Source organism: Cellulomonas sp. HD19AZ1 (genome assembly GCF_004535805.1).
Taxonomy (GTDB): Bacteria; Actinomycetota; Actinomycetes; order Actinomycetales; family Cellulomonadaceae; genus Cellulomonas; species Cellulomonas iranensis.
This window is the reverse complement of the sequence record NZ_SPHX01000001.1, coordinates 516,470-573,700: the sequence shown is the minus strand read 5'-3', so window position 1 is coordinate 573,700 and position 57,231 is coordinate 516,470. Positions and strand designations below refer to the sequence as shown.

The window sequence follows — 57,231 nt, the reverse complement described above, 5'->3', positions numbered from 1 at the left end:
TCTACTACTCGATGTTCGGGTTCCAGCGCACCGGCGACCAGTTCTGGGCCGCGGGCGACCAGATGGCGCGCGGGTTCCTCATCGGCGCCACCGCCGGCCGCACGACCCTGACGGGCGAGGGCCTGCAGCACGCCGACGGCCACTCGCCGCTGCTCGCGGGCACCATGTCGCACGTCGTGCACTACGACCCGGCCTACGGGTACGAGATCCGGCACATCGTGCGCGACGGCATCGAGCGGATGTTCGGCGAGAACGCGCAGGGCCGCGACCAGGACGTCATCTACTACCTGACGGTCTACAACGAGCCGATGGTGCAGCCGGCGGAGCCCGAGGGCGTCGACGTCGAGGGCATCCTCAAGGGCATCCACCTGGTGTCCCCGGCCGAGGGTGACGGGCCGCGCGCCCAGATCCTCGCGTCCGGCGTCGCCGTGCCGTGGGCGATCGAGGCGCAGCACCTGCTCGCCGAGGACTGGGGCGTGCGCGCCGCGGTCTGGTCGGTCACCAGCTGGAACGAGCTGCGCCGCGAGGCGCTCGCCGCCGAGCAGCACGCGTTCCTGCACCCGGGCGAGGAGCCCCGCACGCCGTACCTCACCGCCAAGCTGCAGGGCGCCGAGGGCCCGTTCGTCGCCACCACGGACTTCGACCACCTGGTCGCCGACCAGGTGCGCGCGTGGGTCCCCGGCCGGTACGCGACGCTCGGCGCCGACGGCTTCGGCTTCTCGGACACGCGGGCCGCCGCACGTCGTCACTTCAAGATCGACGGGCCGTCGACGGTCGTGCGCGTGCTGCAGCAGCTCGTGCTCGAGGGCAAGGTCGACCCGTCCCTGCCCGCGCAGGCCATCGAGCGCTACCGCCTGCACGACGTCACGGCCGGCACGTCCGGCAACACGGGCGGCGACGCCTGACGCGCGCCCCCGCGCACGACGAGACCCCCGGCCGCAGCGGCCGGGGGTCTCGTCGTTCCTGGACCGTGACGCGGAGGCAGCCGCCGTGGCGGCGCCTGCCCGGCGTCAGGTGCCGGGGATGGACTGCTGGGCCTGCGCGACCTCGCGCGTCAGCTCCGCCTTGAGCGGAGCGACGGCCGAGGCGTCGGGGTAGAGGTCGAGCGACGCCAGGTGCTGCTTGGCCTCGAGGGGACGGTCGGCCAGCAGCGCGGCGTGCACGAGCGCGCGCGCGACCTCGGGGGCGTGCTCGCGGGGACGCCAGTGCCCGACGCCGAGGTTGAGCGCCTCGACGGGCTGCCCCGCCTCGGACAGCAGCGCGAGCGCCTGCGCGAGCGCGAGCCCGGACGGGTCGCGCTCGGCCGCGGTCGTGAGCCGCCGGATGGTGCCCTCGTGGTCGTCGCGGACCGAGAGCCGCGCGAGCTCCACGAGCGGGTACCAGGCGCGGGGGTTGCCGGCGAGCTCCTCCCCCAGGGCCCAGACCGCCAGATCGGCGGCGTGCTGCCGCTCGTGCTCGGCGTTCGGGGCCGTCAGCGGGTCGTCCTCCGGCACGGACTCGGCGGCGCGGCGGCGGACGATCTCGGCGAGCGCCTGGAAGGCCCGTTCGTTGTTGGGGTCGTCGCTCAGCATCGACCGCAGCGCGTCCTCGTGGAGGGTGTCCCCCCGGCGCGAGGCCGTCGTCGGGCGGCGCGCCCCGACCCGGGAGGCCGAGGAGGGTCGCCGCATGAGCTGGCGCAGGCGGGGCAGGAGAGCCATGGCGCGACCTTATCCGTTCTGCCCCGTCCGCACCCGTTCTGGGAGCGCCCCCGCCGTTCGACGACGCGCGACGGCTTTGTCGACTTCCCACAAGCCCGCCGCCTATGCTCGCGGCCATGGCGACGTCTCCGAGGACGCCGGCGGCGCGCACGCCCCGCCGCCGCGGCACCACCCCGCAGGCCGGCGCGGCGGCCCCCGTCCTCCCCCCGGCCGGAGCCGACCAGAGCGAGACGCAGCGCCGCGTGCGCGAGGGCGCGGGGCTGCTCGCCGCGGCCGCGATGCGCCGGCTCGACGCCGACCTCGAGTGGTACCGCGCGCTGCCCGCCGAGGACCGGTCGTGGGTCAACCTCGTCGCGCAGGCCGGCATCACGGCGTTCATCTCGTGGTACGCCGACCCGACGCGCCCGCCGCACGGCGTCGGCGAGATCTTCGCGGCCGCGCCGCCCGAGCTGACCCGGTCGATCTCGTTGCAGCACACGCTGCAGCTGGTCCGCGTCGTCGTGGACGTCGTCGAGACGCACTCCGACCGGCTCGCGGCGCCCGGCGCCGAGCGCGAGCTGCGCGAGGCGGTCATGCGGTACTCGCGCGAGGTCGCGTTCTCGGCCGCCGAGGTCTACGCGCGCGCCGCCGAGGTGCGCGGCGCGTGGGACGCGCGGCTCGAGGCGCTCGTGGTCGACGCGCTCGTGCGCGGCGACGGCGACGACTCGCTGCGCTCGCGCGTGTCGGCGCTCGGGTGGAGCGGACGCGGCTCGACGCTCGTCGTGGTCGGCACGGCCGCCGCGCACATGGACGAGGTGCGCTCGGCCGACCTGCGGCGCGCGACCCGCCGGTCGGCCGACGACGCGCTCGTCGGGATCATGGGCGACCGCCTGGTGGTGTTCCTCGGCGGCGAGGGCGACCTGCGCGCCGCCGCGATGTCGCTGCTGCCGCGGTTCGGGCCGGGACCCGTCGTCATCGGGCCGCTCGCGCCCGGGCTCGCCGAGGCGACCCGGTCGGCGCGCGCGGCCCTCGCCGGGCTCGCGGCCGCACCGGGCTGGGAGCAGGCGCCGCGGCCCGTGCTCGCCGACGACCTGCTGCCCGAGCGCGTGCTCGTCGGTGACGACGACGCACGACGTGCGCTCGTCGAACGGGCCTACACGCCGCTCGCCGCGAGCCAGGGCTCGCTGCTCGAGACGCTGTCGGCGTACCTCGGCGCGGGGCGCTCGCTGGAGGCCGCCGCGCGCACGTTGTACGTCCACCCCAACACGGTCCGCTACCGGCTCAAGCGCGTCGCGGACGTCACGGGGTGGGACCCGCTGGACGCGCGGGAGTCGTACGTGCTGCAGACGGCCCTGGCCGTCGGGCGGCTCGACGCCGCCGCGGCCCCCTGAGCCCCGCGCCCGCCGGAGGCGTGCCGCGACGCGGCCTTTGTACAGGTCCGACAAGCACGGGACCCGAGGTTGGTACGTGCCGTGACCGGGTGACGGCGCGCGCCCACGGCACAGTGGTCGGGTGCTCGTCGTCGCCTGCCCCGGCCAGGGGGCCCAGTCCCCCGGCATGCTCGTCCCGTGGACCGAGGTCGACGGCTTCGCCGACTCCCTCGCGCGTGCGAGCGACGTCGTCGGGGTCGACCTGCTGGCCCACGGCACCACGTCCGACGCCGAGACGATCCGTGACACCGCGGTGGCCCAGCCGCTGCTCGTCGCCACCGCGCTCGCGAGCCTGCGCGCGGTGCTCGGCACCGACGCCACGACCGACCTCGCACGGCTCGCGCCCGCGTCGTTCGACGTCGCCGCGGGCCACTCGGTCGGCGAGCTCGCGGCCGCCGCGGCCGCGGGCGTCCTGACCGACGACGACGCGCTGCGGCTCGTCGCGGTGCGCGGCGCCGCGATGGCGCGCGCGGCCGCCGCGACCCCGACGGGCATGAGCGCCGTGCTCGGCGGCGACCCCGACGAGGTCCTGGCGCGGCTCGAGGCCCTCGACCTCGTGCCCGCGAACGTGAACGGCGGCGGGCAGGTCGTCGCCGCGGGGGCGCTCGACGCGCTCGCCGCGCTCGGCACCGAGGCCCCGGCGCGTGCGCGCGTCGTGCCGCTGCAGGTCGCGGGCGCGTTCCACACCCGCTACATGGCGCCGGCCGTCGACGAGCTCGCCGCGGCAGCCGCCGCGGTGACGCCGCGCGAGCCCGTCGTGACGCTGCTCGGCAACGCCGACGGCGCGGCCGTCACGAGCGGCGCGGACGCGCTCACCCGCATCGTCGGCCAGGTCGCGCGCCCCGTGCGCTGGGACCTGTGCCAGACCACGCTCCTCGAGCTGGGCGTCACGGCGCTGCTCGAGGTCGCACCCGGTGGTGTCCTGACCGGGCTGGCGCGACGTACGCTGCCGGGCGTCGAGACGCTCGCGCTGAAGTCCCCCGCCGACCTCGACGCCGCGCGCGACCTCGTGCGTCGGCACGCCGGCACCACCGCACAGGAGAGCCAGTCGTGACCCGTCCGACCCTCACGCAGTCCACCGGCCCCGCGCACACGCGCATCCTCGGACTGGGCGGTGTGCGCGGCGAGCGCGTCGTGCCCAACGACGAGCTCGTGGGCCCCATCGACTCGTCCGACGAGTGGATCCGCCAGCGCACCGGCATCGTCACGCGTCGTCGCGCCGAGGCGGGCACCGACGTGCTCGACCTCGCCGAGGGCGCCGCGCGCGCCGCGCTCGAGAACGCCGGGCTCACGGGCGCCGACATCGACGCCGTGATCCTGTCGACCGTCACGTACTTCCACCAGACGCCCGCCGGCGCCGCGATCGTCGCGGACCGCATCGGCGCGACGCCCGCCGCGGCGTACGACATCTCGGCCGCGTGCGCGGGCTACTGCTACGGCATCGGCCAGGCCGACGCGCTCGTGCGCGCCGGCACGGCACGCAACGTGCTGGTGATCGGTGCCGAGAAGATGAGCGAGTTCGTCGACCCGACGGACCGCACGATCTCGTTCCTGCTCGGCGACGGGGCCGGCGCCGTCGTCGTCGGCGCGTCCGACACGCCCGGCATCGGCCCGACGATCTGGGGCTCCGACGGCGGGCAGGCGCAGGCGATCCGCCAGACGCACTCGTGGCTCGCGACGCGCGACGAGGGCGCCGGCTGGCCGACGCTGCGCCAGGAGGGCCAGTCGGTCTTCAAGTGGGCGGTGTGGCAGATGGCGCCCGTCGCGCAGAAGGCCATGGACGCCGCCGGGGTCGCCCCCGAGGACATCGAGGCGTTCATCCCGCACCAGGCGAACATGCGGATCATCGACCAGATGATCAAGCAGCTCAAGCTGCCCGACTCGGTCGTCGTGGGCCGCGACATCGCCGACACCGGCAACACGTCGGCCGCGTCGATCCCGCTCGCGGCCGAGCGGCTGCTGCGCGAGGGCCAGGTGCCCTCGGGCGCGCTGGCCCTGCAGATCGGCTTCGGCGCGGGCCTCGTCTACGCCGCGCAGGTCGTCGTCCTGCCCTGACCCGTGACCCGGGCGGACGGCGCACCGTGCGCCTGTACCGTTCAGCACGTCCCTGCACCACCTGACACGAGGAGACCCCCGATGGCGCACAGCGAGCAGGAGATCCTGGCCGGCCTGGCCGAGATCGTCAGCGAGGAGACCGGTCTGCCGACCGACGCCGTCCTGCCCGAGAAGTCCTTCACCGACGACCTCGACATCGACTCGCTGTCGATGATGACGATCGTCACGCTGGCGGAGGAGAAGTTCGAGGTCCGGATCCCCGACGACGAGGTCAAGAACCTCGCGACCGTCGGCGACGCCGTGAGCTTCATCGCGGGCGCCCAGGCCTGAGCCTGCGCGCCGCACCTGCGGCCACGGGCGGTGCGCCGGCACCCCTGCCGTGCGCACCGCCCGACCCACCCGAGGAGAACCCCCATGAGCACCGTCCCCGAGGTCGTCGTCACCGGCCTGGGCGCCACCACGCCGCTCGGCGGTGACGTCCCCAGCACGTGGCGCGCCGCGCTCGCCGGCGAGTCCGGCGCCCGCCCGTTCGACAACGACTGGGCCGAGCGCTACGAGATCGGCGTGTCGTTCGGCGCGACCATCAAGGTCTCGCCCGACCAGGTGCTCACGCGCCCCGAGATCAAGCGCATGGACCCGTCCGCGCAGTACGCCGTGATCGCGGCGCGCGAGGCGTGGGCCGACGCGGGCGCCCCCGAGGTCGACGGCGAGCGCCTGGGCGCGGTCGTGTCGTCGGGCATCGGCGGCATCTGGACGACGCTCGACGCGTGGGACACCCTGCGCGAGAAGGGCGGCCGTCGCGTGCTGCCCATGACCGTGCCGATGCTCATGCCGAACTCCCCCGTCGCGTACGTCTCGCTCGAGCTCGGTGCGCGTGCGGGTGCGCACGCGCTGGTCTCGGCGTGCGCGTCCGGCGCGGAGGCGATCGGCTACGGCGTCGAGATGATCCGCTCGGGCCGCGCCGACGTCGTCGTCGCCGGTGGCACCGAGGCCACCATCCACCCCATGCCGATCGCCGCGTTCGCGGCGTCGCGCACGCTGTCGTTGCGCAACGACGACCCGACCGGCGCCTCGCGGCCGTACGACGTCGACCGTGACGGCTTCGTCATCGGCGAGGGTGCGGGCGTGGTGGTGCTGGAGTCGGCCGCGCACGCGGCCGCCCGCGGTGCGCGCGTGTACGCGCGCATCGGCGGCGTCGGCCTGTCGGCCGACGGCTACCACATCACGTCCCCCGAGCCGTCGGGCGACGGCCAGGTCCGCGCGATGGGCGCGGCCCTCGCCGACTCGGGCGTCGCCGCGCGCGACGTCGTGCACGTCAACGCGCACGCGACGTCGACGGTCGTCGGCGACCTCATCGAGGCCCGGTCGATCCGCGGCGTCCTGGGCGACGACGCCGACCACGTGGCGCTCTCGGCCACCAAGTCGATGACGGGTCACCTGCTGGGCGGCGCCGGCGCGCTCGAGACGATCTTCACGGTGCTCGCCGTGCACGACCGGCAGGCGCCCCCGACGATCAACGTCGAGAACCCCGACCCCGAGCTCGTGCTCGACCTGGTGCGCGGCACGCCGCGCGCGCTGCCGGACGGCCCGATCGCGGCCGTCAACAACTCGTTCGGGTTCGGCGGTCACAACGTCGCGCTGGTGGTCACCTCCGCCTGACGCCGCATCGCCGCACGCTCACGTCGCCCCGTCCGCGCCCTGGCGCAGGCGGGGCGACGTGCTCCGGGTGGCACCTCGGCGGTGCGGTCAGCCCACGCGGTGCAGCCAGCGCACGGGCGCGCCCGCGCCCGCGTAGCGGAACGGCTCGAGCTCGTCGTCCCAGGCCTGCCCGAGCGCGAGGTCGAGCTCGGCCCGCAGCCGCTCCGGGTCGCCCGCGTGCTCGAGGGCCGCGCGGATGCGGTCCTCGGGGACGACGACGTTGCCGTGCACGTCCGTCTGGGCGTGGAAGATGCCGAGCTCGGGCGTGTGGCTCCAGCGGGAGCCGTCGACGCCGACGCTGGCCTCCTCGGTCACCTCGTACCGGAGGTGGGCCCAGCCGCGCAGCGCGGACGCGAGGCGCGCTCCCGTGCCGGGTGCGCCCTGCCAGGACAGCTCGGCGCGGTAGAAGCTCGGACCGGCCGGCTGCGCGGTCCAGTCCATGCTGACGCGCACTCCCAGCGCGTTGCCGGCCGCCCACTCGACGTGGGGGCACAGCGCACGCGGCGCGGAGTGCACGAAAAGGACACCGCGGGTGACGGCACCGGCCATGTTGTCCTCCCAGTGGGCTCGAGGGTCGCCTTCCCCAACGACCTCGTACCCCGACAGGAAGCGTCGACGGCACAGCACCACGCACGCGGCGTGCAGGCACAGGATGCCTCATGCGTCCGCGCAGGTCCAGCGGACGCGCGGGACTAGAGCTGCTCGCGGATCGCGCGCATCGCCTTCTTGCGCACGGACCGCTCGAGGCGGTCGAGGTAGAGCAGCCCGTCGAGGTGGTCCACCTCGTGCTGGAGGCACCGCGCCATGAGCTCGACGCCCTCGACCACGACCTCCTTGCCGTCGAGGTCGGTGCCGACGACGCGCGCGTACCAGGCGCGGTGCGTCGGGTACCACAACCCCGGCACCGAGAGGCAGCCCTCGTCGCCGTCCTGGTACTCGTCCTCCGACAGCTCGACGATCACGGGGTTCAGCACGTAGCCGATCTCGTCGTCGATGTTCCACGAGAAGGCGCGCAGGCTCACGCCGATCTGGTTGGCCGCGAGCCCGGCGCGACCGTCCTGGTCCACCGTCTCGAGCAGGTCCTCGACGAGCGAGCGGACGCGGTCGTCGATCGTGGTGACGGGGTCGCACGGGGTGCGCAGGACGGGGTCGCCGACGGTGCGGATCTCACGCAGGGCCATGACCCGATCCTTTCACGTCGCGCGGGCACGAGGCGCCACGCAGCGGCTCTCGCGGCGCGGTGCGCACGAGGCGCTGGACACAGCACGACGCCGGTGGTGACCAGGTCACCACCGGCGTCGGGACGTGCGGTGCGTCGTCGTCGGACGACGCGGGGGTCACTCCCCGGCGCGCTGCTGCGGGACGCCCGTGAGGAGCTGACGCACCTCGGCCTCGTGGAAGCGGCGGTGCCCGCCCAGCGTGCGGACGGCGGAGAGCTTGCCGGCCTGCGCCCAGCGCGTCACCGTCTTGGGGTCGACGCGGAACAGGACCGCGACCTCACCCGGCGTGAGCAGCGCGCCCTGCGTGAGGGGGGCGTCGGTGGCAGGCGTCTGAACAGCCATGGGTGGTGCTCCTTCGTCGTTCGGTAGCTCGGCTGACCCCGTGGGCCCCGTGGCTTTGCGTCCCCACCTTGCGGCGGGTTTGCCGTTTGTCGCTAACGAAGGACGACTATGCCCGAAACTGGACAAGCGTGCAAGAACCGGAGCCCGCCGGATCTGTCCCGGAGCGGGTGAAACGTCACAGGCGGCCGAAGCGGGCCCTGACCGCGCAGTAACCACCGAACGCGACGAGCCCCAGCGCGACCAGGACCAGCAGCACCGGACCTGCCGGGGCCTCACGCAGCGCCTGCAGCGCACCGTCGAGCCCGGACGCCTCGTCGGGGTTCGCGTGGAGCGCCGCCACGACGAACAGCACCCCGACGACGCCGAGCGCCACACCCTTGGCCGCGTAGCCCACGACCCCCGCGGTCCGTGCCACGCGTCCGGTCGTGCCGCTCGGCAGCCGCTGCAGGTCCTCGAGGAACTTCTTCGCCAGACCCTTGTAGACGTGGTACGCGCCGACCACGACGACGGCGACGCCGACCGCGCCGACCAGCACACGCCCCGCGGGCGCCTGCATGAGCTGACCGGTCATGCTCGTGGTCTGGCCGCTGCTCGAGGAACCGCCACCCTGCACCACCGAGAACGCCGTGCCCGCGAGCGCGAGGTACACGACGGCCTTCGCCCCGCACTTCACGCGGTCGGACGTCTCCCCCGCCGCCCCGCTCAGCGCCGCCGCGGCCTGCCACGCGCCCAGCGCGACGAACGCCACGACCGACACCCACAGCACGAGCGCCCCGAACGACGTCTGCGCGATCTGCTGGAACGCCCCCGACTGGTCGGCGCTGCCCTCGCCCGAGCCGAGCGCGAGCTGCAGTGCCAGCACCCCGATGAGGACGTGCACCAGACCGCTCGCCGCGTACCCCGCGCGCGCACCGACCTCCCACGCGTGCTGACCCGACCTCGCCGCGACCGTGGACATGCGACCTCCCTCGCTGCGGGCTCCCCCACCCGTGCCGGCCCGCGCCGGACGCCCGCGGCGATGCTCGCAGCGGTCGGCCCGCTCCGCGACCGGAACGCCGCGAACCGGGCGCGAGCGCTCCCCTCGGTAGGCTGCCGCCTGCGGGCCAGTAGCTCAGTCGGTCAGAGCAGCGGACTCATAATCCGTCGGTCGTGGGTTCAAGCCCCACCTGGCCCACCGCGCTGACCTGCATGCCCGCTCCTCCACGTCCTCGGGTCACGTCGTCGCACGGCAGATGTGTGGCCACGATCGCGCTGACCCCGCGCTCCGCAGCACTCCGCGATAGCTCGTGGGCGACCGTGCAGACCCGGCGCGGTGGGTCACGTCGTGGCGGGCACCGGCAGCGGGGCCCATCGGGACGGTGCGTCGACGCGCCCGGGCGGCGCGGACGCCGCGAGGCCGCGTCTAGATGTTGTGTCTCATGAGGTTGGTGACACCGCGCGGGGCGTGAGCAAGGGGTAGGCCCTGGCGGCAGGATGGAAGTGCGACCAACCGTCCCGCTGCGCGAAGGACCTACCCCTCATGTCTCACGCTAACGCCCCGTTGACCCCTGCCGGCAGGCTGCGGCTGGTCCAGCGGTGCCAGTCTCGTCCGATCGCGCACGTCGCGGCCGAGGCGGGGATCTCCCGGCAGTGCCTGAGCAAGTGGAAGGCCCGGTTCGACGAGCTCGGTGAGGTCGGGTTGCTCGACCGTTCCAGCGCTCCACACGCCAGCCCGTCCCAGCTGGACGCCCGGGCCGTCGATCTGATCGAGCGGCTACGCCGACAGCACAAGTGGACGGCTCGTGCGATCCATCTCGAGCTGACGCGCGCCGGGCACCGGGTCTCGCTCGTGACGGTGGCGCGATGGCTGGTGCGCCTGGGGGTCAACCGGCGACGGGACATCGACCCCGACGGGTCGACCAACCGCACCACGGGGCGGATCGTGGCGAGGTATCCCGGGCACATGGTCCACCTGGACGTGAAGAAGGTCAGACGCATCCCCGACGGCGGTGGCTGGCGCGCCCACGGCCGCGGATCTCACGCCGACAAGGCCCCTCAGCGGGCCAAGACCTCCGGCGCCAGAGCGGGCTACGTCTACCTGCACTCCGCGGTCGACGGGTACTCCCGCCTGGCCTACACCGAGCACCTGCCCGACGAGAAGGCCGCCACCACCATCGGGTTCTTCCGCGCCCGCGCGTTCTTCGCCGCCCACGGCATCGGTCGCCTCGTGCGCGTCGTCACGGACAACGGTGCGAACTACAAGGCCACCGCGTTCACCACGACCGTGGCCGCGGTCACCTCCCGGCATCAGCGGATCCGCCCGCACACCCCGCGGCACAACGGCAAGGTCGAGCGCTACAACCGGATCCTGGCCGAGGAACTCCTCTACGCGCGCGTCTGGACCAGCGAAGCCGAACGAGCCGCCGCGATCACGACCTGGAACATCCACTACAACTACCATCGCGCTCACACCGCCGTCAGCGACCGACCCCCGGCCTCACGCCTCCACGCAGGCGTCACCAACGTCATGACACAGAACACCTAGCCGCGGCGCCGTTCCATCGACACAGGGCCGCCACGCACGTCGCGCGCAAGCGCGCGGAACAGGGGCGAGTTGTGCTGCAGGCATCACCCGGCGGGCTCGTGCGGGCCGTTCAGGTGAACCCACGAGGACTTCGGCACCGCAACAGCGGGCACGGCTCTAGCGTGACCGAGTCAGGTCATGTCTAGACAAGGAGAACGTCATGAACCGAGCCCGTCGGTCTGTCGCCGCTGCTGCCGCCGCGATCGCACTGGTCCTGGTGCCCACCGTCGCGTGGGCGGACTACGAGGTGACCGGCACCGTGTCCGGCCGCACGTACCAGGGCGCCTCGGGCCTGTCCGGCGTGCACAAGACCTACACGATGAACGCGGGCGGAAAGTCGTTCTGCATCCGGTCGTCGTCTCTCTCGTCGAACGACCCGGTCGACGCGTCCGGGTACACCCGGATCTTCGTGCGCAGCGGAGCGAACCAGCGGTTCGGCGGCTTCGCCGACGTCGTGAACGGGCGCAGCGTGACGGTGCGGGTCAACGAGAGCGCCTCACCCGCGATGTGCCAGGGGAAGAAGCTGGCTTACATGGTCTGGGTCAACGTCTGACCGTTGGCGTCCCGGGGCACCGGGCTCAGGAGGACCCGGTCGTGGCCGGATGGCGACGCCGTCTCGCGGGACCGCGAGACGGCGTCGCTCGCGGGACCGACGTCGAGATCGGACCAGATGTAGGCATCGCGCACACACCCTCAGCGACCGGCTCCGGCGGCTCTGCGCCTTCGGCGTCCTCGCGCAGGTCGACGCCCCCTCCGGCAGGCGTCAGGTGTACGAGCTCACGGTCGCCGGCAAGGACCTGTTCGGCGTCGTCGTCGCGCTCCGGCAGTGGGGCGAGCGGCACGCCTTCGCCGACGGGGAACCCCGCTCCACGCTGGTCGACGGCCACGGTGAGCCGGTGCCGCGGCTGATCCCGACCGACAGCCACGGGCAGGAGCTGACCTGCGACGACGCGCGCGTCGTGCACGTCCGGCCCCCCGCGTGACCACCGCGCCCGGACCTCCCGGCAGGTCTCGCCGCGCGCGCGGCACCACGCGCACCTAGCCTCTCGCCATGCGCGACGCCGGAGCCCCGTCCCGAGCGCTGCTGCGCGCGGTGCTGCTCGGCGCCGCGGTCGCGCTGCCCGTCGTCGCGCTGGCGGTCGTCGTGCGCGGCGGGTCCAACGACGTCGTGCGGTTCGACGAGTCGACGGTCGTCGCGGCCACGGACCTCACGCGCGCGTCGCCGGCGCTGCGCACCGCGCTCGTGCTGTGGCAGGACGTCCTCGCGCCGCGGTGGCTCAACCTCGTCGTCGTGCCGCTCGTGTGCGTGTGGGCGTGGCGGCGCCACGGTCTCGGCGCGCGCGCGGCGTGGGCCGGGGCCACGGTCGCCGCCGGGTGGGCGCTGCAGCTCGCCGCCAAGGGCCTCGTGCAACGCGCACGGCCCGTGATCGAGGACGCGGTCGCGCACGCGCCCGGGTCGAGCTTCCCGTCCGGCCACGCGGCCGGCACGACCATGGCGGCTCTCGCCCTCACCGTCCTGGCGTGGCCGGCGCTGCGGCGGCGCGGCCGCGTGACCGCCGTCGCGGTCACGACGCTCGCGATCGTCGGCACCGCGGCGGACCGCGTCCTGCTGGGCGTGCACTACCCGTCCGACGTCGTCGCCGGGACGCTGCTGGGCGTCGCGGTCGTCGGCGCGTCGTACGTCGGGTTCCGCGGCCGCGGCACCCACGACCCGGACGCCGCACCGGTGTCCGCCGGCCGCCCGGAGGGCGCATGAGCAGGTTCTGGCACCGCTGGGAGACCGACACCCGCGCCCCGTCGGGCCGCGAGTGGCGGCGTGACGTGCTGCGGCGCGCGCTGCTGCCCACGGCCGTGCTGTGGTGCGTCGTGGTGGGGACCGGCTTCCTCCTCACCGGTCCGCTGCACGGGCTGCCCGCGGAGGCGGCCGTCAACCGGTGGTTCGTCGACGCGCGCACGCCCGCCCTCGACACCCTCACCACGTGGCTCTCCGCGATCGGCCAGACCGAGCCGCTGATCGGCGCGTGCCTCGTCGGCATCGCGCTGACGTGGTGGCGCACGCGGCAGTGGTGGTACGCGACCGTGCTGGGGCTCGCGGTCGCGCTGCAGGCGGCGGTGTTCCTCAGCGCCGCGGCCGTGGTCGGCCGCGAGCGGCCCGACGTCGAGCACCTCGACCACGCGCCGCCGACGTCGAGCTTCCCGAGCGGGCACACCGGGGCCGCCGCCGCGTTCTACCTCACGCTCGCGCTCGTCGCGCAGCGCATCCGCCGCCCGGCGCTGCGGTGGACGGTCACGGTGCTGTGCGTGCTCGTGCCGTTCGCGGTCGGGACCGCGCGCGTCTACCGCGGCATGCACTCGGTGAGCGACGTGACCGTCGGGTTCCTCAACGGCGCGACCTGCGCCGTCATCGCGTGGGGCTACCTGCGGCGTTCGCCGCGGACGCCCGAGGAGGTCACGGACGCCCCCGGACCCGGCAGCAGCGTGCCGTCGCCCGCACCGGCCCGCTGAGCACCCCGGCACGTCGCGTGCCGGTGGCGCGGCACGCGCGGACTACCGTGGGGCCGTGGCCCTGTTCTCCCGACGCCGTCGCCTGCCCGACCCGCTGCGCCGCGCGCTCGACCTGCGCGCCGACGCGATCCTCGCGAGCGCACCCCTCACCGACGGACGCTGGGCGGTGACGGCGCGTCGCGCGCTGCACCTCGTGGGCGACGAGGGCGCGGTGCGCACGCCGTGGGCGGACGTCGACCGCGGGTCGCTCGACGCCGCGACGAGCACCCTCACGGTGCACTGGGTCAGCGGGGCGCGCACCGAGCTGCCGCTCGACCCCGAGGCGGACGCGTGGGACTTCGCGCAGTCGTTCCGCGAGCGCGTGCAGCAGTCGGTGGTGCACGTCGAGCACGTCGAGGTCCCCGGCGCCCGCGGCCCCGTCCGCGTCGCGCTGCGGCGCGACGAGCACGGCGACCTGTTCACGCAGGTCATCGGCGACGGGACCGTCGACCTGGGCGACCCGGCGGTCGCACGGGTCGTCGCCGCGGCCGAGGCGCACGTGCGCGCCGAGGCGGGCCTCGCGCGCTGAGCCCGTGCGACGTGGCGCACGTCGCACCGACCGCGGGCGGGACGGTGTCCGAGGCACCCTCGCGGGCCTGCTAGGGTTTTCCCGCACGATCCCCCGTAGCTCAATTGGCAGAGCATTCGACTGTTAATCGAAGGGTTACTGGTTCGAGTCCAGTCGGGGGAGCATCCACGAGGCCTCCGGCCCGCGTCACCGCGGGTCGGGGGCGTTCGTGCTTCCCGAGCCGGGACGGCGCCGCGCCGGCGCGCGCAACGGCAGCCGGTGGAGCACGACGTCCTCGACCGCGCCGTCGCGCAGCGTGAACGTCAGGTACGTGCACGCCGGCTGCCGGCGCCGGTCGGTGGGCGACCCGGGGTTGAGCAGGCGCGTCCCGCGCGGCGTCACGGAGTCCCACGGCACGTGGCTGTGCCCGAACACGAGCAGGTCGAGGTCGGCGAACCGCTCGTCGCAACGGCGCTCGCGCCCGCCGGCCGCACCGGTCTCGTGGACGACCCCCACGCGGACGCCCGCGACGGTGGCCGTGGCGACCTCCGGGACGCGCGCGACGAGGCTCGCGGGGTCGTTGTTGCCGTGGCACGCGAGGAGCCGGGTCGCGCGGCGCTCGAACGCGTCGAGCAGGTCCTCGTCGACCCAGTCCCCCGCGTGCACCACGAGGTCCGCGTCGTCGACGGCGCGCCACACGGCAAGCGGCAGGTCGCGGGCCCGGGCCGGGACGTGCGTGTCCGCGACGGCCACGACCCGCACCGCGTCGGCGGCCGTCACCGCCGCCCACCGCGACGTCGCACGGGAGAGGCCGGGACGGCTGGGGCGACCGGGACGGCCGGGACGCGGGTGGTCATCCCCCGATGCTCGCGCGCCACGCCCGCCGTCGCACCCGCGCCACCCCACGGGCACGGGCACGGGCACGGGCACGGGCACGGGCACGGGCACGGGCACGGAAGGACCCTCGCCGCGGCAGCACGCCGGGGCTACGGTGACCCCATGACCCGCCTGCTGCTGCGCGCCGTCGTGTTCCTGGGCTCGGCCGCGCTCGGACTGCTCGCGGCCGCGCTGCTGGTCGACGGCGTGCGCGTGACCGCGTCCGGGTTCGTCGTCACCGTGGCGGTGTTCGCGGTCGCGCAGTCGCTGCTGGCGCCGTTGGCCGTCCGCGCGACCACGCGGTACGCCCCCGCGCTGCTCGGCGGCGTCGGTGTCCTGTCGACGTTCGTCGCGCTGCTGCTCGCACGGCTGCTCACGTCGGGGCTGCGCATCTCGGGGGTCGCGGCGTGGGTCCTCGCGACGCTCGTCGTGTGGGTCGTGACCGCGCTCGCGACGATCGTGCTGCCGCTCGTGCTGCGACGCGAGGACCGGCCCGCGGACGGCGCTCCCGCCGCGGCCGGACGACGGCGCGGCGGCCGCGCCTGACGCGACGCCGGCCCGTCCGCGCGACGGCGTGCGACCGGGCGGTCGCGGCACGCTCGAACACGCCCCTGACCTGCACGGACACCCGCGTCACCGACGGGGCTGGACGAACGTCCGCGCAGGCCTCACACTGACGACGTCCGTGCGCCGGACGCCGGGCTCCCGCCCCGTCGGCACGGGCCCTGCCGCGCCCCGCACCGCCGTTCCCCCTGCTTCTCCCCCGCTCCGCCCCGCGCGCCGTCGGACGCCCTCCGACGCCCGCCCGGGGACGTCGTGGACCCCGCACGCCCCACCCCGCTCGACCCCCGCTCGTCTCCCCCGTCACCACCCGTCGTCCGGCCCGTCCTGGCCGGGGAAGGACCCGTCGTGCTGCGCTCCGTGGCCGCCCACCTCTCGCTCGACGTGCACGCACCGCTCGAGCTGCTGCTGTCCGTGGCCGTCGCGGAGGGGCCCTTCGACCGCACCGAGACGCTGCACGTGCGGTCCGACGACGCACCGCTCGACGTGCAGGAGATCAAGACGCCGCACGGCGGACGCGTGCACCGCGTGCTGGCGCCCGCCGGGCGCGTCGTCGTCGACTACCAGGCGACCGTCGTGGGGCGGTCCGTCACGACGCCCGTCGAGGACGTCGACCTGGTCGAGTACCGGCGCCCGAGCCGCTACGCCGAGTCCGACCGGCTGCTCGCGTTCGCGCGCGACCAGTTCCGCGGCCTGTCCGGCGCCGCGCTGCTCGACGCCGTGGTCGCGTGGGTGAACAACCACGTCACCTACCTGTCGGGGTCGAGCCTGCCGACCGACGGTGCGACCGACACGCTGCTCAAGCGTCGCGGCGTGTGCCGCGACTTCGCGCACCTCGTGGTCGCGCTGCTGCGCGCCTGCGACACGCCCGCGCGGCTCGCGGCCGTGTACGCGCCGGGCCTGCGGCCCATGGACTTCCACGCCGTCGCCGAGGCGTACGTCGAGGGCGCGTGGCACGTGGTCGACGCGACCCGGCTCGCGCCGCGCGGCTCGCTGCTGCGCATCGCGACCGGGCGCGACGCGACCGACACCGCGTTCCTGTCGTACTACGGCGGCAGCCTGCGGCTGCGTGCCCTCACGGTCACGGCCGTGAGCGACACGCGTGTCGAGGACGACGGCACGGGGCTCGTCACGCTGGGCTGAGCGCGGACGCCGCCGCGGGGGCGTCCGACGTGCGGGAGCCCCGGGTCAGGCGCTCTCGCGCAGCGACCGACGGCGCGCCTCGAGCTCGAGGAGCTCGCCGAGCAGCGCGCGCTGCTCCCCCGCGTCGGCCGCCGCGTCGAGCCGCTGCAGGCGCCCGCGCACGTCGGCGATCCGGCGCGTGTACCCGATGTCGACGAGCCGCATGACGACGCCGCGCACGTAGCCCGGCAACGACTCCGGGCGGTCCTCGGGCAGCGGGGCGACCGACATCTCGGTGAGCAGCGGGCGCACCGGCTCGGCGGCCTCCTCGAGCACCGCGCCGACCCACGCGGCCTCGCCGCCGCGTGCCACCAGGTCGGCGGCCGCGCTCACGCCGCCCGCCGCGCGGACGGCCTCGTGCACGGCGCGGTAGGCCGGTGCCGTGCACGCGTCGGGCGCGAGCGCGTCGAAGTCCGGCGGGACGAGCGTGGGGTGCTGCAGCACGACCTCGAGCGCCGTGCGCTCGACCTGCGCGACGGGGTCGCGGCGGTCGGGCGCGGTCATGCGCGCGACCGGCACGGGTGCGGGTGCCGCGTCGCCCGCGACCGGCCGCCGGGCGTCCCGCTCGGGCCCGGGCCGCGCACCCGGGCGTGCACCGCGCCGGGACGCGTCGGACACCGCACGCCGCACGGCCGCGACGTCGTCCATGCCCAGCCACCCGGCCAGCAGACGCTCGTACTCGGGCCGCAGCGCCGAGTCCCGGATGCCCGCGACCACGGGGGCCGCGGCACGCAGCGCCCCGACGCGCCCCTCGGCGGTCGTGAGGTCGTGCGCCGCGAGCGTCGAGCGGATGACGAACGCGAACAGCGGCTGCCGCGTGCTCACCAGCGCGCGCACCGCGTCCGGGCCGCGCGCCTGCCGCAGCTCGCACGGGTCCATGCCCGACGGCTCGACGGCCACGAACGTCTGCGCGCTGAACGCCTGGTCCTCGCCGAACGCGCGCAGCGCGGCCTTCTGACCGGCCGCGTCGCCGTCGAACGTGAACACGATCTCGCCGCCCACCGACGACCCGCCCGCGAGCTGCACGCCCCCGGCGCCGCCCGCGTCGCCCACGAGCCGCCGCACGATGCGCGAGTGGTCGGACCCGAACGCGGTGCCGCACGTCGCGACCGCGGTGGGCACGCCCGACAGGTGCATCGCCATGACGTCGGTGTAGCCCTCGACGACCACGACCTGCTTCGCCTTGGCGATCTCACGCTTGGCCAGGTCGATGCCGTAGAGCACGTGCGACTTGCGGTAGAGCGGCGTCTCGGGGGTGTTGAGGTACTTCGGCCCGTTGTCCTCGTCGTACAGGCGCCGCGCGCCGAAGCCCACGGTGTCGCCGGTGACCTCGCGGATCGGCCACACCAGGCGCCCGCGGAACCGGTCGTACACGCCGCGCTGCCCCTGGCTCACGAGCCCGGACGCGGTGAGCTCGGCCTCGGTGAACCCGCGCCCGCGCAGGTGACGCAGCAGCGCGTCCCAGCCCTGCGGCGCGTACCCCACGCCGAACGTCTCGGCGGCCGTACGGTCGAACCCGCGCTCCGACAGGAACGCGCGCGCGGCCGCGGCCTGCGGCGTCACGAGCTGCTCGCGGTAGAACTCCTCGGCGACGCGGTGCGCGTCGAGCAGCCGCCGCCGACGACCGGGCTCCTCGCCGGGGCGCGTCGGGCCGCCGTCCTCGTAACGCACCTGGAGGCCGACGCGCGACGCGAGGTACTCGACCGCGTCGGTGAACCCCAGCCCGTCGACCGCCTGGACGAACGCGATGACGTCGCCGCCCTCGCCGCACCCGAAGCAGTGGTAGCGCCCCACCTGGGGCCGCACGTGGAACGACGGCGTGCGCTCGTCGTGGAACGGGCACAGGCCCTTGAGGGAGCCGACGCCCGCGGGCCGCAGCGCGACGTGCGCGCCCACGACGTCCTCGATCCGGACGCGCTCGCGGACGGCCTCCACGTCCTCCCGCCGGATCCGTCCCGCCACGGGCGTGAGTCTAGGCGTCCGCGGGCGTGGTCGGATCGCGGCGACGGGCGGCCGGGTGTCGAATGTGGCGACCGTCGCTCGTCATGGCGACGACCGGGCGGCACGCGCCCGCGGCACGAGGAGGACGACGTGGAGTACCTGCTGCTCATCTGCACCGACCCCGACGGCGAGGACGCTGCCCCCGGGGACCCGACCATCGAGGAGTGGGGCGCCGACGTCGACGCGCGCGGCGTGTGGCGGCACGGCGACCGGCTGCGCCCCGTGGAGGCCGCGACGACCGTGCGACGCCGCGGCGACCGCGTGGTGCTCACGGACGGCCCGTTCGCGGAGACCCGCGAGCAGATCGCGGGCTACGACGTGATCGACTGCGCGGACCTCGACGAGGCGCTCGCGGTCGCGGCGGCGCACCCGATGGCGCGCGCGGGACGCATCGAGGTGCGCCCCGTGTGGCCGCTGGGCGCCGACGACTGAGCGCACGGTTCCGTCCGTCGCGGCGTCAGTGCCGCGGCGGGCGGACCAGCCGGGAGTGCCACGCGACCGCCGACACGTCGGTGAGGGACGCGACCTGGTCGACGACGACGCGCAGGCGTGCGGCGTCGTCGCCGGCCGCGCGCCAGTCCGCCGCGAACGGCGGCTCGAGCGCGTCCGGGCCGCGGTCGGCCAGCACGGTCACCAGGTCGTGCAGCACGTCGCGCTGCCGCTGGTACAGCGGCTCGAGCTCGCGCGGCGCCATGACGTACGCGACCGCGAGGCCCTTGAGCACGAGGATCTCGGCGAGCGTCTCGTGCGGGACGACGAGCTCGGCGGCGTAGCGGGTCAGCGGGCCGTCGCCGTAGCGCGCGCGGGTCGCCTGCTGCGCGGCCTTCGCGAACCGTCCGATGAGCTGGCTGGTCGCGTCCTTGAGGACCGCGAGCGCGCGCCGCGACCCGTCGAAGCCCGGCTCCCAGAGCCGCGCCGCCACCAGGCGGTCCATCGCGGCCTCGAGCTCCGGCCCGGACACCTGCGCGCCGTACCAGGTGTCGACCGCGTCGAGCACGCGGGCACGCTCGTCGGGGCGCGTGAGCACGCCGAGGTCGACGCGGTCGCCGACGACCGCGTCCTCGACGTCGTGCACCGAGTACGAGATGTCGTCGGCGAGGTCCATGACCTGCGCCTCGAGGCACTTGCGTCCCTCGGGCGCGTCGGCCCGCAGCCACGCGAACACCGGCAGGTCGTCCTCGTAGACGCCGAACTTGTGCGTGGGACGCCCGCTCGCCGGGCTCACCGGGCCCTGCCCGTAGCGCCACGGGTACTTGACCGAGGCGTCGAGGCTCGCGCGCGTGAGGTTGAGGCCGACCGACGTGCCGTCGGGAGCGACGACCTTGGGCTCGAGGCGGGTCAGCAGGCGCAGGGTCTGGGCGTTGCCCTCGAAGCCGCCGATGCCGCGCGCGAGCTCGGCGAGCGCCCGCTCGCCGTTGTGGCCGAACGGCGGGTGGCCCAGGTCGTGCGCGAGGCACGCGGTGTCGACGACGTCGGGGTCGCACCCCAGCGCCTTGCCGATCTCGCGGCCGACCTGCGCGACCTCGAGCGTGTGCGTGAGGCGCGTGCGCACGAAGTCGTCCGTGGAGGGTCCGAGCACCTGGGTCTTGGCGCCGAGGCGGCGCAGCGCCGAGGAGTGCACGAGGCGCGCGCGGTCCCGCTCGAACGGCGTGCGCTCACGCGACTTCTCCCCCTCGGCGAGCCAGCGGTCGCGGTCGGCGGCGCAGTAGCCGTCGAGGTCGCGGACGGTGGGGTCGAGGGCTGTCACGTGCCCAGGGTAGGCGTGGCGCCGCCCACGACCGGCGCGACGCCCGTCTAGAGCTCCGTGCCCACGGGGTCCGCGAGCACGATTCGTCAGCGCGCCGAGCAGCGACGCCAGCGGGCCGCGCCGCGCCCGCGTCCCCTCGCCGCTCGTGCCAGGGAGGGCAGCGGGACCGCTCAGCCCTTGACCGAGCCCGCCGTGAGCCCGCCCACGATGTACTTCTGCAGGAACAGGAAGAGCAGCAGCACCGGCAGCGCGGCGATCACCGCACCGGCCGCGAACAGCCCCCAGTTGGCCTCGAGCAGCGACGACACCCAGCCGTACAGCCCGACGGCCACGGTCCAGTTGCGCTCGGACTGCAGCACGAGGCGCGCGATGATGAACTCGCCGAACGTCGCGATGAACGACAGCAGCGCGACGACCGCGAGGATCGGCGTGACGAGCCGCAGGATGATCGTCCAGTAGGTCTGCGCGTGCGTCGCGCCGTCGATCTTCGCGGCCTCGTCGAGCTCGCGCGGGACGGTGTTGAAGAACCCGTACATGAGGAACGTGTTCACGCCGAGCGCGCCGCCCAGGTAGACGGCGATGAGCGCGAGCTTGCTGTTGAGGCCGAGCGACGGGACGACGTTGCCGAGGCCGATGAGCAGCAGGAAGATCGCGACGAACGCGAGCATCTGCGGGAACATCTGGATGATGAGCAGCGCCGTGAGGCCCGCGCGGCGCCCCGTGAACCGGAACCGCGAGAACGCGTAGGCGGCCGCGGCGCCCATGAGGACCGTGCCGACGCCGGTGGCGATCGCGATCTGCAGGGAGTTGCCGAGCCACGTCCAGAACATCGTGCCGCCGAGCGCCTCGTAGTTGGCGGGGCTGAGCGACGCGAACAGCCGGTTGGAGCCCGTGAGCGTGCCGCCGTCGGTGAGCGAGGCGGAGATGACGTAGACGATCGGGAACACCGCGTACACGACGGCGACGACCCCGACGAGGTGCCGCCACCCGAGCTCGGCGAACCAGCGGTGCGGACGCATCCGGGGGGCGGCGGCGCGGGCCGCGGCGGTGCGCGTGGGCGTGACGTGCGACGTGGTCATCAGCTGATCTCCTCGAACTGCTTGGTGCGCTTGAAGGTGATCGCGGAGATCGTCGCGACGATGACGAAGATGACGATCGACAACGCGCTGGCCAGGCCGTAGTTCTTCGCGGCCGTGCCGTCGAGCCCGGACACCGAGTAGACCATCGAGATGAGGATGTCGGTGTGGCCGAGCGGCACGGACGCGTCGGCGAACCGCGGCCCGCCGCCCGTGAGCATGTAGATGAGCGTGAAGTTGTTGAAGTTGAAGGCGAACGACGAGATGAGCAGCGGTGCGGTCGCGACCAGCAGCAGCGGCAGCGTGACCGAGCGCCACGTGCGCATCGCGCTCGCGCCGTCGACCTTGGCGGCCTCGAGCACGTCGGACGGCAGGGACTGCAGGGCCCCGGTGCAGATGAGGAACATGTACGGGAACCCGAGCCACAGGTTGACCCCGAGCACCGAGAGCTTCGCGAGCCACGGGTCGGTGAGCCACGGCACCGCGGCCCCGCCGAGCAGCACCTGGTTGACGAACCCGAAGGACCGGTTGAGCAGGCCGGACCACAGCAGCGCCGCGAGGAACCCCGGGATCGCGTACGGGAAGATCAGCAGCGTGCGGTAGATCTTGCGCCCGCGCAGCCGCGTGTCGTTGAAGGTGATCGCGAGGAACAGCCCCAGCAGGAACGTCGTGACGACGGACAGGATCGCGAACGCGAACGTCCACGCCAGGATGCGCAGGAACGGCCCCGCGTAGCGCTCGTCGCCGAACGCGGTGCGGAAGTTGTCGAAGCCGACCATGACGCGCCAGCCGACGTTGAGCCGCTGGCCGTCGTCCGACTGGAACCAGCCCTCGGACGTCGCGCGGTACACCGTGCCGGTGGCGACGTCGGTCATCGTGTCGGCCTCGGGGTCCCACGTGAGCGACGGCGTCGACACGAAGCCGGTGCGCGCGTCCTGCGTGCGGATCGAGCCGTCGTTCGGGTCGTCGGAGACGGGCACGCGCAGCGCGGTGACCTCGGCCTGCCGGGCCAGGATCTCCTGGCGTCCCAGCACGGTCGCGTCGGGCACCTGCGTGACCCGGCCGTCCTCGACCGTCGCGCCGTCGGCCGCGGCGAGCGGCTGGTCGGCCGTGCCGACGAGCGCCTCGTCGTCCTCGACGACCGCGAAGCCCAGCTGCCCGCCGCGCTCGACGACCGTCAACGGGTACGAGGCCGAGCCCTCGACGCGGCGCTCGTTCTGGATGAGCAGCGCCTCGACGGCCTGCTCCTGGGTGGAGTTGTGGCCGTCGCCGTAGTTGGTGAACGCGACGAACCCCGTGTAGGCGACGACGTACACCTGGTAGACCAGCAGGAACGCGAGCCCGGGCAGGATGTACTTCATCGGCAGCGAGCGCCGCGAGAAGTACACCCAGTCGGCGACCGCGACGAGCGCGACCATCGACACGAGGATGCCCATGCTGCCCTCGCGCCACGCCGCGAGGATCCCGAACACGCCGAGCGCGTTCACGACCGCCATGAGTGCGATCTTCACGAGCGTGCCGGGCCGGACGGGGCCGCGCCCGGGGCCGCGGCCCGCGCGGCGGTCGGTGGGGCCGGACGGACCCGGTGGTGTGACGGCGTCGCTCGTGCCGTCGACCGTGGGAGCCTGCGTGGACATCGCGCGCCTTCCGAGCGGTGGAGGTCGGCGCGTCGGTGCGCCGCAGAAGGTGGACCGGACCGCCCGGCCGCGCCGCGGGGGGATCCGCGGCGCGACCGGAGCGAGGGGGTCAGGAGCCGATGGCTCCCTGGATGTCGGCGATCATCTTGTCCCACGCCGCGACCGGGTCGGCCTGGCCGGAGATGATGTTCGCCTCGGTGACGCCCCAGAAGGCCCAGACGGAGCCCATCTCGGGGATCGAGGGCATCGGGACCGCGTCGGCGCCGACGGCCGCGAAGCCGGCGGTGATCGGGTCGGCGGACGCCTGCTCGGCGGCCGACTTGAGCGCCGGCGGGCGGTTGCCGGCCTCGTAGAGCGCGAGCTGCGCCTCGTCGGTCGCGATGTAGTTGACGAGGAAGTCGTTCGCCAGGAGCGCCTTGTCGCTCTGCGCCGAGACGTAGAACCCCTGGACGCCGACGAACGGCTGCGCGGCCTGCGGCCCGGCCGCGGGGACCGGGTCGATCGCGAGGTCGAGGTCCGCGAACTGCTCGAGCATCCACGGGCCGCCGACGATGAACGGCGACTCGCCGTTCTTGAACGCCTCGACCGCGATGTCGTACGTGATGTCGGTCGACAGCACGCCCGCCGCGCCCTGCGCCTGCAGCCACGTCGCGAACGCCTGCCCGGGCGCGCCGCCCATGGCGAGGTCGGCCGTGTACGAGCCGTCCGCGTTCTGCGCGAACACGGGCGCGCCGAACGACGTCTGCAGCGGGTAGTACGTGTACGGGTCGCCCTCGGTGCTCGTCTGGATGAGGAACGGGTACTTGGTGCCGGCGGCCTGCCCGGCGGCCACGGCCTCGTCCCACGTCGCGGGCGCGGTCGCGGCCAGCGCGGTGTTCCGGATGAGGGCGATGTTCTCGATCGCGTAGGGCAGGCCGTACACCTGGCCGTCCTGCGTGAACGCCTGGATCGCGACGTCCTCGAAGTCGGCGGTCTTGTCGCCGAGCTCGATGGGGGCGACGACGCCGTTGGTGGTGAGCTCGCCGAGCCAGTCGTGCGCGCCGACGGTGATGTCGGGGCCCTCGCCCGTGGGGACCTGCGCGAGGAAGTCCGCGCGGATGTCCTCGAAGTTCTTGAGCACGAGCTCGACGTCCACGTCGTTCTCGTCCTCGAACGCCTTGGCGGCCTGCTCGACCGCGTCCTTCCGGGTCTCGTCGACCCAGACGACGAGGCCGTCGCCCGAGCCGCCGTCGGCCGTGCTGCCGGGCGTCGAGCCGCCCGTGGTGTCGTCGCTGGAACCGCCGCACGCCGTGAGCGTGAGTGCGAGGCCGAGCGCCACCGCTGCGGCCGGGATGCCTCGTCGCATCGTTCGTCTCCTGTAGTCGTTCGACTCACCGACGCCGGTCGTGCCGCCGTCGGCCCATGACGTGAAGGTAGGTGCGTTGCACCCGTTGCTGCAAATCGTTACGGTAACTTTCAGGCAACGGTTTCACAGCGTGCTCCGCACGAGGAGCGGCACCAGGACGAGGAGGTCCGATGACCCCGACTACGCTGCCGTCTGTGCGCACACGACTGACCGACCTGGCCGAGCAGGCCGGGGTGAGCACCGCGACGGTGTCGCGCGTGCTCAACGGCAAGCCGGGCGTGTCCGCGCAGGCGCGGCAGGCGGTGCTCACGGCGCTCGACATGCTCGGCTACGAGCGGCCCGAGAAGCTGCGGATGCGCTCCGCCGGTCTCGTCGGGCTCGTGGTCCCCGAGCTCACCAACCCCGTGTTCCCCGCGTTCGCGCAGATCATCGAGACCATGCTCAGCGACCGCGGGTACACGCCGCTGCTGTGCACGCAGTCCCCCGGCGGCACCACCGAGGACCAGTACGTCGAGCTGCTCATGGAGCACTCCGTCGACGGCATCGTCTTCGTGTCGGGCCTGCACGCCGACACCACCGCCAGCAAGGACCGGTACCACCGGCTGCGGGGGCGCGGCGTGCCGCTCGTGCTCGTCAACGGCTATGCCGAGGGCGTGGACGCCCCGGCGGTGTCGACCGACGACTCCGCCGCGATGGACCAGGCGTTCCGCCACCTGTACTCCCTCGGCCACCGTGCGATCGGGCTCGCCGTCGGGCCCACGCGCTTCGTCCCTTCGCAGCGTAAGCGCGACGCGTTCGTCTCGCTCCTCGAGAAGCACCTCGGGGCCACCGACGCCGACGCGCACGTCGTCTCGACGCTGTTCACGGTCGAGGGCGGCCAGGCCGCCGCGACCGAGCTGTTCGCGTCGGGGCACACCGCGGTCGTCTGCGGCTCCGACCTCATGGCGCTCGGCGCCGTGCGCGCCGCTCGCCAGCTCGGCCTGCGCGTCCCCGAGGACGTGTCGGTCGTCGGGTTCGACGACTCGCCCCTCGTGGCGTTCACCGACCCGCCGCTGACGACCGTGCGCCAGCCCGTCGCCGCGATGGGCCACGCCGCGGTCTCGGCTCTCGTCGCCGAGATCACCGGCACGCGCGCCGCGCGCGCCGAGTTGCTGTTCCACCCCGAGCTCGTCGTGCGCGGCTCGACCGGCAGCGCACCCGCGGCGCCCGCGGACGCGCCCGTCGCCGCCGCGGTCCCCGCCGCGCGCTGACTGCGCGCGTCGTCCCCGCCCGACCCCCGGCGCCCCCGTGGGCCCCGGCGGCGCCCTCCGCGCCGTCCCCCGACCCCGCACCCTGCAGGAAGGCACCCCGTGACCCTCGCGTCCCCCTCGACCGAGCTCATCGCGCACCACCCCGACACCGGGACGCAGTGGTGGCGCACCGCCGTCATCTACCAGGTCTACCCGCGCTCGTTCGCGGACGCGTCGGGCGACGGCGTGGGTGACCTGCCCGGTGTCACGTCGCGCCTCGAGCACCTCGTCGACCTCGGCGTCGACGCGGTCTGGCTCTCGCCGTTCTACCGCTCGCCGCAGGCCGACGCCGGGTACGACGTCGCCGACTACCGCGACGTCGACCCGCTGTTCGGCACGCTCGCCGACGCCGACGCGCTCGTCGCGCGCGCGCACGAGCTCGGCCTGCGCGTCATCGTCGACCTCGTGCCGAACCACACGTCCGACGAGCACGTGTGGTTCCAGGCCGCGCTCGCCGCCGGCCCGGGCTCGCGCGAGCGCTCCCGCTACCACTTCCGCGACGGCCGGGGCGAGCACGGCGAGCTGCCGCCCAACAACTGGGAGTCGATCTTCGGCGGCCCCGCGTGGACGCGCACGACCGACCCCGACGGCACGCCCGGCCAGTGGTACCTGCACCTGTTCGACAGCAAGCAGCCCGACCTCAACTGGGACGACCCCGAGGTCCGCGAGGAGTTCGAGGACGTCCTGCGCTTCTGGCTCGACCGCGGCGTCGACGGGTTCCGTGTCGACGTCGCGCACGGCATGGTCAAGCAGCCGGGCCTGCCCGACTGGGACGGCCACGTCACGATGATCGAGGGCTCCGACGACGTCGACGGCGTCGACGCGGTCGACGGCTCGGGCAACCGCGGACCGATGTTCGACCAGGACGGCGTGCACGAGATCTACCGCGCGTGGCGTCGCGTGCTCGACACGTACGACGGCGACCGCGCCATGGTCACCGAGGCGTGGGTCGAGCCGCTGAGCCGCCTCGCGCGCTACGTGCGGCCCGACGAGGCGCACCAGTCCTTCAACTTCGCGTTCCTCGCGGCCGGCTGGCACGGTCCGTCGCTGCGCCGCGTGATCACGTCGTCGTACGCGGCCAACGACGCGGTCGGCGCACCGACCACGTGGGTGCTGTCGAACCACGACGTCGTGCGCCACGCGTCCCGCCTGGGGCTGCCGGACCCGACGCACCGCCCCAACGGCATCGGCCACGGCGACGAGCAGCCCGACGCCGCGCTCGGCCTGCGGCGCGCCCGCGCCGCGACGCTGCTCATGCTCGGGCTCCCCGGCTCGGCGTACGTCTACCAGGGCGAGGAGCTCGGGCTGCCCGAGCACACCGCGCTCGACGACGACCTGCGCCAGGACCCCGCGTTCTTCCGCACGGGCGGCGGCGAGCGCGGCCGCGACGGCTGCCGCGTGCCGCTGCCCTGGGAGGGCGACGCGCCCGGCCTGGGGTTCTCCCCCACCGGCGCCACGTGGCTGCCGCAGCCCGCCGAGTGGGCCGAGCTCGCCGCCGACCGGCAGCGCCGCACCGACGGGTCGACGTACGAGCTGTACCGCTCGGCGCTGCGCACGCGCCGCACCGAGGACCTCGGCGCGGGCGGCCTGGAGTGGCTCGAGGGGCACGGCTCCGAGCACGTCCTGGCGTTCCGCAACCGCGACGTCGTGGTGGTCGCGAACCTCGACGACGAGGCCGTCGCGCTGCCCGCGGGCGCGCAGGTGCTGCTCGCGTCCGGCCCGCTCGACGGCGGGTTGCTCCCGGCCGGCACGACGGTCTGGCTGCGCGCGTCCTGACGCCGGCGCCACGCTCGACGACGGCCCGGTCGCCCCACGGCGGCCGGGCCGTCGGCGTCACGCCAGGGTCGCGGCGACCGCCTGCTCGACGACCGCGGGCAGGCCGCCGTCGCGCGCCCAGCCGCGCTGCTCGTCCGCACCCGTGCCGCGCTCCCACAGCCGGGCCAGCAGGTCCTGCACGGTCGTGAGGTCACCCGCGTCGACGAGCGCGGGTCGCACGTGGTCGAGCAGCGCGACGACCGCGTCACGCGCCGGCACCGGCGTCATCGACGGCGGCACCAGCAGGTCGCCCGCGAGGCCCGAGCGCGCGGCCCGCCACGTCGCGGCCCGCAGCGGCTCGACCCGGTGCACGGCGGGGGGCACGCCGTCGGACGCCTCGCGCGCCGCCGTCTCGACCAGACCGCGGCACAACGCGGCGACCAGCACCGCGTCGTCGGCGCGCAGGCACACGTCCGCGACGCGCAGCTCGACCGTCGGATAGCGCTGCGACAGCCGGGCGTCGAAGTAGATCATGCCGGCGTCGAGCGCCACGCCGGAGGCCACCAGCCCGGCGACGGCCTCGTGGTACGCCGCGGCCGAGCCGTAGACCGCTGTCGGCCCGGCGGTCGGCCAGCGGTTCCACTGCTGCGCCCGGACCGACGCGTACCCCGAGTCCTCGCCGCGCCAGTACGGCGAGTTCGCGCTCAGCGCGAGCAGCGTCGGCAGCCACGGCCCGATGCGGTCCAGCACCGCGACGCCCTCGTCGTCGTCCGCGACCGCGACGTGCACGTGGCACCCGCTCGTGAGCTGCTCGCGGACCGTCAGCGCGTAGGCCTGCGCGATGGCCTCGTACCGCGCGCCGTGCGTCAGCGTCGTCGGGCCGGGCAGCGGCGACGTCGCGAGCGCGACGAGCCGCGCGTCGGCCGCGAGCGCGGCGTCCGACGCGCGGCGCCGGCCCGCCCGCACCTCGTCGGCCACGTCGGCCAGGTCGACGCGCGGCGGCGTCCCGGTCTCGACCTGCTGCTCCTGCAGCTCGTGCTCGAGACCGCCGCCGGGCGTCGGGTCCTGCTCACCCCCCGAGCGCTCGAACGCGCGCACGGCCGCGTCGGCCACGCCCGTGGGCACACCCTGCCCGTCGACCAGCAGGTACTCCTCCTCGACACCGATGCTCCGCACGCCGTGCAGTCTGCTGCCCCGCGGGCGGGTGCGCGCGCCGAGCCGCTGCGTAGGCTCTCCCGGTGCCCGCGACGACCGCCCCCGGACCGACCGACCCGGACGCGCACGCCGCGCGCGTGCGCGTCGCCTACGACACGGTCGCGGACGCGTACGCGGCCCTCCTGCCGGGCACCGAGGCCGAGACGCCCCTCGACCTCGCGACCGTGGGGGCGTTCGCGACGCTCGTCGGCACGACGGGCCCGGTCGCGGACATGGGGTGCGGCGCGGGCCGCATGACCGCGCACCTCGCCGCGCTCGGGCTCGCGGCGCACGGCCTCGACCTGTCGTCCGCGATGGTGGCCGCCGCGCGCCGCGCACACCCGACGCTGCCGTTCGTGGTCGGGTCGCTGGCCGCGCTGCCGTACGCCGACGTGTCGCAGGCCGGCGTGCTGGCCTGGTACTCGCTGATCCACGTGCCGCCCGCGCAGCTGCCGGGCGTCGCCGCCGAGCTGCACCGCGTGCTCGCACCCGGCGGGCACCTGCTGGTCGGCGTCCAGGCGGGCGACGGACCGCGGCACCTGTCCCGCGCCTACGGGCACGACGTCGACCTGGACGCCTGGCTCTGGCGGCCGGACGAGCTGGCCGGCGTGCTCACAGGCGCCGGGCTGGACGTGCGGGCGCGGGTCGTGCGCGAGGCCGAGGCGCACGAGCGGCACGCGCAGGCGTTCCTGCTCGCGCGCCGACCGGGCTGAGCGGCCGGCGCGGCCCGCGGCACGGGGCCGGTGGTCGACGTCCGCGTCAGCCGCCCGAGACCGACAGCTCGGCCTCGTGCAGGTCGCGCCGGAACTCCTCCGACAGCTCGCGCGAGTCGAGCCACCCGTACGGCAGGATCGGACGCTTGGGCGACCCGGCGCGGCCGCGCGGACCCTCGGCGGCCTCGCCCGGGTACGGCTGGTCGAGGTCGAGCCCCGCGAGCCGGTCGTCGAGCTCGGCGAGCGACGACACGAGCCCGAGCTGGGCGCGCGTCTCGCCGCCCACCACGTAGCCCTTGAGGTACCAGGCCATGTGCTTGCGCATCTCGCGCAGCGCCTTGCCCTCGTCGCCGAACGTGTCGACCATGAGCTCGGCGTGCCGACGGACGACCTGCGCGACCTCGCGCAGCCCGGGCCGCACGCGCACGTCGGACCCCGCGAACGCCGCCGCGAGGTCGGCGAACAGCCACGGTCGACCCTGGCAGCCGCGACCCACCACCACGCCGTCGCAGCGCGTGTGCGCGACCATCGCGAGCGCGTCCTCGGCCGACCAGATGTCGCCGTTGCCGAGCACCGGGATGTCGGTGACCGCCTCCTTGAGGGTGGCGATCGCGTCCCAGTCGGCCGTGCCCGAGTAGTAGTCGGCGGCGGTGCGCCCGTGCAGCGCGACCGCCGCGACCCCCGCGTCCTGCGCGACGAGCCCGGCCTCGACGTACGTGAGGTGGTCCTCGTCGATGCCCTTGCGCATCTTCACGGTCACCGGCACGCCGTGCGGGCGCGCCGCGTCGACGGCCGCGCGGACGATGGCCGCGAAAAGGTCCCGCTTCCACGGGAGCACCGCGCCGCCGCCGCGGCGCGTCACCTTGGGCACGGGGCAGCCGAAGTTCAGGTCGACGTGGTCGGCGCGGTCCTCCTCGACCAGCAGCCGGACCGCCGCGCCGACCGTGGTCGGGTCGACGCCGTAGAGCTGCACCGAGCGCGGCACCTCGTCGGGCTCGAACGCGATGATCCGGAACGACTCGGGGCTGCGCTCGACGAGCGCGCGGCTCGTCAGCATCTCCGCGACGTACAGCCCGGCCCCCGACTCGCGGCACAGCCGCCGGAACGCCGCGTTCGTGACACCGGCCATCGGTGCGAGCACGACGGGCGTGTCGACCGTGATCGGCCCGATGCGCAGCGGCGGGAGCGCGGGGCTCGCGCCGGTCACGGGCGTGGCGGGGACGGGGGTGGACGCGGGCACCCGCCCATTGTCCCCCACGGCCCCGCCGCGGCCCACGCCCGCACCCCGCAGCGGTTGTGACGGCCCGTACGGCGCGGCTAGCGTCCCGGCGTGACCGACCTGCCCCCGCCCCCGCCCGGCGCCGTGCGCATCGACTTCCGCGGGGGCGCCACGCCGCTGCTGACCGTGGGCGTCGCGCTGGCCGCGCTGCTCGCGGTCGGCTGCGGCGTCATGCTCGCCGGCCCGCTGACCTCGGAGAACGACGACCCGACCACGATCGCCGTGGCGCGGGTCGTGCTGATCTGCGGCGTGCTGCTGTTCGGTGCGGTGGCCCTGGGCGGGGCCGCGACGCTACGGAACCTGCGGCGCCCGGCCGGCCTGCTCGTCGACCACGACGGCCTGGACTGGTGGCAGGGGCACGACCGCGTACGGCTCGCCTCGTGGGACGAGGTCGGCGCGGTCGCGGTGTCCTACATGCGCAAGCCCGTCGCCCTGAGCGCGGGTGCCGCGATCGGCAACGCGCTCATCGGCGTGCAGGGCTGGTCGCTCGAGATCTGGATGAGCGAGGCGACGCTCGGCGGCCGGTCGCGACGGCTCCTGCACGTGCCGGCCGATCCCGCCCCCGTCGACGGGCTCCCGCCCGTGCGCTACCGGCTGTTCCTCGCACCGTCGCCCGACGTCGCGCGGGCGACCGCCGAGGCCGTCGCCGCGGCCGCACCGCAGCGCTGGATCGGCACCGTCGAGCGGCCGTGGAACCCGGTTCCCGACAGCTGACGACGCCGTGGGGCCTCCGCCCGCCGACCGGCGACGACACGCGGGTCCGCGCGGGGCGGCGCGCTCGTCAGCCGTCGGGCGCCCACCGCGCGAGCAGGTCGCGGAACCGGTCCGCGGCCTCGGCGCGGCGCGGCTCCTCGGGCGTGCCCCCCGCACCCCCGGCGAGCGCCGCCTCGGCGCCCGCGAACCGCGCCTCGACCCACGCGCGCAGCACGTCCGGCACGACGCCGTCGCCGAGCTCGCGCGTGACGGCCTTGGCCGCGACGAGGCCGTCGACGGCCGCGCGGACCTCGGCGGGCGGCGGCGCCTGGTCGAGCAGCTCGCCGAGGTTCATGGGTGGCGTGGGCGCGTCGTGCGCCGCGAGCCAGTGCAGGACGGCGGCGGGCCGGACCGCGTAGAACACCCGCTTGAGCGGCACGCGCGCGCCGTCGGCGGCGCCGCTGCGACGCCAGTGGTCCGTGCCGACGTGCAGGTGGTGACGCACCAGCCCGGCGCGGTCGCCGACCGCGTCGACGAGCGCCAGCAGCTCGTCGCGGAAGCCCGCCTCCCCGCCGTACACGAGCGGGGACCGCAGCCACTCGCCGACGGTGGCGTTGCCCTTGACCGCCAGCCGTACCGCCTTGAGCACGTCCCAGCCGCTGACGTCGAGGACCGCGTCGAGCGGCGTCTCGACCACGTCGCGCGGCGGCCACGGGTCCAGGTAGCGCGCGACCGGGCGGACGTACAGGAAGCGGCAGTCGTAGTCCGAGTCGGGCGACGGGAAGCCCCAGGCCCGGCTCCCGGACTCGACCGCCCAGGCGACGTGGACGCCCTCGGCCGCCGCGACGCCGGCCAGGCGCGCGTCGACCGCGGCCACGACCGCGGGGTCCAGGGACCCCGGCAGGTCGTGGCCGCGCGGCGCGACGCGCGGCGCGCCGGGCACGACGTCAGGCGCCGACGAGGCGCTGCGCGAGGTAGGCCGTGACCTGGTCGAGCGCGACCCGCTGCTGCGACATGTCGTCGCGGTGGCGGATCGTCACGGCCTGGTCCTCGAGCGTGTCGAAGTCGACCGTGATGCAGAACGGCGTGCCGATCTCGTCCTGCCGGCGGTACCGGCGGCCGATCGCGCCGGCGTCGTCGAAGTCGACGTTCCAGCTGCGCCGCAGCTCGGCGGCGAGGTCGCGCGCCTTGGGGCTGAGCGCCTCGTTGCGCGACAGCGGCAGCACAGCGGCCTTGACCGGCGCGAGGCGCGGGTCGAGCTTGAGCACCGTGCGCTTGTCGACGCCGCCCTTGGTGTTGGGGGCCTCGTCCTCGTGGTACGACTCCACGAGGAACGCCATGAGCGAGCGGGTGAGGCCCGCGGCCGGCTCGATGACGTACGGCACGTAGCGCTCGTTCTTGGCCTGGTCGAAGAACGACAGGTCCTGGCCCGAGTGCTCGCTGTGCGTGCCGAGGTCGAAGTCGGTGCGGTTGGCGATGCCCTCGAGCTCGCCCCACTCGCTGCCGGTGAAGCCGAACCGGTACTCGATGTCGACCGTGCGCTTGGAGTAGTGCGAGAGCTTCTCGGCGGGGTGCTCGTAGTGGCGCAGGTTCTCGCGGTCGATGCCGAGGTCGACGTACCAGTCGGTGCGGGTGTCGATCCAGTACTGGTGCCACGTCTCGTCGGTGCCGGGCTCGACGAAGAACTCCATCTCCATCTGCTCGAACTCGCGCGTGCGGAAGATGAAGTTGCCGGGCGTGATCTCGTTGCGGAACGACTTGCCGATCTGGCCGATGCCGAACGGCGGGCGCATGCGCGCCGAGGTGTAGACGTTCTTGAAGTTCACGAAGATGCCCTGCGCGGTCTCGGGGCGCAGGTAGTACAGGCCCGACTCGTCCTCGATCGGGCCGAGGTACGTCTTGAGCATCATGTTGAAGTCGCGGGGCTCGGTCCACCGGCCGCGCGTGCCGCAGTTGGGGCAGGCGATGTCGCCGAGGCCGTGCTCCGGCGCGCGGCCCTTCTTGGCCTCGTACTCCTCGACCAGGTGGTCCTCGCGGAACCGCTTGTGGCACGAGAGGCACTCGGTCAGCGGGTCGGTGAACACGCCGACGTGGCCCGAGGCCACCCAGACCTGCCGCGGCAGGATGACGGACGAGTCCAGGCCGACGACGTCCTCGCGGCTCTGGACCATCGCGCGCCACCACTGGCGCTTGATGTTCTCCTTGAGCTCGACGCCCAGCGGTCCGTAGTCCCACGCGGAGCGGGTGCCGCCGTAGATCTCGCCGCTGGGGAACACGAATCCCCGGCGCTTGGCGAGGGAGACGACGGCGTCGAGACGGGACGGTGCGGCAGCCACGGTGGTTCTTCTCCTGGGTCGAGGAAGCCCGCGGCTGGGTGCCGCGGGGGACAACCGGGACAGGCTATCGGTCGCGCGTGCGGGACCTCCGGACCGGACCGGTCCGCGCGGCGGCGGGGAGACTGTTTTGACAACGGTTCTCGCCAACCTGAGAATGGGTCTCATGTCGAGCAGCATCCGCCGCACCCCCCTCCGCTCCCGCACCGCGACCCTCGCGGCCGCGCTCGCCGTCCCCGTGCTCGCCCTCGGGGCGTGCTCGACCGCCGCGGGCGGCGACGACGGGACCCTCAGCGTCCTCGCGTCGTTCTACCCGTTGCAGATGGTCGCCGAGCAGGTCGGCGGCGACCGCGTCGACGTCGGCTCGCTGACGCCGCCCGGCGCCGAGCCGCACGACGTCGAGCTCTCGCCCGCGCAGGTCGCGTCCGTCGCCGCCGCGCAGCTCGTCGTCTACCAGTCGGGCTTCCAGGCCGCCGTCGACGCCGCCGTGTCCGAGGCCGGTCCCGCGCACGTCGTCGACGCCGCCGAGGTCGCCGACCTCGAGACGACCGCGCAGGAGGGCCACTCGCACGAGCTCGGCGAGGACGACGAGCACGCCGACGAGCACGCCGACGACGCCCACGACCACAGCGGGCTCGACCCGCACTTCTGGCTCGACCCCACGCGCATGCCGGCCGTGGCCGACGCCGTCGCCGACGCGCTGAGCGAGATCGACCCCGACGGCGCCGACACCTACCGCGCCAACGCCGCCGCGCTCGGCACACGCTTCGGCGAGCTCGACGACGCGTACGCCGCCGGGCTGGCCACGTGCGAACGCCGCACGGTCGTCACGACGCACGAGGCGTTCGGGTACCTCGCGCAGCGCTACGACCTCGAGCAGGTCGGCATCGCGGGCGTCGACCCCGAGACCGAGCCCTCGCCCGCACGGCTGCGCGAGGTCGGCGACCTCGTCCGCGCCGAGGGCGTCACGACGATCTTCTTCGAGACGCTCGCGTCCCCGAAGGTCGCGCAGACCCTGGCGTCCGACCTTGGGGTCGAGACCGCCGTCCTCGACCCGATCGAGGGGCTGACGGACGACGCGCAGGACTACTTCTCGATCGCGCAGGCGAACCTCGAGGCCCTGCGCGTGGCATTGTCCTGCTCGTGAACGCGATCGACGCCACCGACGTCCACGTGACGCTGGGCGGCCAGCCCATCGTCCGCGGCGTCGACCTCGCGGTGCCCCCCGGCCAGGTCGTCGCCCTGCTCGGCGCCAACGGCTCCGGCAAGTCCACGCTCGTGCGCGCGCTGCTCGGCGTCGTGCCGCTCGCGTCCGGCGACGTCCGGCTCCTGGGCGAGCCGCTCGGCCGCGGCGTGCCGTGGCAGCGCGTCGGGTACGTGCCGCAGCGCATGGCCGCCGCGGGCGGCGTCCCGACCACGGCGCTCGAGGTCGTCGTGTCCGGCCTGCTGCACGGCCGTCGGCTGCGACCCCCGCGCGACCGGCGTGCCCGCGCGACCGCGGCGCTCGCCGCGCTGGGCGTCGAGGACCTCGTCGACCGGCGCGTGCAGGAGATGTCCGGCGGGCAGCAGCAGCGCGTGCTGATCGCGCGCGCCCTGGTCCGCGAGCCCGCACTGCTGGTGCTCGACGAGCCGACCACGGGCATCGACCTGCCGACGCAGGACACGTTCGTCACGGCGCTGTCGCGGCTGCGCGACGCCGGCACCACGGTCGTCGTCATCCTCCACGAGATCGGGCCCTTCGCGCCGCTCATCGACCGGGCCGTCGTCCTGCGGCACGGCCGCGTCGTGCACGACGGCCCGCCGCCGCCCGCGCGCGGCGAGCACGGTCACGCCGAGCACGACCACCTGCACCCGCACGCCGACCCCGAGCCGCCCGCCGACGGCCCCGACCTCACGCTGGAGGTGACCCCGTGAGCGCGTGGGACCAGGTGCTGACACTGCTCGGCTCGCCGCTCATGCAGCGCGCGCTGATCGCCGCGGTGCTCGTCGGCGCCGCCGCACCCGTCGTCGGCACGTTCCTCGTGCAGCGCCGCATGGCGCTCATGGGCGACGGGATCGGGCACGTCGCGCTGACGGGCGTCGCGCTCGGGTGGCTCGTGGGCAGCTGGGCGGCCGTCTCCCCCGCCGACGCCCTCGCGGTACCCGGCGCGGTCGTGGCGGCCGTCGTCGGGTCCGTCGTGATCGAGCTCGTGCGCGAGCGCGGCCGCACGAGCGGCGACCTCGCGCTCGCGATCATGTTCTACGGCGGCATCGCCGGCGGCGTGCTCCTCATCAAGGTCGCCGGCGGCACCAACGCCAACCTCATGAGCTACCTGTTCGGCTCGATCTCGACCGTCTCGACCGGTGACCTGTGGTGGACCGTCGCCCTCGCGGTCCTCGTGCTGGGCGTGGGCGTCGGCCTGCGCTGGACGCTGTTCGCCGTGAGCCACGACGAGGAGTTCGCGCGCGCCAGCGGGCTGCCGGTGCGCCTGGTGTCGATGCTCGTCGCGACGCTCGCCGCGCTCACCGTGACCATCGCGATGCGCGTGGTCGGGCTGCTGCTGGTGAGCGCGCTCATGATCGTGCCCGTCGCCGTCGCACAGCTCTACGCGCGCTCGTTCGGCCGCACCATGGCCGTGGCCAGCGGGATCGGCGTCGCCGTGAGCGTCGTGGGGCTCGTCGTCACGTACTGGAACGACGTGCCGCCGGGCGCGACGATCGTGGTGCTCGCGATCGTCCTCTACGCGCTCTCGGCGCTGCTGCACCCCGTCCTCGCACGCCGGCGCACCGCGCACGACCCGCACCCCGACATGTCCGACGACGTGCTCGTGCCGGCCGTCGACGCGGCGTGCGCACCGGACGCCGGGCACGAGGCCCCCACGGCGCCGCGACGGCCGTGAGGCCGCGCCCGCGCGCGACGTAGGATCGAACGGTGACGCCGGCACAGGTCCTGCAGGGGTACGGCCTCGACGGGATGCCCGTCGCGGTCGCGTTGCTGTGCCTGTTCGTCATCGTCCTGGCCCGTTCCCACCTCACCTACTGGGCGGGACGCGGCGTCGCGCGTGGTGCGCGCTACGAGGGCGAGCACCGCCACGGGCCCGCCTGGTGGCAGCGCACGGTCGACCGCACGGCACGCCTGACGTCGACGCCCGCGGCCCGCCGCGGGGTCGCGCTCGTGCACCGCTGGGGCCCGGTGGCGGTGACCGTGGCCTACGTGACCGTCGGTGTGCAGACGGCGGTCTTCGCGGCGGCCGGCCTCGTGCGCATGCCCTACCTGCGCTTCACGCTCGCGTCGCTGCCCGGCGCGGTCGCGTGGGCGGTGATCTGGGGGACCGTCGGGATCGGCGCGGTCTGGGGCGCCCTGAACCTGGCCACCGGGTCGCCGTGGGGGCTCGTCGCCCTGGGAGCAGTCCTCGCCGCGGTCGCCGCGGGCGTGATCACCGCGGCGCGCCGACGCACGACGGCCCCCGCCGAGGCCGCCGCCGTCGACGAGCCGGCGTCCTCCGGCTCACGCTGACGCTCGCCGCGCCCGCACCGCGTCAGTCGGCGTGCGCCGCCGACACGCAGAACTGGTTGCCGTGCGGGTCGGCCAGGACCGTCCAGGTGAACCCGTCGGCCAGCCCGTGGTCGCCGACGCGGGTGGCACCGGCCGCGACGAGGTCCGCGACCGCGGCGGCCGGGTCCGGTGCCGCGAGGTCGAGGTGCACGCGGTTCTTGCCCGGTGCGACGTCGGCCACGCGCTGGAACCCCAGCGCCGGGAGCCCCGCGGGCGGCGCGAGGACGACGAACCCGTCGTCCTCGTGCACCACGGCGGCGCCGGTCCGGTCGCGCCACCAGGCGGCCAGCTCGCGCGGGTCGGTCGTGTCGAAGGTGACCATGTTCAGCGTCAGGCTCATGGGGCGACCGTAGCGACCGGCACCGACATCCGGGTCAGGAGGTCGCCGGGGTGTCCACCGCTCCCCCGTAGCGCCGGTCGCGGCGCGCGTACGTCTCGACCGCGCGCCACAGGTGCCGCCGGTCGACGTCGGGCCACGGCTCGTCGAGGAACACCATCTCGGCGTACGCCGACTGCCAGAGCATGAAGTTCGAGATGCGCTGCTCGCCCGACGACCGCAGGAACAGGTCGACGTCGGGCAGATCCGGCTCGTCGAGGAACCGCTGCACGGTCTTCTCGGTCACCCGCTCGGGGTTGAGCCGGCCGGCCGCGACCTCGCGTGCGATCTGCCGCGCGGCGTCGGCGATCTCGGCGCGGCCGCCGTAGTTGACGCACATCGTCAGCGTGCAGGTCGTGTTGTCGACCGTGAGGCGCTCGGCCTCCTCGAGCTCGGCGACCACCGAGCGCCACAGGCGCGGTCGCCGCCCCGCCCAGCGCACGCGCACGCCCCACGAGTGCATGAGGTCGCGCCGTCGGCGCAGCACGTCGCGGTTGAAGCCCATGAGGAACCGCACCTCCTCGGGCGAGCGCGACCAGTTCTCGGTCGAGAACGCGTAGGCCGACACGTGCTGCACGCCGATCTCGATGGCCCCGGCCACGACGTCGAGCAGCGACGCCTCGCCCGCGCGGTGCCCCTCGACGCGCGGCAGCCCGCGCGCGTTGGCCCACCGCCCGTTGCCGTCCATGACCACGGCGACGTGCCGCGGCACGAACTGCCGCGGGATCTGCGGCGGACGGGCGCCGGACGGGTGCGGGTAGGGCGGCACGATCTCGCGGGGCACGGACACATCGTGCCAGGCCGTCCGGTGCGCTGGGCCGCCCGGCGGGGATCAGACCCGCTCGACCATCGGCAGCGACCGCAGCCGCCTCTCGAGGTGGAACTGGCAGAACACCGCGACGAGCCCGTTGCCCTCCGCGCGGTGCCGCTCGGCGCTCGCGTCGGCGACGTCCCAGTCGCCCGAGAGCAGCGCCGCGAGCAACGTGAACGTCTCGGGCGCCGGGGCCGCCGCACCCGGGGGGCGGCACGCGCCGCACACCGCGCCGCCGACCGCGGGCGCGAACGCGTGGTGCGGGCCCGGCGCGCCGCAGCGCGCGCAGTCGGTGAAGCTCGGCGCCCAGCCCGCGACCGCGAGCGCCCGCAGCAGGTAGGAGTCCAGCACGAGCCCCGGCGCGTGCGCGCGCGTCGCCAGGGCGCGCACGGCGCCGACCAGCAGGCGGTACTGCTGCACCGACGGCTCGCGCTCGGCCTCGACGAGGCGCTCGGCCGTCTCGAGCATCGCCGTGCCCACGGTGTACAGCGCGTAGTCCTCGCTGACGTGGCGGCCGTACGGGCCCAGCGTCTCGACCTGCGTCACGACGTCGAGGTTGCGACCTGTGCTGAGCTGCACGTCCACGTGCATGAACGGCTCGAGCCGCGAGCCGAAGCGCGACGTCGTGCGACGCACGCCCTTGCCGACGGCGCGCACCTTGCCGTGCTCGCGCGTCAGGAGGGTGACGATGCGGTCGGCCTCCCCCAGCTTGTGGGTGCGCAGCACGATCGCCTCGTCGCGGTAGAGGCTCACGCGGTCATTGTCCCCCGTGCCGCCGACACGGACCGGACGCGGCGCGCGGGTGGGTGCGCCGGGGCCGGGCCGTGGGTCGGGGTCGCCGACGACGGGTCGGCGGCACGGGGGACGCGGGGCACGACGGACGGGGTCGCCGCCGCCGCGCCCCGCGGGTCCGGCCCCGCGCGCTCGTGCGCGCGCCGGGACGGACGATCAGGGGACGGCGCGTCAGCGCTCGTGCCGGTTGACCGCGGAGACGATCGCCTTGAGCGACGCCGTCGTGATGGACGGGTCGATGCCGACGCCCCACAGGATGTCGTCGCCGATCGCGCACTCGACGTACGCGGCGGCGGTCGCGTCACCGCCGGCGGACAGCGCGTGCTCGGCGTAGTCGAGCACCGCCACGTCCGCGCCCACCTGGGCGAGCGCCGCGACGAACGCGGCGACCGGGCCGTTGCCGGTGCCGGTCAGGGTGCGCTCGACGCCGCGGTCCACGAGGTCGACCTCGAGCGTGTCCTGGCCGCCCTCGGTGCTGGTGGCACGCGTGCCGCGCAGCGAGAACCGGCCCCACGGCGCGAGCGGACCGCCCGGGGTCACCGGCAGGTACTCGTCGTTGAAGATCGACCACAGGTCGTCGGCCGTGACCTCGGTGCCGTGCTGGTCGGTGTGCTGCTGCACGACCTGCGAGAACTCGATCTGCAGCCGGCGCGGCAGGTCGAGGTCCTTCTCGGACTTCAGCAGGTACGAGATGCCGCCCTTCCCGGACTGCGAGTTCACGCGGATGATCGCCTCGTACGACCGGCCGACGTCCTTGGGGTCGATCGGCAGGTACGGCACGGCCCACTCGGCGTCGGCGACGGCGACGCCCTGCGCGGCCGCGCGCACCTCCATCGCGTCCAGGCCCTTCTTGATCGCGTCCTGGTGCGAGCCCGAGAACGCCGTGAACACCAGGTCGCCGCCGTACGGGTGCCGCTCGTGCACCGGCATCTGGTTGCAGCGCTCCACGGTCCGCCGGATGCGGTCGATGTCGGAGAAGTCGAGCTGCGGGTCGATTCCCTGGCTGAACAGGTTCATGCCCAGCGTGACCAGGTCGACGTTGCCCGTGCGCTCGCCGTTGCCGAACAGGCAGCCCTCGATGCGGTCCGCACCGGCCAGGTACCCCAGCTCGGCCGCCGCGACCGCGGTGCCGCGGTCGTTGTGCGGGTGCAGCGACAGCACGACCGACTCGCGGTGGTGCAGGTGACGGCTCATCCACTCGATCGAGTCGGCGTAGACGTTGGGCGTCGCCATCTCGACCGTCGCAGGCAGGTTGATGATGACCGGGCGCTCGGGCGTCGGCTCCAGGACGTCGAGCACGGCGTTGCACACGCGGACGGCGTACTCGAGCTCGGTGCCCGTGTACGACTCGGGGCTGTACTCGTAGAACACCTCGGTGTCGGGGATCAGCTCCTCGTACTTGCGGCAGAACCGCGCGCCCGAGACGGCGATGTCGGCGATGCCGTCCTCGTCGGAGCGGAACACGACCTCGCGCTGCAGCGTCGACGTCGAGTTGTACAGGTGCACGATCGCCTGCTTGGCACCCGCGAGCGACTCGTAGGTCCGCTCGATGAGGTGCTCGCGCGCCTGCGTCAGCACCTGGATGACGACGTCGTCGGGGATGCGCTCCTCCTCGATGAGCATGCGCACGAAGTCGTAGTCGGTCTGCGACGCCGACGGGAAGCCGACCTCGATCTCCTTGAACCCCATCGCGACCAGCAGCTCGAACATCTCGAGCTTGCGCGCCGGGCTCATCGGCTCGATCAGCGCCTGGTTGCCGTCGCGCAGGTCGACCGCGCACCACCGCGGCGCCTGCGTCATGCGCTTGTCGGGCCACGTGCGGTCCGGCAGCTCGACGCGGATCTGCTCGTGGAACGGGCGGTAGCGGTGCACCGGCATGCCGGACGGCTGCTGCGGGTTGCGCTGCGCGGCCGGGGCGGGCGTCACGGGGGTCTGGCTGCTCATCGGGGGTCCTTCGTCACGGTGCGGACGGTGTCGTCAGCCGGGCACGCCAGCACTCCGCGACGAGGAGCCGGCCTAGAGGGCCTCGTCGCGGCGACGAAGGAGCAGCGAGCGTGTACGCACGCGCCGACCATACCCCCGTAGGTGGCCACGGCCGCAACCCGTGGCCACGGGTCGGACGCGCCGACCGCGCGCACCGCCGCGGCGCTCACCCCAGGACGAGCGCCTCCGCACCCGTGAGCGCGACGAGCCGGCCACCCACCGCGACGACCTGCTCGACGTCGGCGGGCAGCGCGACGTCCCAGGCCAGGACGCCGTCGTGCAGCCCCCGGGCCACCAGGTCGGTCGCGTCGCGGCCCGGCACGGCGACGATCGCGTGCAGGCCGTCGGTCACCGGGTCGGACAGCACCTCGCGCGGCTCGCGCCGCTCCCACAGCTCGCGGCCGTCGCCGCCGTCGACGACCAGGACGGTCGCGTCGCGGGCGAGCACCACGACGCCGTCCACCGCCGCGACCGGCTCCGCGGGCGTCGTCAGCCGCCACAGCGGCGCACCGTCCTGCGCCGCGACGGCCTCGACCTGGTTGCCGGTGTCGACCAGCAGCCACCCGTCGAGCGACCCGTCCGTGACGACGCGCACCGGGAGCGCGGGCACCTCGCCGCGCACCGTGCCGTCCGCGGCGCGCAGCTCGGCCCCGACCGTCCAGACCCACAGGACGTACCCGCCGTCGGGCAGCCCGCGCGCGAGCATCTGCCGCCCGCGCCCGCCCGACCTGATGACGTCGCCGCTGCGCGCGTCGAGCACGGTGGGCGCGATGCCGGCCATCGTGACGACCCGCCGGTCGGCGACGAGCCGCGGCGGGACGCGTACCCCGGTGGGGTCCACGAGCGACTCCGGCGACGTCCACGACCAGCGCACCTCGCCGCTGGTGCCGGCCCGGCGCTCGACCGTCACCCGGCGGTCGGGCCGCGCCACCGCCACCACGAGGTCGTCGTCGACGCGCGTCACGCCGAGCGTGGGCCCCGCGGCCTCCCACCCCCCCAGCACCGCACCGTCGGACGGGTCGACCGCGACGACGCGCGTCGGCGGCGCGTACGGCGTCGTCACCTCGGCGCCGCCGTACAGCACGTCCGGCTCGGCCCACGCGCACAGCAGCACGTCCTGCTCCGCGTCGCCCGCCGCGCACGTGACCACGAGGCTCTCGAACCCGGCGCCCGGCTGCTCGACCAGCGGGAGCTCCCACCGCACGTCGCCCGTGGCCGGGTCGTGCGCGCGGGCGGTCCACGTGCCGTCGGCGACCGACAGCAGGACCAGCGCACCGCCCGCCGCGACGGCCGGCGCCGGGCCCTCGGCCGGTGCACGCCACCGCACCGCGGGGGCCTGCTCGACGGGCCGGACCATGCCCGGGACGCGCGCGATCCGGTCGGCGCGCTCGCGCGCGAGCGCGTCGGCCTGCACCGTCGCGACGCCCGCCGACGACACCGCGAGGACCGCGACCCCGACGACCCACGGCCACCACCGGCGCCACGACGGGCCGCCGGCTCCCGCGGTCGAGCCGTCGTCGGGCCCGTCGTCACCGGGCCCGGCGTCTCCGTGGCGCGCGGACGTGCCCGACGTCGGACGTTCGTCGTCCTCGTCGACAAGCTCGACCGGTCGCATCCGCGCGCCCGGGCGCGTGCCGCCCATGCGCCGACCCTAGGCCACGGCCGTCACCGCCGGGAGGGGTTCCGGCCGACGACCCCCGGACGGCCCTCGCGCCGCGTGCTACGCGGGGTCGCCGGCCCCCCGGGCGGGCACCTGCACGACGCGCAACGACCGGTCGCCGAACGCGACGACGACCCCCTCGCGCAGGCGTACGGGATGGTCGACGCGGCACACGACCTGCCCGCCGTCGGGCAGCGTCACCACCGTCCCGTTGGTCGAGCCACGGTCGACGACCCACGCCCCCGTCGCGTCGACCTCGAGCTGCAGGTGCGTCTTGGACACCGACCGTCCGGGGTCGACCACGCGCACGACCTGCACGGCGGGCGCGGGCGTGGGGTTGCGGCCGACGAGGGCCACGCGTTCGACGGTGAGGACCCGACCGTCGTCGAGCGTGACCCGCAGCCCGGACGCCGCCGCACGCGGCTCCGGCAGGACGTCCGTCCGCGGCGGCGCGGGGCGCGTCAGCTCGAGCTCGGGCGCGAGCCCGAAGGTCAGCGCGGGGTCCTCGGCGCGCACCACGGGGATCGCCCGGGTGTCGAGGTCGGGCGCCGAGCGCTGCTGGTGCAGCGGCGCGAGCACGAGGCCGTCGGTCGGCGGCCCGGCGCGGTGCGCACCGACGACGGGCGTCGCCCCGGTGAAGGGCGGCGGCACGGCGGCCGCCGCGGGCGGCCGGAACGGCGCGTCGTCCACCGCCGGGCCGCTGGGGGCGGGGGCCGCGGGTGCCGCGGGTCGCTGCGGGCCGCGCGCCGGCACGGCGTGGGCGCCGCGCCCGGGGCGCGACCCGGCCGGCACGGCGACCGTCGCGACGCGCAGCACCTCGGCACCCGCCGCACGGTCGTGCCAGCCGCGGCACCGGCCCGTGCGGTCGAACAGCGGCGACAGCAGCACGACGAGCTGCCCCACGCCGCACGCGAGCACGCCCGCCGCGACCACGAGCCCGCGGAGCAGCACGCGCCACGGGCCGAGCGGGCGGCGGCTGTGCGCGTCGACCGTGCGCACGCCGAGCAGCCGGCGGCCGAGCGTCCAGCCGTGGCGGCCGTGCAGGAGCCACTGCGTCACCGTGACCGCGAGCGCCAGGACCGAGCCGAGCGCCAGCAGCGGCACCGGCAGCGCGGGCAGCGTCGTCGGGTCGTCGCGCAGCGCGAGGACGACGCGCAGCGACGCCACGACCACCAGCCCGCCGCCCAGCACGAGGACCAGCGCCTGGTCGACCAGCGCCGCGACGAACCGCCGGCCCAGACCGGCGGGCCGGTCGTCGACGGCGAGGGCGGGTGCAGGTGCGGGGGTCATCGTCCACCTCGGCGGGGTCGGCCGGCGCGGCGGGGGCCGCGTCCGGGCACAGCGGTCGTGCGGGTCGCCCGGTCACGGTCGGCCCGTGCGGCGGCCGCGACGGCCCGGCGGGCGCGCAGCGACGCGAGCGACCCGCGCGCCCGCACGCGGCGACGCCACGGCAGCGTGCCCCGCAGGGCGCCCACCGTCGCGTCCACGTCCGCCCAGTACGCGTCGACCTCGGAACGGTCCGGCGTACCCGCGGCGAACACCGCACGGTCGGCGCGGCGTGCGAGCGCCTCCACGCGTGCCGCCACGGCGGGGTGGCCACCGACGATCGTCGTCGCCCACGCGCGAGCGGTCTCGCGGCGGGTCGCGGCACCCGGCGGTGCACCTCCCATGTCCCGGGCCGTGTCGACGACCTCGTCCCACCCGCCCGCGACCCGACGCACGGGGTCGGCCGCGCGCCGTCGCCGGCGGCGGCGACGCGCCTTGAGCGCGACGACGACGAGCAGCGGGGACAGCAGCACCAGCACGCCGCCGAGGCCGACGCCCGCCCACGCGGCGATGCGCAGCCACCGGGCGAGGGCCGAGTCGTCCGCGGCCGGGTCCTCCGCCTGCGGCTGCTCGGTGTCGTCCTCGGGCGGCGTCACGCGGTCCGGCGGCAGCACGGGCGGCTGCACGACCTGCGGCTGCGGGTCGGTGTCCGTCTCCTCCTGCTCCTGGTCCGGCGTGCGCGACTGCGGGGGCGTCACGTCGAACGGCACCCAGCCGTGGCCCGCGAACGCGACCTCGACCCACGCCTGCACGTCGCGCCCACGGATCTCGACAGCACCGTCCTCGTCGGTCGGCACCGCGACGTCGCCGTCGCCCTCCTCGTCGTCGCCCGAACCGGGCACGAACCCCAGCACGACGCGAGCCGGCAGCCCCATCTCGCGGATCATGAGCGCGGCCGCCGACGCGTACTGCTCGCCGTCGCCGACCATCGTCTGGCCCGCCAGCAGGTCCGCGAGCCGCTTGGCGCCGTGCCCCGACAGCGACGGGTGGTCGCCCGCGTCGGTGAGGCCGTGGCTGAAGAAGCCCTCGTCCGCCAGGTAGCTCGAGATGGCGCGTGCCACCTGCACCGGGGTCCCGGCGTCACGCGCGACGTCGGCGGCGGCGACCGCGACCGCCTGCGGGACGCCCTGCGACGCGGGCTGCACGACCGACGCGGCACCCGCCCCGCCGATCGTGTCGTCGTCGGGGACGTCGGGCACGACGACGTCGAGCCGGTACGTCATGCCCTCGCGCACGCCGGACGTGACGACCGCGGCGCCGGTGGCGTCGTTGTACCGCAGGTCGTCCGTCGCGGGGCCGAGGTCCACCGAGGTCGCGAGGCCGACGGTCGGGAGCCACACGCCCTGCAGGTCGCCGACCGTGACCTCGACGCGGGCCCGCTCGCCGCGCGCGGCGACGTCGAGCCGGTCGCCGACGCGCCGGAACTCCCCCGACGCCTGCGCCGACCCGTCGCCCGCGACGTTGAAGACCACGCCGTCGTAGCGGTCGAACGTCGCGAGCCGCACGCGCGCGCCGTCGGGCAGGCCGTCGAGCGTCATGAGCACGGTGTCGTCGAGCTTGACGAGGCGACGGAACGACGCGAGCGGGCTCGGGTAGTCGCGCGGGTCGAACGGGGGCACGATCTCGTCGCGCACGACGACGCGCGGCTGGTCGGCCACGACGAGCGGACCGCCGAGCAGACCACCGGCCGCGGCGACCGCCGCGAGCGCACCGGTCGCGACGACGCGGCGCGGGCGCCAGCGCCCCGTCCGCCACGCCGCCCACGTGAGCACCAGCGCGACGAGGGCCGTGCCGGCCGCCGCCGGCGGCACCGGCGGCGTGCGCGTGCCGAGCACGATCGACCCGACGAGCACGAGCAGCGGGACGACACCCGCGAGCGCGGCGACGGCCGGGCGCCGCACGCGCAGCGTCAGCGCGAGCGCCCCCGCCGTCCCGACGAGCGCCAGCAGGAACGCCGCGACGAGCAGCGTGCCGCCCGTGCCGACCGGCGGCTGGAGCGTCAGCACCTGCTTCCAGGTCGAGGCGGCGCCGCGCGCGAGCGCGAGGAACGTCGCGGGGGTCGGCAGCACGCCGCCGACCGTCGTCGTCGGGGCCGCGAGCCCGCCGCCCGCGAGCGCGTACGCGCCCACCAGCAGGGCGACGACCACGAGCGCCGACCAGCGGCGCGCCGCCGCCACCAGCGTGACGGCGGTGCCCAGCACGACCCCGCCGACGAGCGCCGGCAGCACCGCGGACACGCCGTACACGGGCACGAGCGGCGTCAGCGCGAGACCCGTCGCCGCGACGAGCGCGACGACGTCACGGACCGCGTCGACCGGCTCGCGCACGCCGACGCGCCGACCCGCGCTCATCCGACCACCCGCCGCAGCGCGCGGGGCAAGTCGGCGAGCGCGCCGACCGTGGCGAGGGTCAACGACCCCTGCGTGCGGACCGCGACGTCCTCGCCCAGCGCGCACCGCAGCACGACGGCACGCGTCCCGGCGGGCAGCGCCCGCGCGCCGAGGCGCAGGTCCGTGTCGCTCGGCGCGCCGCCGGTGACGAGGAACGCCACCGAGGCGTCCGGCGTCTCGCGCACCACGCGCCGCCCGAGCAGGACGACGCCCGCGCCCGCGCTCGACGACGCGAGCCGCGAGCAGTCGTCGAGCAGCAGCGGCGGCGTCGCGGTGCGCAGCCGGCCGGGGCCCGCGAGCACCTCGACGTCGCGCTCGTCACGGATCGCCTGCACCGCGACCGACGCGGCCACGGACACCGCGAGCTCGAGCTCGTCGGGGTCGCGGTAGTCGCCGGTCGCGTTGGCGAGCGCGACGACCGTGAGCGTGCGGCGCGTGTCCTCGAACTGCTTGACCATGAGCTTGCCGCGGCGTGCCGTGGTGCGCCAGTGGATGTAGCGCCGGTCGTCGCCCGCGACGTAGTCGCGCAGCGCGTGGAAGTTCAGGTCGGAGTCGGACAGGTCGCGCGTCGACTGGCCCTCGAGGTCGCGCAGCAGGCCCGCGTTCGCGCCGCCGAGCGCGACGACCTCGGGGTGCACGAACAGCTCGGACGGCTCGGTCCACCGCAGGCGGCGCTGCACGAGGCCCAGCGGGTCGCCGCGGCGCGACACGACGGGCCCCACGACGATGACGGCCCGCCGCTCGGTGGGCACCGCGAACAGGTCGTCGTGCACGGCGTCGGGCGCGAGGCCCGGGACCGACAGCTCGACGAGGCGGTCACCGACGGGCAGGTCGACCTGCGACGGCAGCGCGCGGCGCCGGGCCGCGTTGCGCACCTCGACGCGCCCGACGGCGCGCTGACCGATCCGCACGCGGTGGTCGGCGAGGTCGAGCACCACGCGGTACCGCGTGCGGCCGACCGTCATGAGCAGCCCGACGACGACGACCGCGAGGCCGGCGACCCCGAGCGACGCGAGCTCGCCCCACCCGAGCAGGCGCCCCGCCGCCAGGGCGAGGAGCGCCACGACGAGCACCCCCCAGCCGAGGGGCGCGACGCGCAGGCCCATGGCGTCAGGCCTGCCGGAGCGCGGGCGGCGCGACCTGCCCGAGCACGCGGCCCAGGACCTCGGTGGCGGTGACGCCCGCGAACTCGGCCTCGGAGTCGAGCACGAGGCGGTGCGCGAGCACGGGCTGCGCGAGCACCTTGACGTCGTCGGGCAGCACGTAGTCGCGGCCGTCGGCGGCCGCCCAGACCTTGGCGCACCGCACGAGCGCGAGCCCGCCGCGCACGCTCGCGCCCAGCGCGGTCTGCGCGTCGTCCCGGGTCGCCTCGAGGAGGCGCGCGACGTAGTCGAGGACGGCCTCGTCGACGTGCACCGTGAGCGCGAGGTCGGCCATCGTGCCGACGGCCTGCGTCGTGATGCGCGGGTGCAGCGCCGCGGTGCGGTCCTTGGCACCGGCGAGGATCTCGACGGCCGACGCCCGGTCGGGGTACCCGAGCGACGTCTTGACGAGGAACCGGTCGAGCTGCGCCTCGGGCAGACGGTACGTGCCGGCCTGCTCGATGGGGTTCTGCGTCGCGATCACCATGAAGGGGCGCCCGACGGGGTGCGTGACGCCGTCGACCGTGACGTTGGCCTCCTCCATGACCTCGAGGAGCGCGGCCTGCGTCTTGGGCGACGCGCGGTTGATCTCGTCCGCGAGCACGACCGACGCGAAGATCGGGCCGGGGTGGAACTCGAACCGCTGCGACGACTGGTCGTAGATCGTCACGCCCGTGACGTCGGACGGCAGGAGGTCCGGCGTGAACTGGATGCGGTGGTGCGAGCCCTGCACGGTCGCCGCGACCGCCTTCGCGAGGGACGTCTTGCCCGTGCCGGGCGCGTCCTCGAGCAGCACGTGCCCGTCCGCGAGCATCGCGGTCAGCACGAGCTTGACGGTCTCCTCCTTGCCCAGGAGCGCCTCCCCCACGTTGGCGACCAGCGCATCGAACGTCTCGGCGAACCAGGTCGTCTGCTCGGGGGTCATCGTCGAAGGCTCCTGTGCGGTGCGGGGTGGAAGGGGGTCGTGCGGTGCGGCGACGTCATCCGCCACCACCGCCGCCGGGCGGGTCGGGCGTGGGCTCCGGGGCACGCGGGACAATGACCTCGACTGACGGTGCCCACTCCTGCGACTCCCCGAACTGGTTAAGCGCCTTCACGCGAATCCTGACGGCTCTCCCGGGACTTGCTGCGGGGCTGAGCGGCGCAGCGTCAAGGCGACTCGTCGAGGTCTGCTGAAAGTCACGCCAGGTGCCGCCATCGATCTGGACCTGGACCTTGTAGCCGGTGATCGCGATGTTCTGACCTCCGGTGTCTGTCGGGGCATCCCACGAGCCGGTAATCGCACTTCCGCCGTCCGAGACCGAGATGCCGAACCCGGCATTGACGTCGCCAGGTTGAGAGGCACGGGTGATTACCCGATCCGCTGCTCCAGACACGCCGCTGCCTGCACCGTTCGTTGCAGTAACGACGACGCGTAGCGTCGCCGAACGATTGACGAAGCCGAATCGCGGCATGCCGGCCGACGACGTCGCAGAGGTACCCGACACATTCTCCTGTCGATCCGTGCGCCGATTGTCAACAAAAAACTCAACGGTGTAAGTGCCGTCGGAACCAGCCCAGTCGACCCCCGACCACGTCGCCGTGACAGCCGTCGGCTGCCGGTCGGCGTCACGCGCCGGCTCCCCGAGTGCGACGTTTGTCACTGCTCCTGGCGCAGTGACAACGAGGCCCGACGTCACGGTCCGCCACTCTCCCGCGAGGTCCCGCTGATTGATCGCTCTCACACGGTAGGTAGGAGCCGACCCGCCGGGAACCGCAGAGACGGTGTGTCGCGTGACGTTGGCGCCAAAGCGACCGACTCCCTCGACCTCGTAGCCGCTGATCGGGGCGCCGCCGTCGTCGGACGGAGCCGACCACGACAACAAGACCTGCCCGTCGTTGTACCCACGACGGTCCCCCGCGCCAGTGGGTGTCGCCGTGAAGGACGAAACGGGGCCGGGAACGCTCCAGATCTGCCCTGTGTCGCGCCCCCAGGGCCCCTCGCCGGCCTTGTTTACGGCTCGGACAGCAAACGTGTATGTCCGGCCACGTTGCGCTTCCGTGAAGCGGTAGGACGCCTGTGTCCCGACGGAGAACGCCGGGCCACCGTCAACCGAAACTTCGTACCGCTGAACGTCGGCGCCACCCGCCTCAGTCCGCGAGAGGCCGGGCCAACCGACCTCGATCGTGCCGTTGCCGAGCACATCAATCTGCCCCTTCGTCGCAGACGGGACAGGAGCGGTCGGACGACCTGCGGGGCTCTCTGCAGCTGACGATTCGCTCCAGGCACTGGGTTCCGGGGCTCGGTTGTGTGCGCGCACCTGAATGGTGTAGCTGTCACCATTGCGCAAGCCCTCGAACGTATAGGAGAGGGACGACGTCGTCCGCGTGGCGGAGCCAAACTCCGGTGCCGGGCTAATAAGGAGCGAGTAGCTCGTGATGGGCGACCCGTTCGAGACAGGGGCCGTCCAGGTTGCCGTGATCGAACGATCCCCGAAGGCTAGCCGCGGAGGTGCGGGCGTCTCGGGCACGGCGTCGGGCCGCGCGGGCGCGGACCGCGGCGACTCCTCGGACCAGCCGACGCGGTTCCTGGCCGCGACCGTGAACGTGTACTCGGTGTCGTTCGTCAGGCCGTCGATCGTGCACGTCGTGCTCGCGCACGACCTGACCACCGAGCCGGGCTGCGCGGTCACGCGGTACTCGGTGATCGGCTCGTTGCGGTTGTCGGGGGCCGTCCACGACAGCACCACGGTGCGGTCCCGGACCTCGCCGATCCGCGGCGGGACGGGTGCGTCGGGCACGCCGCTGACGCGCACCGAGATGCGGCCCTCGACCTCGCGCGAGGGGTCGCCGGTGACGTCGCGCACGCGGTAGCGCACGGTCATGTTGCCGATGAAGTCGCCGTTCGGCCGCACCGTCACGCTGCTCGACGACGCGGCGGCCGTCCCGGCGCCGGCGGTCTCGACGACCGCACCGACGACCGTCAGCGGCCCACGCTCGGCGAACGGGTTGGTGGACCCCTCGAGCACCTGGACCGTCGACTCGCGGCCCTGCACGGCGTCGTCGACGACGAAGTCGCGCACGGTGGCGGTCTTGCGCGAGCTCGCGATGACCTTGAGGTCGACGCCGACGTCCATGACGCCGCTGCGGCCGTAGGTCAGCTGCAGGTCGAGCCGGCCGGTCGTGCCCTTGGGCGTCGTGGCGTCGGCCGCGACGCGCAGTTCCGACCCCTCGAGGGTCGCGCTGAACCCGGCCGGCACACCGGCCACGAGCCGGTAGCCGTAGCGCTCGCCGGTCGCCCCGGAGCCCTGCTCGGGGCCGACCGTCAGCGCGCGCAGGTCGAGCCGCGTGGCGGCCTCGCCGGGTGCGACCTCGAGGCTCGCGGGCTGGAACGTCGGCGGGTGGTCGTCCACCGCGAACACCGTGATCGGCAGCGTGAGCAGCGTCGTGCGGGCGGACGTGTCCGACGCGCCCGTCGCGTCGGTGACGGGGACCGAGATCGACGCCGGGCCCGCGTAGCCGTCGGCCGACGTGAACACGAGCGTACGTGCGTCCTGCACGAGCTCGGCGCCGTTCGAGCGGGTCGCGGTCACCAGGGTCGGGTCGGCGATGCTGGGCTCGCGCCCGGGCGCGACCTGCACGTGCTCGGCGAGCGGGATCGTCAGCGTCTCGCCGCTCGCGACGCGCAGCTCGGGGGCGCGCGGCCGCAGCTGCGGCGGGAAGAACCCGAGCGCGGGCACCGTGATGAACGCGTACGCGTCGACCTCGGGCGCCGTGCGGTTGACCAGGCGGTACGGCACGGTCTGCGCGTGGTCGACGAGCGTGACGACGACCTGGCCGTCGGGGGCGACCCGGGCGACGTCCCCGTGCGACGCGGGCACCGACACCTCGAGGTCGGACAGCGGGCCCGACGGGTTCTGCGCGACCGCGAGGACGTCGACCGACACCTCCGTCTTGCCGAGCGTGTCGATCGCGGGCACGAGCACGTCGCGCGCGACGGGCGGCTCGACGGGCGCGTCGTCGGTCACCGTGACGGTGAGCGTGCCGTAGTCGCTGCCGCCGACGTCGTTGGTGACGAGGTAGACGATCGGGACCACGCCCGGCGTCGGCGGGGCCGTGACCACGATGCGCCGGCCCTGGACCTCGGCCTGGACGCCCTCGGGGACCTCGACGGACTCGAGCGTCAGCTCGCGCCCCGTGGAGTCGATGTCGTTGGCCAGCACACGCACCTCGACGCGCTGCCCGGGCCGCAGGGTCACGGCGTCGTCCACCGCGACGACGCCCGACCCCGTGGTCGGGCGCGGCGCGATCCCGACGCGGACCGTCGCGACGGCACGCTGCCCGACCCAGTCCTCGACGGCGTAGGTGAACGTGTCGGTGCCGCGCGACCCCGGGAACGCCTCGTACTCGAGCCAGTCGGCCCCGACCTCGGACACGCGCCCCAGCGTCCCGGCGGTCGCCTCCCCCAGGAGCGTCACGCCGTCGCCGTCGTCGTCGATGCCGACCAGCGGGACGGGGATGCGGACCGTGTCGCCCTCGAACACGCGCGCGACCACGTCCCGCGGCCGTGGCGGCGACTTCGTGTCGGCGTCGGACGCGTGCACCCGCACCGTCACCGTCGCCGCGGTGACGTTGCCCGCGGTGTCGGCCACCGCGAAGGTCGCGCGTGCCGTGAGCGCCCGGTCGGGCGCCTGGTACCGCAGCACGTCACCCGACACGAACAGCAGCCCGTCGCCCTCGGCCAGCGGCTCGGGCAGGTCGCGCAGCACCGTGAGCGCGTCGCCGTCCGGGTCGGACGCGCCCTCGAGCACCGGGATCGTGACGACGCCGCCCGCGCGGACGGTCGCCTCGACGTTGGGGACGAACGGCGGCTGCGACGACGCCGACGGCGGGATCGGCTGCACGACGATCTCGCCGCGGGCCGACGCGGTGCCGTTGGAGACCTCGTAGGTCAGCAGCACCGGACGGTCGGGCGTGCGGTCGGCGCGGATCTGCACGTACCGGCGGTCGAGGACCGCGACCTGCAGGCCCGAGTCCTCGGGCGTGGTCACGGACTGCAGGACCAGCACGTTGTCGGCCGGGTCCTCGTCGTTCGCCAGCGGGTCGATCGTCACGCTGCCGCCCGCGGGCAGCAGCGCGACGTCGCGCACCGCGATCGGCGGCTGCGCCTGCTCGGGCCACTCCCGCACGTCGATGCGCGCGAGGCCCGTCGCCTGCTGCGGGGCCGCGGTGACGACGAACGGCACGTAGTACGTGCCGGCGCGCGCGGCGCGGAAGCCGAACGTGCCGGCAGTGAGGTCGGGCGTGATGGTCGCGCCCACGGTGTCGGACACCGACGCGAGGCGCGCCGGCTCGGACGACGCCGACCGGACGGCGTCCAGCGGTCGCACGACGACCTCCTGGCCGACGTAGGTCACGGCGTGCACCGGGTCGATCCGCGGCGGCACCGACCCGGCGGCGCGCACGTCGACGACGACCTCGCCGTCGACCACGTGCGTGCCGTCCGACACCTGGACCTGCACGGTCGTGCGCCCGAGGCCGCCGCCGTCGGCGGTGTAGGTCAGCACGCCGTCCTGGCGGAACCGCACCGAGCCGACGGTCACGTCGGCGGTCGCACCGACCAGCAGCAGGTCGTCGCCGTCGGCGTCCTCGAAGTCCGCGAGCACGCCGTGCTGGATCTGCCCGCCCGTCTCGACCGTGAGGGACGACGTGCGCACCTGCACGGGCGCCTCGTCGCCGTCGCTCACCGTGAGCCGCACGGTCGCGGTCGCGGGCGCGTTGACGCCGCGGCCGTCGTTGACGACGTACTCGAACTCCGCGGACCCGGTCGCCCCCTCGAGCACGTGCACCTGCAGCGCACGGCCGCCGCGTACGGCCTCGACCGTGCCGAACTCGGCCGGCAGCGCCCCGACCTGCGAGATCACGAGGATCCCGCAGTCCGACGACGAGTCGTTGTCGATCACGGGCAGCACGCGCGACCGACCGGCGCGCACGCCGAACTCGTCGTCGACGGCCACCGGCGGCGCGGTCTGGTCCGTGCACTCGGTGACGGGCTCCTGCGTGACCTCGCCGGACTCGGAGTCGTCCTCGGAGTCCTGGGGCTCGTCCTCCGGGACGATGTCCTGCCAGTTGGGCACCCGCACCTGCGTGTCCTGCTGCGGCAGCCACACGCGCCCGGCGACGGTGTCGTTGAGCACCACGAGGCCGCGGTTCACGCGGAACGCGAGCCGGTCCCCCGACGTCATGCCCTCGAGGTCCTCGACCTGCGCGTCGCGTCCCTGGCACAGCACCAGGGACGACCCGATCGACGACGCCCAGGCCGCCTGCGCGCACTCCCCCACCCGGACCGGGGCGGCGGGCGTCCCCGAGCCCGTCGTGGGGTGCTCGCGCGGCGTGCCGCCGTCCAGCGGAACCTCCCACAGCGCGTCCCGGCTCGCGACCAGCACGGTGCTCGCGGCGGGCCCGGGCTGCTGCAGCACGAGTCCCTCGCCGTCGAGCGTGACCTCGCCCCGCGTCGTGCGGACCGTGCTGCCGGACAGCACGACGAGCTCGTCGCCCACGGCGGTGACCGCGTCCACCTCGAGCGGCCCGAGCGTGCCGGCGTCCTCCGGCGCGAGCGGCGTCGCCGCGGGGACACGCGTGACGGCGCCGTCCTCGGGCGCGACGCCCAGCACCGTCCCGCTGCGCGCCACGACCGCCGCGCCGCCCTCGCCGAGCTGCAGGTCGGGCGTGTCGGCGGTGAGGTCCAGGCCGTCGAGGGACACCAGGTCACGCACCCAGACGTCGCCCGCGTCGTCGACGAGGGCCGCGCGCCCCGCCGCCATCGAGACGTCCGCACCACCCGTCGCGACGCGCGTCGTGGTCGCGACGGCGGCCGGGTCGACGACCGACACCGTGGTCGGCTCGACGAGCAGCACCGCACCCTCGTCCTGGAGCACGTCGAACTCGCCGCTCTCGGTCACGAGACCGCCGTCGAGCTCCTCGACGGGCACGTTGTACCGCCCCAGGCTCAGCTGGCTCGTGGCCGTGAGCCACACGCCGCCGTCGTTGAGGTCGACGCGCGCGAGCGGGAAGCCGCGGTCGACGAGCGCGAGCGTGAGGACGATCGCGGGGACCGTGACGACCGCGGCCGCCGTGGTCATGGGCTTGCGCCGCCACGAGCGCGGGTGCCACCGGCTCACGGCACGCACCCCTGCGCGGGGCGCGCCGAGCTCGCGCGGTCCTCGCGCACGATCGACACCTGGATGCACACCTCGCCCGTCGCCCGGTCCGCGGGGACCGTGACGGTCGCGTCGTCGACCAGCTCGAGCGTCGGCTCGCCCGTCACCGTCAGCACCCCCCACAGGTACCTGTCCCCGCCCTGCGGGTCGGGATTCTGCCACGTGAACGTGACGGAGCCGTCCGCGGCGCGGGTGCCGGACAACGAGTGCGGCGCCGGGACCGGTGCCGCCACGGGCCCGGTGGCCGGGGGCGCGAGGGACTCCGACGGTGCGACCTGCCCGCCGCCGCCCCGGTCGCCGAGCGTCGCGTAGGCGATCGCGGCGCCGGCGGCGACCACGACGAGCGCCGCGAGGGCGCCCGCGAGGCGCGTCCGGCGGCGCGGCGGCGCGTCGACCGGCACGCCCGTCGGCGCGGGCGCCGCGCTGGGCGCGGGCGGCACGAGCGTCGGGCGACCGACGACGACCGACCGCGCCCGGGTCGCGGCCTCCTCCTCGCCCCCGGTGGTCACGGCAGACGCGGGCAGCGCGATGCCGCGCAGGCGGGTGGCGTCGTCGTCGACACCGTCCGCCGGCGCACCCGTCGCGGGGAGGGCGGCCGGCGGCACGTCGTCGGTCAGGTCGAGGGGTGTCACGGGCAGCCGCAGCGCCGCCTCGACCTCCTGCAGGGCGCGCGCGACCGCGACGGCCGACGGGAAGCGTCGCGACGGGTGCTTCGACATCGCACGCTCGAGCACGGTCTGCAGCTGCGGGGGCACGTCCTCGCGCCCGATCGCGGGCAGGGGCGAACGCTCGATGCGCGCGACGAGCTGCTGCGCGCTGTTGTTGCCCCCGGGCAGCTCGAACGGCGAGCGGCCCGCCAGCAGCGAGTAGATCGTCGCGGCGAGCGAGTACACGTCGGACCGCTCGTCGCCGTGCGGGCGCTCGGCCAGCAGCTCCGGCGGCGACCACGGGATCGACATGCCCATCGCCTGCGCCCCGGGGCCGGTCGTGGCGGCGATCCCGAAGTCGGTCAGCGCCGGCCACCCGAAGTCCGTGGTGAGGACGTTCGCGGGCTTGATGTCGCGGTGCAGGATGCCGGCACGGTGCGCCGTCTCGACCGCCGACGCGAGACGCACGCCGATGCGCAGCACCTCGGCCACGGACATGCGCTCGGCGCGGTACCGCTCCGCGAGGCCGGGGCGCGAGCAGTACTCCATGACGAGGTACGGGCGGCCGTCCGCGGCGATCGCCGCGTGGTGGATCGTGACGATCGACGGGTGGTGCGACAGCTGGGCCATGAGGTTGGCCTCGGTCTGGAACCGCGCGCGCACGTCGTCGTCGAGGCTGCCCGCGAGCAGCACCTTGACCGCGACGTCGCGGCTCGGCAGGTGCTGGTGGTACAGGAAGACGTCCGCGAAGCCACCGAGCCCGAGCACGCGGACGTGCTCGTAGCCCGGCAGGTCCGGCGGCGCGGACGCCTCACGACGAGCTGTCACGCGCTGCGCTCCACGGTGAACGTCACGCCGTCGCCGAGGTCGACGACCTCGTCCGTGCCGACGACGCTCGGCTCGCCCGGGTGCAGGCGACGCACGCCCTGGCCCGGGCGCGACACGTGGACGCCGTTCGTCGAGTCGAGGTCGGTGACCACCACGTGCTCGCCCTCGGTGCGCACCTCCGCGTGCGTGCGGGAGATGTCCTGGTTGGGGCTCGGCACGGTCACGAGGCGCGGCAGCTCGCGGTTGGTCACGCGGGCGACCTGCGGCGCGCGGCCGAGCAGCACGGCGCGGTCGAGCGCGACGACCAGCCCCGTGGACAGCACGAGGCGCGCGGGCAGCGGCGCGGGCTCGGGCGCGGGGAACGGCCCGGGCACGGCGTCCTGGCTCCACGTGGGGAGCCGGTCGCGCAGCCGCGCGAGGTCGCTCGACAGGATCGTCATCCCGTCGTGGTCGTCGGCGGCCTCGTCGTCGGGCGCGACGGTCGCGACCGGTGCGACGGCGGCGACTGCGGCCGGGACGTCCGCGGGCGCCGCGGCGGCGGGCTGCGGCTCGGGGTCGGGCGAGGGCCGCGAGGCCGTGCCGACCTGCCACCACGGGGCCTCCTCGGGCGTGGCGGTCGCCGCCGGCGACGGGTCCGCGACCGGCTCGGGCTCGACCTCGGCGGCCGTGGGCCACGCGATCCCCCCGGACCAGGCGTCGTCCTCGCCCGCGGACGCGACGACGGGCGCGACCGGCTCGGGGGCCACGACCGGCTCGGGCGCGGCGACGGGCTCGGGCGCCACGACGGGCACGGCCGGGGCGACGTGCTCGGTCGGGGCGACAGGC

Annotated in this window: 50 protein-coding genes, 2 tRNA genes and 1 riboswitch (2 of these 53 only partly in view); of the genes, 25 read left to right on the top strand and 27 right to left on the bottom strand. The window is 75.0% G+C overall.

The window, feature by feature from the left end:
* Nucleotides 1-905, top strand: the end of a protein-coding gene (gene aceE / locus E4A51_RS02595; protein WP_046528614.1) for a pyruvate dehydrogenase (acetyl-transferring), homodimeric type. The gene continues 1,843 nt to the left of window position 1, outside the view; 905 of the gene's 2,748 nt are visible here — the last part of the coding sequence; its start codon lies beyond the left edge, outside the window; the stop codon is at nt 903-905.
* A gap of 105 nt (nt 906-1,010) precedes the next feature.
* Here the strand turns inward: aceE and E4A51_RS02590 are convergent, their stop codons facing one another.
* On the bottom strand, nt 1,011-1,697 hold the full coding sequence (locus tag E4A51_RS02590) for a hypothetical protein (RefSeq protein WP_070318656.1): 687 nt from the start codon (nt 1,695-1,697) through the stop codon (nt 1,011-1,013).
* A 116-nt stretch (nt 1,698-1,813) separates the two neighbouring features.
* Here E4A51_RS02590 and E4A51_RS02585 point away from each other — a divergent pair, with 116 nt between their 5' ends.
* The 5 genes from E4A51_RS02585 (at nt 1,814) to E4A51_RS02565 (ending at nt 6,820) form a co-directional block, all read left to right on the top strand.
* Entirely contained in the window at nt 1,814-3,067 is a 1,254-nt protein-coding gene (locus E4A51_RS02585; protein ID WP_046530607.1) for a CdaR family transcriptional regulator, read from the top strand.
* Nucleotides 3,068-3,188: 121 nt separating this feature from the next.
* Nucleotides 3,189-4,160 (top strand): ACP S-malonyltransferase, encoded by a 972-nt coding sequence (locus E4A51_RS02580; protein ID WP_134850785.1) that lies wholly within the window; start codon nt 3,189-3,191, stop codon nt 4,158-4,160.
* Nucleotides 4,157-5,161 (top strand): beta-ketoacyl-ACP synthase III, encoded by a 1,005-nt coding sequence (locus E4A51_RS02575; protein ID WP_046528617.1) that lies wholly within the window; start codon nt 4,157-4,159, stop codon nt 5,159-5,161. The genes E4A51_RS02580 and E4A51_RS02575 overlap by 4 nt, the downstream gene beginning before the upstream one ends.
* Nucleotides 5,162-5,242: 81 nt before the next feature.
* On the top strand, nt 5,243-5,491 hold the full coding sequence (locus E4A51_RS02570; protein ID WP_046528618.1) for an acyl carrier protein: 249 nt from the start codon (nt 5,243-5,245) through the stop codon (nt 5,489-5,491).
* Nucleotides 5,492-5,575: 84 nt separating this feature from the next.
* The gene (locus E4A51_RS02565) at nt 5,576-6,820 is read left to right on the top strand and encodes a beta-ketoacyl synthase (protein WP_134850784.1); all 1,245 of its coding nucleotides are present in this window, start codon (nt 5,576-5,578) and stop codon (nt 6,818-6,820) included.
* Nucleotides 6,821-6,907: 87 nt separating this feature from the next.
* Here E4A51_RS02565 and E4A51_RS02560 read toward each other — a convergent pair whose 3' ends face one another.
* The 4 genes from E4A51_RS02560 to E4A51_RS02545 all read right to left on the bottom strand — a co-directional run bounded on the left by E4A51_RS02560 (nt 6,908) and on the right by E4A51_RS02545 (nt 9,379).
* On the bottom strand, nt 6,908-7,408 hold the full coding sequence (locus tag E4A51_RS02560) for a DUF3145 domain-containing protein (protein WP_046528620.1): 501 nt from the start codon (nt 7,406-7,408) through the stop codon (nt 6,908-6,910).
* Nucleotides 7,409-7,551: 143 nt separating this feature from the next.
* Nucleotides 7,552-8,040, bottom strand: a complete 489-nt coding sequence (gene def, locus E4A51_RS02555; protein ID WP_046528621.1) for a peptide deformylase — start codon at nt 8,038-8,040, stop codon at nt 7,552-7,554.
* A 156-nt stretch (nt 8,041-8,196) separates the two neighbouring features.
* Entirely contained in the window at nt 8,197-8,421 is a 225-nt protein-coding gene (locus E4A51_RS02550) for a BldC family transcriptional regulator (protein ID WP_046528622.1), read from the bottom strand.
* Between the two features lie 19 nt (nt 8,422-8,440).
* Nucleotides 8,441-8,515, bottom strand: a riboswitch (cyclic di-GMP riboswitch).
* A gap of 81 nt (nt 8,516-8,596) precedes the next feature.
* Nucleotides 8,597-9,379 carry a DUF1206 domain-containing protein gene (locus tag E4A51_RS02545; RefSeq protein WP_134850783.1) on the bottom strand — a complete coding sequence of 261 codons (783 nt, stop codon included), beginning with the start codon at nt 9,377-9,379 and terminating at the stop codon, nt 8,597-8,599.
* 142 nt (nt 9,380-9,521) lie between these two features.
* Between E4A51_RS02545 and E4A51_RS02535 the strand changes: the two genes are divergently transcribed.
* From E4A51_RS02535 to E4A51_RS02500, 8 genes are all read left to right on the top strand, one after another.
* Nucleotides 9,522-9,595: transfer RNA gene (locus E4A51_RS02535), tRNA-Ile, on the top strand.
* A 345-nt stretch (nt 9,596-9,940) separates the two neighbouring features.
* Entirely contained in the window at nt 9,941-10,945 is a 1,005-nt protein-coding gene (locus E4A51_RS02530; RefSeq protein ID WP_134850782.1) for an IS481 family transposase, read from the top strand.
* A 199-nt stretch (nt 10,946-11,144) separates the two neighbouring features.
* Complete coding sequence (locus E4A51_RS02525) at nt 11,145-11,537, top strand: hypothetical protein (protein ID WP_134850781.1); 393 nt, start codon at nt 11,145-11,147, stop codon at nt 11,535-11,537.
* 49 nt (nt 11,538-11,586) lie between these two features.
* A complete protein-coding gene (locus E4A51_RS02520; RefSeq protein WP_134850780.1) occupies nt 11,587-11,967 on the top strand; it encodes a helix-turn-helix domain-containing protein in 381 nt (126 codons plus the stop codon).
* Nucleotides 11,968-12,035: 68 nt separating this feature from the next.
* Entirely contained in the window at nt 12,036-12,740 is a 705-nt protein-coding gene (locus E4A51_RS02515) for a phosphatase PAP2 family protein (protein ID WP_134850779.1), read from the top strand.
* Complete coding sequence (locus tag E4A51_RS02510; protein WP_082131369.1) at nt 12,737-13,489, top strand: phosphatase PAP2 family protein; 753 nt, start codon at nt 12,737-12,739, stop codon at nt 13,487-13,489. Before E4A51_RS02515 ends, E4A51_RS02510 begins: the two co-directional genes overlap by 4 nt.
* Before the next feature lie 55 nt (nt 13,490-13,544).
* Nucleotides 13,545-14,057 (top strand): hypothetical protein, encoded by a 513-nt coding sequence (locus E4A51_RS02505; RefSeq protein WP_070318667.1) that lies wholly within the window; start codon nt 13,545-13,547, stop codon nt 14,055-14,057.
* 89 nt (nt 14,058-14,146) lie between these two features.
* Nucleotides 14,147-14,219 (top strand) — tRNA-Asn (locus E4A51_RS02500).
* 24 nt (nt 14,220-14,243) lie between these two features.
* On the opposite strand, the gene E4A51_RS02495 is transcribed toward E4A51_RS02500, so the two are convergent.
* Nucleotides 14,244-14,816 (bottom strand): metallophosphoesterase, encoded by a 573-nt coding sequence (locus tag E4A51_RS02495; protein WP_206119935.1) that lies wholly within the window; start codon nt 14,814-14,816, stop codon nt 14,244-14,246.
* A 219-nt stretch (nt 14,817-15,035) separates the two neighbouring features.
* Between E4A51_RS02495 and E4A51_RS02490 the strand changes: the two genes are divergently transcribed.
* Complete coding sequence (locus E4A51_RS02490; RefSeq protein WP_134850778.1) at nt 15,036-15,458, top strand: phage holin family protein; 423 nt, start codon at nt 15,036-15,038, stop codon at nt 15,456-15,458.
* A gap of 363 nt (nt 15,459-15,821) precedes the next feature.
* Nucleotides 15,822-16,616 carry a transglutaminase family protein gene (locus tag E4A51_RS02485; RefSeq protein WP_046528633.1) on the top strand — a complete coding sequence of 265 codons (795 nt, stop codon included), beginning with the start codon at nt 15,822-15,824 and terminating at the stop codon, nt 16,614-16,616.
* 45 nt (nt 16,617-16,661) lie between these two features.
* Here E4A51_RS02485 and dnaG read toward each other — a convergent pair whose 3' ends face one another.
* Entirely contained in the window at nt 16,662-18,617 is a 1,956-nt protein-coding gene (dnaG, locus tag E4A51_RS02480) for a DNA primase (protein ID WP_046528634.1), read from the bottom strand.
* A 129-nt stretch (nt 18,618-18,746) separates the two neighbouring features.
* Here dnaG and E4A51_RS02475 point away from each other — a divergent pair, with 129 nt between their 5' ends.
* Nucleotides 18,747-19,088, top strand: a complete 342-nt coding sequence (locus E4A51_RS02475) for a YciI family protein (RefSeq protein ID WP_070318669.1) — start codon at nt 18,747-18,749, stop codon at nt 19,086-19,088.
* A gap of 25 nt (nt 19,089-19,113) precedes the next feature.
* Here E4A51_RS02475 and E4A51_RS02470 read toward each other — a convergent pair whose 3' ends face one another.
* The 4 genes from E4A51_RS02470 to E4A51_RS02455 all read right to left on the bottom strand — a co-directional run bounded on the left by E4A51_RS02470 (nt 19,114) and on the right by E4A51_RS02455 (nt 24,461).
* Nucleotides 19,114-20,403, bottom strand: a complete 1,290-nt coding sequence (locus E4A51_RS02470; protein WP_070318670.1) for a deoxyguanosinetriphosphate triphosphohydrolase — start codon at nt 20,401-20,403, stop codon at nt 19,114-19,116.
* 170 nt (nt 20,404-20,573) lie between these two features.
* Nucleotides 20,574-21,482, bottom strand: coding sequence for a sugar ABC transporter permease (locus E4A51_RS02465; protein WP_070318671.1), 909 nt, complete (start codon nt 21,480-21,482; stop codon nt 20,574-20,576).
* On the bottom strand, nt 21,482-23,116 hold the full coding sequence (locus E4A51_RS02460; protein ID WP_070318672.1) for an ABC transporter permease subunit: 1,635 nt from the start codon (nt 23,114-23,116) through the stop codon (nt 21,482-21,484). Before E4A51_RS02460 ends, E4A51_RS02465 begins: the two co-directional genes overlap by 1 nt.
* Before the next feature lie 109 nt (nt 23,117-23,225).
* Complete coding sequence (locus E4A51_RS02455; RefSeq protein WP_070318673.1) at nt 23,226-24,461, bottom strand: extracellular solute-binding protein; 1,236 nt, start codon at nt 24,459-24,461, stop codon at nt 23,226-23,228.
* A gap of 170 nt (nt 24,462-24,631) precedes the next feature.
* On the opposite strand from E4A51_RS02455, the gene E4A51_RS02450 reads away from it, so the two are divergent.
* Together E4A51_RS02450 and E4A51_RS02445 are read left to right on the top strand one after the other, a co-directional pair.
* Nucleotides 24,632-25,711, top strand: coding sequence for a LacI family DNA-binding transcriptional regulator (locus E4A51_RS02450; protein ID WP_070318674.1), 1,080 nt, complete (start codon nt 24,632-24,634; stop codon nt 25,709-25,711).
* Nucleotides 25,712-25,810: 99 nt separating this feature from the next.
* Nucleotides 25,811-27,526, top strand: coding sequence for a glycoside hydrolase family 13 protein (locus E4A51_RS02445; protein ID WP_070318675.1), 1,716 nt, complete (start codon nt 25,811-25,813; stop codon nt 27,524-27,526).
* Between the two features lie 57 nt (nt 27,527-27,583).
* On the opposite strand, the gene E4A51_RS02440 is transcribed toward E4A51_RS02445, so the two are convergent.
* The gene (locus E4A51_RS02440; RefSeq protein WP_070318676.1) at nt 27,584-28,681 is read right to left on the bottom strand and encodes a glutamate--cysteine ligase; all 1,098 of its coding nucleotides are present in this window, start codon (nt 28,679-28,681) and stop codon (nt 27,584-27,586) included.
* Nucleotides 28,682-28,743: 62 nt separating this feature from the next.
* Between E4A51_RS02440 and E4A51_RS02435 the strand changes: the two genes are divergently transcribed.
* Nucleotides 28,744-29,412 (top strand): class I SAM-dependent methyltransferase, encoded by a 669-nt coding sequence (locus tag E4A51_RS02435; RefSeq protein ID WP_070318677.1) that lies wholly within the window; start codon nt 28,744-28,746, stop codon nt 29,410-29,412.
* Between the two features lie 46 nt (nt 29,413-29,458).
* Here the strand turns inward: E4A51_RS02435 and dusB are convergent, their stop codons facing one another.
* Nucleotides 29,459-30,652, bottom strand: a complete 1,194-nt coding sequence (gene dusB, locus E4A51_RS02430) for a tRNA dihydrouridine synthase DusB (protein ID WP_046528644.1) — start codon at nt 30,650-30,652, stop codon at nt 29,459-29,461.
* A gap of 90 nt (nt 30,653-30,742) precedes the next feature.
* Between dusB and E4A51_RS02425 the strand changes: the two genes are divergently transcribed.
* Nucleotides 30,743-31,405 carry a hypothetical protein gene (locus E4A51_RS02425; protein WP_134850777.1) on the top strand — a complete coding sequence of 221 codons (663 nt, stop codon included), beginning with the start codon at nt 30,743-30,745 and terminating at the stop codon, nt 31,403-31,405.
* A gap of 67 nt (nt 31,406-31,472) precedes the next feature.
* Here the strand turns inward: E4A51_RS02425 and E4A51_RS02420 are convergent, their stop codons facing one another.
* Both E4A51_RS02420 and E4A51_RS02415 read right to left on the bottom strand, forming a co-directional pair.
* The gene (locus tag E4A51_RS02420; RefSeq protein WP_240696347.1) at nt 31,473-32,327 is read right to left on the bottom strand and encodes a DNA polymerase beta superfamily protein; all 855 of its coding nucleotides are present in this window, start codon (nt 32,325-32,327) and stop codon (nt 31,473-31,475) included.
* A 4-nt stretch (nt 32,328-32,331) separates the two neighbouring features.
* Complete coding sequence (locus E4A51_RS02415) at nt 32,332-33,720, bottom strand: glycine--tRNA ligase (RefSeq protein ID WP_134850776.1); 1,389 nt, start codon at nt 33,718-33,720, stop codon at nt 32,332-32,334.
* Between the two features lie 163 nt (nt 33,721-33,883).
* Between E4A51_RS02415 and E4A51_RS02410 the strand changes: the two genes are divergently transcribed.
* The 4 genes from E4A51_RS02410 to E4A51_RS02395 are packed head-to-tail and all read left to right on the top strand — an operon-like array spanning nt 33,884 to nt 37,213.
* Nucleotides 33,884-34,864, top strand: coding sequence for a metal ABC transporter solute-binding protein, Zn/Mn family (locus tag E4A51_RS02410; protein WP_134850775.1), 981 nt, complete (start codon nt 33,884-33,886; stop codon nt 34,862-34,864).
* Nucleotides 34,861-35,631, top strand: a complete 771-nt coding sequence (locus tag E4A51_RS02405; RefSeq protein ID WP_052748231.1) for a metal ABC transporter ATP-binding protein — start codon at nt 34,861-34,863, stop codon at nt 35,629-35,631. The genes E4A51_RS02410 and E4A51_RS02405 overlap by 4 nt, the downstream gene beginning before the upstream one ends.
* A gap of 41 nt (nt 35,632-35,672) precedes the next feature.
* Nucleotides 35,673-36,596 (top strand): metal ABC transporter permease, encoded by a 924-nt coding sequence (locus tag E4A51_RS02400; RefSeq protein ID WP_163275799.1) that lies wholly within the window; start codon nt 35,673-35,675, stop codon nt 36,594-36,596.
* Nucleotides 36,597-36,628: 32 nt separating this feature from the next.
* Complete coding sequence (locus E4A51_RS02395; protein ID WP_240696346.1) at nt 36,629-37,213, top strand: hypothetical protein; 585 nt, start codon at nt 36,629-36,631, stop codon at nt 37,211-37,213.
* Nucleotides 37,214-37,235: 22 nt separating this feature from the next.
* Here the strand turns inward: E4A51_RS02395 and E4A51_RS02390 are convergent, their stop codons facing one another.
* The 12 genes from E4A51_RS02390 to E4A51_RS02335 all read right to left on the bottom strand — a co-directional run.
* Nucleotides 37,236-37,592, bottom strand: coding sequence for a VOC family protein (locus tag E4A51_RS02390; RefSeq protein ID WP_046528648.1), 357 nt, complete (start codon nt 37,590-37,592; stop codon nt 37,236-37,238).
* Nucleotides 37,593-37,626: 34 nt separating this feature from the next.
* Nucleotides 37,627-38,412 carry an isoprenyl transferase gene (locus E4A51_RS02385; RefSeq protein ID WP_134850774.1) on the bottom strand — a complete coding sequence of 262 codons (786 nt, stop codon included), beginning with the start codon at nt 38,410-38,412 and terminating at the stop codon, nt 37,627-37,629.
* 48 nt (nt 38,413-38,460) lie between these two features.
* Nucleotides 38,461-39,192 (bottom strand): DNA repair protein RecO, encoded by a 732-nt coding sequence (recO, locus tag E4A51_RS02380; protein WP_070318682.1) that lies wholly within the window; start codon nt 39,190-39,192, stop codon nt 38,461-38,463.
* Between the two features lie 210 nt (nt 39,193-39,402).
* Nucleotides 39,403-41,175, bottom strand: a complete 1,773-nt coding sequence (gene leuA, locus E4A51_RS02375) for a 2-isopropylmalate synthase (RefSeq protein ID WP_070318683.1) — start codon at nt 41,173-41,175, stop codon at nt 39,403-39,405.
* A 205-nt stretch (nt 41,176-41,380) separates the two neighbouring features.
* Nucleotides 41,381-42,856 (bottom strand): PQQ-binding-like beta-propeller repeat protein, encoded by a 1,476-nt coding sequence (locus E4A51_RS02370; RefSeq protein ID WP_134850773.1) that lies wholly within the window; start codon nt 42,854-42,856, stop codon nt 41,381-41,383.
* 78 nt (nt 42,857-42,934) lie between these two features.
* Complete coding sequence (locus E4A51_RS02365) at nt 42,935-44,164, bottom strand: RDD family protein (RefSeq protein WP_134850772.1); 1,230 nt, start codon at nt 44,162-44,164, stop codon at nt 42,935-42,937.
* Nucleotides 44,161-46,551 (bottom strand): transglutaminase domain-containing protein, encoded by a 2,391-nt coding sequence (locus E4A51_RS02360; RefSeq protein WP_134850771.1) that lies wholly within the window; start codon nt 46,549-46,551, stop codon nt 44,161-44,163. The genes E4A51_RS02365 and E4A51_RS02360 overlap by 4 nt, the downstream gene beginning before the upstream one ends.
* Nucleotides 46,548-47,654 (bottom strand): DUF58 domain-containing protein, encoded by a 1,107-nt coding sequence (locus E4A51_RS02355; protein WP_236686725.1) that lies wholly within the window; start codon nt 47,652-47,654, stop codon nt 46,548-46,550. Before E4A51_RS02355 ends, E4A51_RS02360 begins: the two co-directional genes overlap by 4 nt.
* Nucleotides 47,655-47,700: 46 nt before the next feature.
* A complete protein-coding gene (locus E4A51_RS02350; protein WP_070320732.1) occupies nt 47,701-48,657 on the bottom strand; it encodes a MoxR family ATPase in 957 nt (318 codons plus the stop codon).
* Between the two features lie 55 nt (nt 48,658-48,712).
* The gene (locus E4A51_RS02345) at nt 48,713-54,892 is read right to left on the bottom strand and encodes a fibronectin type III domain-containing protein (RefSeq protein ID WP_134850770.1); all 6,180 of its coding nucleotides are present in this window, start codon (nt 54,890-54,892) and stop codon (nt 48,713-48,715) included.
* On the bottom strand, nt 54,889-56,406 hold the full coding sequence (locus tag E4A51_RS02340; protein WP_134850769.1) for a serine/threonine-protein kinase: 1,518 nt from the start codon (nt 56,404-56,406) through the stop codon (nt 54,889-54,891). The genes E4A51_RS02345 and E4A51_RS02340 overlap by 4 nt, the downstream gene beginning before the upstream one ends.
* Nucleotides 56,403-57,231, bottom strand: partial view of an FHA domain-containing protein gene (locus E4A51_RS02335; protein WP_134850768.1) — the 3' portion only. 590 nt of this gene lie beyond the right edge of the window; the window shows 829 of its 1,419 coding nt (coding positions 591-1,419); its start codon lies beyond the right edge, outside the window; its stop codon occupies nt 56,403-56,405. Before E4A51_RS02335 ends, E4A51_RS02340 begins: the two co-directional genes overlap by 4 nt.

What these genes read in the sequence shown, in the direction of transcription:
- E4A51_RS02590 (WP_070318656.1), bottom strand. Translation starts at nt 1,697, where the DNA reads ATGGCTCTCCTGCCCCGCCTGCGCCAGCTCATGCGGCGACCCTCCTCG.
- E4A51_RS02585 (WP_046530607.1), top strand. Translation starts at nt 1,814, where the DNA reads ATGGCGACGTCTCCGAGGACGCCGGCGGCGCGCACGCCCCGCCGCCGC.
- E4A51_RS02570 (WP_046528618.1), top strand. Translation starts at nt 5,243, where the DNA reads ATGGCGCACAGCGAGCAGGAGATCCTGGCCGGCCTGGCCGAGATCGTC.
- E4A51_RS02565 (WP_134850784.1), top strand. Translation starts at nt 5,576, where the DNA reads ATGAGCACCGTCCCCGAGGTCGTCGTCACCGGCCTGGGCGCCACCACG.
- E4A51_RS02560 (WP_046528620.1), bottom strand. Translation starts at nt 7,408, where the DNA reads ATGGCCGGTGCCGTCACCCGCGGTGTCCTTTTCGTGCACTCCGCGCCG.
- def (WP_046528621.1), bottom strand. Translation starts at nt 8,040, where the DNA reads ATGGCCCTGCGTGAGATCCGCACCGTCGGCGACCCCGTCCTGCGCACC.
- E4A51_RS02550 (WP_046528622.1), bottom strand. Translation starts at nt 8,421, where the DNA reads ATGGCTGTTCAGACGCCTGCCACCGACGCCCCCCTCACGCAGGGCGCG.
- E4A51_RS02545 (WP_134850783.1), bottom strand. Translation starts at nt 9,379, where the DNA reads ATGTCCACGGTCGCGGCGAGGTCGGGTCAGCACGCGTGGGAGGTCGGT.
- E4A51_RS02530 (WP_134850782.1), top strand. Translation starts at nt 9,941, where the DNA reads ATGTCTCACGCTAACGCCCCGTTGACCCCTGCCGGCAGGCTGCGGCTG.
- E4A51_RS02525 (WP_134850781.1), top strand. Translation starts at nt 11,145, where the DNA reads ATGAACCGAGCCCGTCGGTCTGTCGCCGCTGCTGCCGCCGCGATCGCA.
- E4A51_RS02520 (WP_134850780.1), top strand. Translation starts at nt 11,587, where the DNA reads ATGGCGACGCCGTCTCGCGGGACCGCGAGACGGCGTCGCTCGCGGGAC.
- E4A51_RS02515 (WP_134850779.1), top strand. Translation starts at nt 12,036, where the DNA reads ATGCGCGACGCCGGAGCCCCGTCCCGAGCGCTGCTGCGCGCGGTGCTG.
- E4A51_RS02510 (WP_082131369.1), top strand. Translation starts at nt 12,737, where the DNA reads ATGAGCAGGTTCTGGCACCGCTGGGAGACCGACACCCGCGCCCCGTCG.
- E4A51_RS02490 (WP_134850778.1), top strand. Translation starts at nt 15,036, where the DNA reads ATGACCCGCCTGCTGCTGCGCGCCGTCGTGTTCCTGGGCTCGGCCGCG.
- E4A51_RS02465 (WP_070318671.1), bottom strand. Translation starts at nt 21,482, where the DNA reads ATGACCACGTCGCACGTCACGCCCACGCGCACCGCCGCGGCCCGCGCC.
- E4A51_RS02460 (WP_070318672.1), bottom strand. Translation starts at nt 23,116, where the DNA reads ATGTCCACGCAGGCTCCCACGGTCGACGGCACGAGCGACGCCGTCACA.
- E4A51_RS02455 (WP_070318673.1), bottom strand. Translation starts at nt 24,461, where the DNA reads ATGCGACGAGGCATCCCGGCCGCAGCGGTGGCGCTCGGCCTCGCACTC.
- E4A51_RS02450 (WP_070318674.1), top strand. Translation starts at nt 24,632, where the DNA reads ATGACCCCGACTACGCTGCCGTCTGTGCGCACACGACTGACCGACCTG.
- E4A51_RS02410 (WP_134850775.1), top strand. Translation starts at nt 33,884, where the DNA reads ATGTCGAGCAGCATCCGCCGCACCCCCCTCCGCTCCCGCACCGCGACC.
- E4A51_RS02400 (WP_163275799.1), top strand. Translation starts at nt 35,673, where the DNA reads ATGCAGCGCGCGCTGATCGCCGCGGTGCTCGTCGGCGCCGCCGCACCC.
- E4A51_RS02390 (WP_046528648.1), bottom strand. Translation starts at nt 37,592, where the DNA reads ATGAGCCTGACGCTGAACATGGTCACCTTCGACACGACCGACCCGCGC.
- leuA (WP_070318683.1), bottom strand. Translation starts at nt 41,175, where the DNA reads ATGAGCAGCCAGACCCCCGTGACGCCCGCCCCGGCCGCGCAGCGCAAC.
- E4A51_RS02370 (WP_134850773.1), bottom strand. Translation starts at nt 42,856, where the DNA reads ATGGGCGGCACGCGCCCGGGCGCGCGGATGCGACCGGTCGAGCTTGTC.
- E4A51_RS02365 (WP_134850772.1), bottom strand. Translation starts at nt 44,164, where the DNA reads ATGACCCCCGCACCTGCACCCGCCCTCGCCGTCGACGACCGGCCCGCC.
- E4A51_RS02360 (WP_134850771.1), bottom strand. Translation starts at nt 46,551, where the DNA reads ATGAGCGCGGGTCGGCGCGTCGGCGTGCGCGAGCCGGTCGACGCGGTC.
- E4A51_RS02350 (WP_070320732.1), bottom strand. Translation starts at nt 48,657, where the DNA reads ATGACCCCCGAGCAGACGACCTGGTTCGCCGAGACGTTCGATGCGCTG.